The following is a 57,671-nucleotide window of genomic DNA, read 5'->3' as shown; positions in this document are numbered from 1 at the left end:
AGATGGCCACGCCGACGGCTCCGCCAAGCTCCCGCCCGAAGTTGAACAGCGACATGCCGATGCCGCGATCCTGCCGCGGCAGGGCATTCTGTACCACCACCGAGAGGGCGGGCAGCACCAGACCCAGACCAATACCGGCAAACCCGAGCGCCAGCCTGACCCAGGCATCGAAGTGGATCTGCCACAGCGCCACCGCCGCGAGGCCAAAGCCCACCGCGACAAAACTCTTGTAGTGGCCGGTACGGCCAATCAGCTTGCCGCCGACAAAGGCGCCAGCAGTGATGCAGATCATGAAGATGACCATGATGGCGCCGCTCTCGCTGGCGCTCATCCCCTTCTGCCACTGCATCTGCAACGGCAGATAGACCAGCACGGCAAACATCAGCAACTGGGAGAGCATCACCAGCAGCACGCTCACCAGATAACCGGGCAGCCGTGCCAGATGGGCAGGCAATATGGGGTCGTGGGCACGCCGCTCAATAAGAATGAGCAGCAGCAACGCAACGCCCAGTGCCGCCGAGAGCCAGACGGCGGGCAGCGCCGCTTCCGGCGAGAGCAGCAACAGGGTGAGCGTGGTGACGGTAATCAGCAGACCCGCCCCCTTCCAGTCGAAGCGACTGTGGCGACGCACGTTGAGCTGCTTGAGGTTGCGGTTGATGAGAAAGACTGCCAGCGCCCCGAGCGGCAGATTGATCCAGAAGATCCAGCGCCAGCTGAGCTGCTCGGTGAAGTAGCCGCCGAGCAAGGGGCCAGCGATACTGGAGACCGCATAGACCGCCGAAATGTAGCCCTGATATTTGCCCACCTCCCGCGGCGGAATGGTGTCGGCAATCACGGTAAACGCGAGGGCAATCAGACCGCCGCCCCCCAGCCCTTGCAGCACCCGCGCTGCCAGCAGGGTCTGCAGATCCTGGGAAAGAGCACAGGCCACCGAGCCCGCCAGAAACAGGCCGATGCCGATATTGAGCATCCGCACCCGACCAAAGAGATCGCTCAGCTTGCCATAGAGGGGCAGCACGGCGGTGGCGGCCAGCAGGTAGGCGGTGACCACCCAGGTGAGGGCGGCACCGGCATGCAGCTCGGCGCCAATCATGGGCAGCGGGGTAGTGACGATGCTCTTTTCCAGTGAACCGAGCGCGATCACAAGCGCCACACTGGAGAAGATGGTTTTGGGGGACATTTTCGAGGTCATAAGCGGACTCGCAGATCTGATATGCCAAAGTATCCGGCAATGAACGGATTATTGTCTCACAAATCAGCAAGAGATAGAAAAAACGGCGGCCACAATCTGCCCAACCATGAGGCCGATCCCACAAAACGCCGACCGTTTCTGCTAGCCTGCCCTATTTGATTCGAGGAGCCCCCATGAGCGAGCGTGAGCAGTACGGGTTTGATCACTACGATGCCCTGATTTTCGATATGGATGGCACTTTGGTAGATTCCATGCCCCTCCATCTGGATGCCTGGGAGCTTACCTGCGCCGAATTCGGCATCCCCTTCGAGCGGGATCAGCTCTATCAGTACGGCGGCATTCCCACCCGCAAGATCATCGCCATGCTGGCCGAGCAGCAGGGGCTGACGGTGGATGTCGAGGCTTTTACCCGTCGCAAGATTGCCCTCTATATGGAACATATCGACAAGGTCAGCGTCTTTCCCAAGATGTGGGAGCTGGTCAGGCACTATCACGGCAAGGTCAAGATGGGGATTGGCACCGGCTCACCGCGCAATCAGGCGGACTCCATCCTCAAAAGCACCGGGCTCGATGCCTATATCTCTGTGGTGGTCAGCGCCGATGATGTCACCAACCACAAACCGCATCCCGACACCTTCTTGCGGGTGGCCAAACTGCTCGGCGCCAATCCCGCCAACTGTCTGGTGTTTGAAGATACCCGGATCGGGCTTGAGGCTGGCAAGGCGGCAGGGATGGATACTCTACTGGTAATGGAAGGCGAACTGCACCAGAGGTAGATCGCAAGCGGACAGCGGCAACATGGCGCCACCTCGATGGTGCCATGATGCTGTTCAACTCGCGGATAAAGGGTTCTCCTGCAAACAGGAGACGAGCGTCGGCCCGGTGGCAACTGTCAAGGAGAGTGCATCGACCATGGCTTCCTCCTTCCATGCCTGATGCTGGCGCAACAACGCCAGTGCTTCAACCGGCGTATCTGCAAAGATGGGGGCCGCCATGGCGGCAAATCCCTGCTCAACCAGTTGACGACGCTCATCGCTATAGCGCGGGGCATTGGCATCGAGATAGGTAAGCGCCTGGCCCAGCGTGAAAAAGTGATAGTTGGGCATCGAATGACCCTCAAAAATAAAGTGCCATTCTACTCCTTTCTGCTCCATTTCCAGCCTTAAACCCTTGTCCATCCGGTGATCTCGTTCACATTTTTGTTAACAATCCCGCAGACAACCATGCCACGGCAGCTGGCCTCGCCCGCGACCCTTTCATCCCTGGCAGGCTGTAGACTACAACCGGCGCAGAGAGCCCGATCCATAGCGCTGCGTCGAGCCAACGTCATCCTCTCTTGACCATGCCGCACCCGGTCAGCCGATATATTGCCAACCCTGGTCACCTCGATATGGGACCACTGGGCTGTGTCACGCATATTTCACCAGATACATAAAAAGATAAAAACGCTCCGAGTCTTGGCCAACCGTCAGCCTACCGATAATTAACAAGCATCCCCCATGCAAATATTTGAATTATATTCCAGCCACATCTTTAACTACTGTTACAGTAATGTCTGCTAACATATTTTTGCGCGGCAAGATAGATGACTAAAAAAACATAAAGTACATATCTATGCACAATAAAATAGTTTGATGGCAGCTTGATGCATCGCATTAACCCTTTCTTTACACTCCTTCACTGCCAAGGTATCTGCCCCAACCCCCGCCCGGACTGGACTATTGCTCGATGCATGGCCATTGGCGGACAAACAGGTGACTATTCAGCATGAATTGAATAGCAATCACATTAAATTTGCACCCATTGAGCCATCTCATAGAAATGCAATCAGCGGTTTGCAACCCATGATAGCCACTCATAGAATCGCAGCGTCTGAAATATCTACCCTGTCCTCTCCTCCCTTATTGCTCTCAGTAATTGAGTGGATCACAAATAATAACCGGGGATGCCGCCGCTGGCGCAGTGGCCATGGCGCACAACGAGATGGGGTAAACCTGTACCTGAATGAACAACAAATATTAAAAAGAGGCATATCTATGAGTGGCACCATCATCAAGTCGGCAAGAAATACCCCCCATGCACCCCAGGATCTGGGCCCCTGCACCCAAACGGTGGCGTTTTCTCATTACAACAATATCTCCGCCCAGCTGCCGGTCGATCCCGCCACCGGCAAGATGGTAAGCGGCGATGTCACCGCGCAGGCCAGACAGTGCCTGAGCAACCTCAAGGCGATCATCGAGAGCATCGGCCATGTGATGGACGATATGGTGAAAGCGACCATCTTCCTGAAAGAGATGGCGGATCTGGAGGCGGTCAACGCCGTCTATCGCGAATTCTTCCCGGGCTATCTGCCGACCCGCACCACCCTCGCCGTCGCCGCCCTGCCGCTGGGTGCGCTGGTGCAGATTGATGCCATCATCTCCAACGGCGAAGGCACCTTCCCGCAAGATCCTTGCCCGCTGGTGAAGCTCGCCCGCAACAGTGACAAGGCGCCGCACAATCCGCTCTCCACCCATACCGTGGCCTTCTCCCACTACAACAATATCGGTGCGCAACTGCCGGTCGAGGCCGCCTCGGGCCAGCTGGTTGCCGGTGGCATCAAGGAGCAGGCGGGTCAGAGCCTGCGCAATATCAAGGCGGTGCTGGAGAGCATCGACGTGCCGTTTGACGATATCGTCAAGGTTACCGTCTATCTGACCGATCTGGCCGATCTGGAGGCCGTCAACGAGGTCTACACCACCTTCTTCCCCGACTCCGCCATCGCCCGCGCCGTCGCCTATCTGCCCGCCCGCTCTGTGGTCAGTGCCGCTGCCCTGCCCATGGGGGCACGGGTGCAAATGGATGCGGTCATCTCCCACGGTGACGGCACCCCGCCACAACTGGTGGAAGACCGTCACAATCTGGTGATCCGTGCCCGCAATACCGACAAGGCACCGCGCAGCCCCTTGCACACCCAGACCGTCGCCTTCTCCCACTACAACCATCTCTCTGCCCAACTGCCGATTGACCCCGCAACCGGCAAGATCCTGGCTGGCTGCATCAAGGAGCAGACCGCCCAGTGCCTGAGCAATATCAAGGCGATTGTGGAGAGCATCGGCCATGTGATGGACGATATCGTCAAGGTCAATATCCAGCTCGCCAATATCGCGGATCTGGATGCGGTCAACGCCGTCTACACCAAATACTTCCCGGGTTATCTGCCTGCCCGCACCGTAATCGGGGTAAGTGAACTTCCCGCCGGTGCTCTGGTACAAATCGATGCAGTGATGTCCAACGCCGAAAGCACCCCGCCACAGGCGTAAAGGTTGCGGAAATAAAAAAGAGACCGGCTATATGCCGGTCTCTTTTTACATGCCAGACAAAGGGATAGCCCCTCAGCCCTCGATATCGCGGTTCCTGATCGCCACTCTGACCGCCTCTGCGGTAGTGGCCACCCCCAGTCGACGGCGGGCACTGCGCAGATGGTTCTCGACCGTGCGCACCGAGAGTTTCAGGGTGGTGGCGATATCGGCATGGCGCCAACCCCGGGAGACCCACTCCAGCACTTCGCGCTCGCGCCCAGTGAGGCCACGCTCGTGGCCCTCTACAGGCATCTCCATCAGCCGACGAGCTGCATGAAAAGCCGCAGCCGCGATCAGCGCAAGGCCAACCCGAGCGGGAGCGCTGGCATCGATCTGATCGCCACCAAAGCTCATCGCCCCTTCCAGCCCCAGCGGCCCATAGACGGGTACCTGCAAGCCATGTCGGCCCGGCCCCTCAGGCTGGCGAACGATACGGTACTGCTCGCCAACGGCGCCAACCTTTTTGCTCCAGAAGAAGGGCTGGTCTCGCTCCCTGATATGCATCGCCATCGGGCACTCGCGCATATAGGTATGCAGGTCGACCGCCTCGCCGCTCTCCAGCCACGCCCCCTCCAGCCAGTAGAGGTGCTCGACCACCCCCTCCTCGCTGGCGCTGATGGAGAAGAGCGCAAAGCGGTGATACCCCAGCGGAGCGGCAAAGGTGCGCACCAGTTGCTGGATCTCCTCCAGCCGCTGGCACCCTTCCAGCGCCACCGCGACCTGCAGCGCATTGGCTGGCGACGACGACAACCTCATCGCTTGGCAACCGCCTCCAGCAAGGTGGTAGCAGCCAGCTTGCCGAGGTTATTGCCCGCCAGCGGGCTGTCACCGGTCAGCAGATTGCGATCCCGGCACACCTCTCCCGAGATGCCGTTGTTGACGATCTCAAAGCCAATCTCTTTAAGCTTCTCGCCAAACTTCCAGGTGAGGTGGCCCGGCATATAGCCAATTGCCGGGGTCTGGGCATCCAGCTCGTCGGGGAAGGCGCAGATCTTGTAGCCCGCGAAGGTCTCTGGATTGGCCACCGCCAGCAGCGCAGCAGGCCCGTGACAGAGGGAGATGATGAAGCGATCGTTGGCCATCGCCCACTCCAGCAACGCTTTCACCTCGGCACTCTGCGGCAACCCCATCAGGGCGCCGTGGCCGCCGGGAATAAAGACGCCGATATAGTCGGAGTCAGCGGCCAGCGCCTGCTTCAGCAGGTCGGCCAGCTTGGCCGGTTGGCGGAACTGCGCCTGATATTTGCCATAGAGCCCCAACACCTCTTCATCTTCGCCGGGCATGGCCCACCACTCGAACTTGACCGGATTGCCGGAAAGGGTGGCCACGTCAAAGGCAAAGCCCGCCTTGTCGAGGTGATACATGGGTAGCAGGGTTTCGACCGGATGGTTACCGGTGGAAAACAGGGTGCCGTTGTCGGTGGGCAGATAACGCTCATCGGCACCGATCAGCAGGATCTTCCAGCGCCCCTCCCGATAGGGAGCGGGATAGTCAGCCCCGGCAAGGTCAGATTTGCGCGAGGTGAACTGGCTCAGGGAGTAGGGCGACGGAAAGAAGGCATTCTGCTCTGCCGGATCCGGGGTCGGTTGTTTATCGTCAACAAGCATATCGGTCATGGCTCAGGCTCCAGTAGTGGTGGACTCGGTCTCACAGTATTGACTGTCAGAGACCAAGTAAATGAGGGTTTTCCCTCAACCGCCATGACTATGGCAAGAGGTGTGACCACGCTGCGACAAAACCTGAACAGAATCCCCGCCAGACTTAGGCCATCGCGGCAAATGCCCTGACGATGGCATCCATGACCGCCCTGACCCGCGCGGCATGCTGCACATCCTGATGGGTCACCAGCCACACATCGTAGGATTGCTCTAATTGCCGCTCGGGCCAGACCCGCACCAACCCGGCTTGCTCGGCAAGCGGAACCGCCACCTCGCCAAGCCCCAACCCCATCAACAGGGCCTGACGCAGCATCAGGCTGGTATTGACCCCCGCGGCGACCGTGGCCCCCTCGGCCGCCTCTTCGAGCATCATGGGCGAGCGCGCGCTCTGCCAGTGGGGCTCATACACCACCAGCGAATGGCCCGCAAAACCGGTGCCAGCTTCGGGAATGCCATGGCGAGCCAGATAGTCGGCGGAGGCATACAACCCGACCGGCCAGGAGGCCAGCTTGCGAATAATCAGGTCGGGATTGTCCGGCTTCACCGTCCGGATCGCGATATCCGCTTCCCGCAGGGACAGATTGACCACCTGGGTCGAGGTATTGAGGATGACCCTGATATCGGGATAACGCTGATGCAGCTCGGTCAGGGCCGGTATCAGAAAATCCATCCCCAGGGTGTCTGTGGTCGCCACGCTGACCTCACCGACCAGACGGTTGTCGACCCCTTGCGCCGCCCGCACGAAATCAATGGCAGCCAGCTCCATCTGCTGGGCGCTGGCCAGCACTATCTCTCCGACATGAGTCAGCACATACCCTTTGGATGTGCGGAGAAACAGAGTGGCTGCCAGACGATGCTCCAGTGCGACAATCCGTCTGCCAATGGTGGCCTGATCGACCCCGACCACACGGGCGGCGCCCCTCAGGCTCCCTTCCCGATGCAACGCCAGAAAAATTTTCGCATCATCCCAGTTCATCACGACTCCCGGTTGAAATGCATTTTTGCATTACAGGTGAGGGATAATACTGCGTTTATTCATCAGCAATCTCCACTATCTTGGTGCTCATCCCATCCGGGGAACCTCATATCACCTCGTTACAAGGAGCCGCTGATGCATAACGCCTATTCCATTCCCGCCACCATGAGCGCGGTAGAAATTACCCAGCCCGGTGGCCCCGATGTCTTGCAACTGACCACCCGCGCCACACCGGCGCCCAAGCCCGATGAGGTTTTGATCCGGCACTATGCGACCGGCATCAATGGGCCGGATGTGATGCAGCGCAAAGGGCTCTACCCGCCTCCGGCAGGGGCATCGGATATTCCCGGGCTGGAGGTCGCCGGGGTCGTGGTCGCCAAGGGGGAGCAGGTGGAGCATCTCAAGGTTGGCGACAAGGTCGCCGCGCTGATTTCGGGTGGCGGCTATGCCGAATACAGCGTCGCCCACCAGAGCAATGTCCTGCCCCTGCCGCCCGGATTGAGCTTTGTCGAAGCCGCGGCACTGCCGGAAACCTTTATGACGGTCTGGTCAAATATGTTTGAACGGGGCCAGTTTAAAAAAGGGGACATTATCTTGATTCATGGCGGCGCCTCCGGCATCGGCACGACCGCCACCATGCTGGCCAAGGCATTTGGCGCCGCAAAAATCATCACCACGGTCGGCTCACCCGAGCAGCAGGCCGCCAGCATCAAGCTGGGCGCGGATGTGGCCGTGCTCTACAAGGAGGAGGATTTTGTCGAGGCCGTGCATGCAGCCACCGATGGCCATGGCGCCGACATCATTCTCGATATCATTGGCGGAGAGTATGTCGCGCGCAACTATGCGGCGGCCGCCATCAATGGTCGCATAGTCCAGATCGGCATTATTGCGGGCGCCGCCCCCAATCTGGATCTGTTTCCCATGCTGCAAAAGCGGCTGACCCATATCGGCTCCACCCTGCGCTCGCGTACTCCGCAGGAAAAAGCCGAGCTGATTGCCCAGCTGCAAACTCATGTCTGGCCATTTATCGAACGCGGCGAGATCAAACCGCAGGTTTACCAGACCTTCCCGCTGGATGAGGCCGCCGCCGCCCACCATTTGCTGGATTCAGGCCGTCATATCGGCAAGCTGGTATTAACCATGGTGCCCTTGTCATCAGATAAATAAGGCCCATAGCAGACTTGGTTGAGGTAGGTGCGGTGATATCCAACGCGGAAAGTACCCCGCCGCAGGCGTAAGGGTTGCGATAAATAAAAAGAGACCGGCTGATAGCCGGTCTCTTTTTATTTAACATGTGGGGCATTATTTTTATGGCATCGTCTTAAAGAACGCGAACGTCCGATTACGCTTCGCTAATCGAACCTACGAGCTGTACATGAATCGAACCTACGGACTTTTAATTAAATTTATCCAAGTAGGGGCTAAACTCATAGTTGAAGCTACAAGTTTCATGTGACCGAGAAAAATGAAGATTATCTAAAGCCACACAAATTTCTATACTAAGTAATGCAATAAGCTTCTGTTTAGATGACGATAATGTCATTTTGAATTGAGCAGAATCAACAGCAGTTAAACCGATTAAAATATGATAAATTGCAGACCACATATCAATCGATTTAGGTATTATTCGATGAATATCGATAGCAATCTCTTTCATCTCTTCAGAAGATAACGTTTCAGTGTTACATAACATAAACCTCTCATGAAGCACCGCACGCAATGACACGTCACCAACCAAGGGGTCATCGAGGATAGTCGATAATTGTGACGTATAAAACTCGATATCCTCTCTTGCCTGCTGTAAATAATACTGGTCGTTTACCTGTTCCTGCAAACCAACCTGACGGAGTAAAACAAATAACGTGAGCCCCCCAACTATTGGGGCATAGATCCCACCAATAGCTGAACCAAACTCAGCCCAGCGAGAGTGTTCATGTGATATCCCACCATTAAAAATATTAACATAAATAAATATTGGGGATACAACTATGGTAATGAGTGATGCTATTAGAATACTATTCTTATAATTAGTACTTAATAGTTTTTTTGTTATCAACCGAAAACGGTCCATATTGATCCTTTTATGCATCGTCGTGAATTATTTTTCTATATCTGAACTTACATAATCAAGGATAAAAGCTTTTGATATAACAAATCAACACTAATAAAAATCTCTAATGTGAATAAAAAACGCCCCCCATCTTGCGATGGAGGGCGTTTTATCGTTCCGGCTATTGAGCCATCGTGGCCCAATAGTCAGCTATTACAGGGACTCTGCGGTCGCAACCACGTTTTCCACGGTAAAGCCGAATTCCTTGAACAGCAGCTCGGCCGGTGCAGACTCACCGAAGGTGGTCATACCGATAATCTTGCCGCCAAAGCCCACGTACTTGTACCAGTAGTCGGCGATACCGGCTTCGATGGCCACACGCTTGGTGACGGAGGACGGCAGGACAGACTCTTTGTACTCGGCAGACTGGGCGTCGAACACGTCGGTAGACGGCAGAGAGACCACGCGCACGGCACGGCCCTTGGCAGTCAGCTGCTCATAGGCGGCAACAGCCAGTTCCACTTCGGAACCGGTGGCGATCAGGATCAGCTCCGGAGTACCGGCGCAATCCTTCAGCACGTAGCCACCCTTGGCGGTGTCGGCCAGCTGCTGGGCAGTACGGTCCATCTGGGCCAGGTTCTGACGAGAGAAGATCAGAGAGGTCGGGCCGTCGGTACGCTCGATGGCGTGTTTCCAGGCGATGGCGGATTCAACCTGGTCACACGGACGCCAGGTGCTCATGTTCGGAGTCAGGCGCAGGGAGGCGATCTGCTCAACCGGCTGGTGAGTCGGGCCATCTTCACCCAGACCGATGGAGTCGTGGGTGTAAACGAAGATGGCGCGCTGCTTCATCAGGGCGGCCATGCGCAGGGCGTTGCGGGCGTACTCCATAAACATCAGGAAGGTAGCGCCGTAGGGGATGAAACCACCGTGCAGGGCGATACCGTTCATGATGGCGGACATGCCGAACTCGCGTACACCGTAGTGGATGTAGTTGCCGGAGGCATCGTCGTTGGTCAGAGACTTGGAGCCGGACCACATGGTCAGGTTGGAAGGCGCCAGGTCAGCAGAGCCGCCCATGAACTCCGGCAGCAGCTTGCCGAAGGCTTCCAGAGAGTTCTGGGACGCTTTACGGGTAGCAATCTTGGCCGGGTTGGCTTGCAGGGTTTCGATGATCTTGGCGGATTCGGCAGCCCAGTTGGCCGGCAGTTCGCCAGCGGTACGGCGCTTGAATTCGGCAGCCAGAGTCGGGTGAGCGGCTTCATAGGCAGCGAACTTGGCAGCCCAGTCGGCTTCCAGTGCAGCGCCCTTCTCCTGAGCGTTCCACTCGGCAGCGATATCGGCCGGGATAACGAACGGCGCGTGGTCCCACTTCAGGAAGGCACGAGCAGCGGCGATCTCGTCGTTGCCCAGCGGTGAGCCGTGGCAGTCGTGAGAACCGGATTTGTTCGGGGAGCCGTAACCGATGATGGTGCGGCAGCAGATCAGAGTCGGCTTGCCGGTCTCGGCCTTGGCGGCTTCGATGGCGGCATTGATGGCTTCCGGGCTGTGACCGTCAACAGCCGGGATAACGTGCCAGCCGTAAGCTTCGAAGCGCTTGACGGTGTCGTCGGTGAACCAGCCTTCTACGTGACCGTCGATGGAGATACCGTTGTCATCCCAGAACGCGATCAGTTTGCCCAGTTGCAGGGTACCTGCCAGGGAGCACGCTTCATGGGAGATACCTTCCATCAGGCAGCCGTCGCCCATAAAGGCGTAGGTGTAGTGGTCAACGATGTCGTGGCCCGGCTGGTTGAACTGCTCAGCCATGGCTTTTTCGGCGATCGCCATACCAACGGCGTTGGTGATGCCCTGACCCAGCGGGCCAGTGGTGGTTTCAACGCCCGGTGCATAGCCGTACTCCGGGTGACCCGGGGTGCGAGAGTGCAGTTGGCGGAAGTTTTTCAGATCGTCAATGGAGAGGTCATAACCGGAGAGGTGCAGCAGGGAGTACAGCAGCATGGAGCCGTGGCCGTTGGAGAGAATGAAACGGTCGCGGTCGGCCCACTTGGGGTTGTTCGGGTTATGTCTGAGGTGGCTACGCCACAGCACTTCGGCGATATCCGCCATTCCCATGGGGGCGCCCGGGTGACCGGAGTTGGCTTTTTGAACGGCATCCATACTCAATGCACGAATGGCATTGGCAAGCTCTTTACGAGAAGGCATCTGAATCTCCTGCGATTGCTTCATTTGATGGCCAAGATTAAGGCGCGTTATTGTCCCAGCAGGGCGCGCGGCGTGCAAATATTATCTGGATGAATAAAGTGGCTTTGGGAGGACAATCGCTTTTCTTGCCCTCTATTGACCAAAGCAACCAGAGAAAAACGTTTGATTTTCATCCCTTTCGGGATAGGAGAGCACCGCTTGTGACCCATTGGACACTGCGCGACAAAATAGTGCTGGCAATCGCGGGGGGCGCTAATTAATATAGACGTCCAGATGTAGATACCTCTACACCATCCCATTCACCCGGTTATTGCTGTGGCGATAACCCAGACAAGCTGAGATTCATATCATGGCAAAGCTGTTTACTTCCGAGTCGGTCTCCGAAGGCCATCCCGACAAGATTGCGGACCAGATCTCCGATGCGGTACTGGACGCCATCCTCAAGCAAGATACCAAGGCCCGTGTCGCCTGCGAGACCCTGGTCAAGACCGGTATGGTCATGGTGGCCGGCGAAGTAACCACCTCTGCCTGGGTTGATATCGAAGAGATCGTGCGTGATACCGTGCGTGAAATCGGCTACACCCACTCCGACATGGGCTTCGACGCTGACTCCTGCGCCGTGCTGAACGCCATCGGCAAGCAGTCCCCGGACATCAACCAAGGTGTTGACCGCAGCGATCCGCTGGAGCAGGGCGCTGGCGACCAGGGCCTGATGTTCGGCTACGCCACCAACGAAACCGACGTGCTGATGCCGGCCCCCATCACCTACTCTCACCTGCTGGTGAAGCGTCAGGCTGAAGTGCGCAAGAACGGCACCCTGCCGTGGCTGCGTCCGGATGCCAAGAGCCAGCTGACCTTTGCCTACGACGACGCAGGCAAGATCATCGGTGTCGATGCCGTTGTACTGTCTACCCAGCACGCTGAATCCATCAGCCACAAGGATCTGGTTGAAGCGGTACGCGAAGAGATCATCAAGCCGGTGCTGCCGGCCGAGTGGGTCAACAAGGACACCAAATACTTCATCAACCCGACCGGCCGTTTCGTTATCGGCGGCCCGATGGGTGACTGCGGTCTTACCGGTCGCAAGATCATCGTCGACACCTACGGCGGCATGGCTCGTCACGGTGGTGGCGCCTTCTCCGGTAAGGATCCGTCCAAGGTTGACCGCTCCGCAGCCTACGCCGCCCGCTACGTTGCCAAAAACATCGTGGCCGCCGGTCTGGCCGATCGCTGTGAAATCCAGATCTCCTACGCCATCGGTGTGGCCGAGCCGACCTCCATCAGCGTCGAGACCTTCGGCACTGCCAAGGTTGCCGAGGATCTGCTGGTCAAGCTGGTACGCGAGCACTTCGAACTGCGCCCGTATGGCCTGATCGAAATGCTGGATCTGAAGCGCCCAATCTATCAGGCCACCGCTGCCTACGGTCACTTCGGTCGCGACGAGTTCCCGTGGGAGCAGACTGACAAGGCCGAACTGCTGCGTTCCGCCGCTGGCCTGTAAGGCTCGCTGTTGTGATAAAAGGGGAGCCTGGCTCCCCTTTTGCTTATCCGCCATTTGACGAGATGTTGATGTCTGCCACCCCTGCCCAGCTTGTCGCCCTGCTGCAACAACGCGTAGAAGCCTGCTTTGTGCAGGCCGAGGCGCGCCTTGGCCGCACCTTCCCCCGCCCGCGGATCTACTGCAATATGCGGGGCCGGGCGGCGGGATCTGCGCGGCTGCAAACTTGGGAGCTACGCTTCAATCCCGCCCTCTATCAGGCCAACCAGCAGGCGTTTCTGGATGAGGTCGTGCCCCACGAGGTGGCCCATCTGCTGGTCTATGCCCTGTGGGGTGAAGGTCGCGGCAAAAGCCGGGTCTTGCCCCACGGCAAGCAGTGGCAGTCGGTGATGCGGGAGGTGTTCGGCCTTGAGCCCAGAACTACCCACAGCTTCGATCTGGCGGTATTGGCCCAGCGCACCGTGCCCTATCGCTGTCACTGCCAGCAGCATCAACTGTCGATACGCCGCCACAACAAGGTGGTGCGCGGCGAGGCCCGCTACCACTGCCGCCGCTGCAAGCAACCGCTGGAGCGGGAACGGCCGGAGCCAGAGCAGTAAGCCAGCGTGTGTCGCGCCCCTGTGGTAGGGTGCCCGCCATCGTTCGTCAATCACCCCGTTTTGCAAGGAATCCCATGCGTTTCATCTCCTCCCTCGCCCTGACCCTGCTGGCCGGTTTGCCGCTGCTCAGCGCCCCCCTGCACGCCCAGACCTTTCGCGAAGCCAAGCAGGATCTGGTGAAGCTCTATCGCAGCCAACCTGCGGTCACCACCTTCTACTGCGGCTGTGACATCGACTATCAGGGCAAGAAAATGAGCCCGGATCTCGCCAGTTGCGGCTATGAGCCGCGCAAGCAGGCCAAACGCGCCGCCCGCATCGAGTGGGAACACGTGGTCCCGGCCTGGGAGTTCGGCCACCAGCTGCAGTGCTGGCAGGATGGCGGTCGCAAGAACTGCGAGAAGGTGAGCCCGGAGTTCAACAAGATGGAGGGGGACATGCACAACCTCTTCCCCGCCATTGGCGAAGTGAACGGCGATCGGGCCAACTACCGCTTCTCCGACTGGAACGGCAAGCCGGATCAGTACGGCCAGTGTCAGATGCTGGTGGATTTCAAGGATCGTCGGGTGCAGCCGCCCAAGGGGCCGGTACGGGGCCAGATTGCCCGCGCCTACCTCTACATGAGCCAGCAGTATGGGCTGCGTCTGGCAGCGCAACAGCGTAAACTGTTTGAAGCTTGGGACAGGCAGTACCCGGCAGAGGGCTGGGAGTGCGAGCGCAACCGCCGCATCGGCAAGCTGCAGGGCAATACCAATCCCTTTATTGAAAAGCAGTGCCAATAACCCCATCTATGGACACAAGGGATTTAAAATCCCTTTTCTTGAACCCGAGACTGACACTGAGCCATGCGCATTCCACGTATCTATGAACCGGCCACCCTGCAAGTTGGCCAGACCATCGCCCTGTCGGAAGACGGCGCCAACCATATCGGCCGGGTACTGCGCATGCAGCCGGGCCAGCAGCTCGAGCTGTTCAATGGCGATGGCAATCAATATCCCGCCACCATCGCCAACGTCGGCAAGAAGTCGGTGGACGTGACCATCGACAGTTGTGACGCCCAATCGGTGGAGTCACCGCTGGCCATCCACCTCGGTCAGGTGATCAGCCGTGGCGACAAGATGGACTTCACCATCCAGAAATCGGTGGAGCTGGGCGTCACCTGTATCACCCCGCTCTTCTCCGAGCGCTGCGGCGTCAAGCTGCCAGCCGATCGACTGGAGAAGAAGCGCGAGCAGTGGCAGAAGGTGGTGATCAGCGCCTGCGAACAGTGCGGCCGCAACGTGGTGCCCGAAGTGCGTATGCCAATGGAGCTGGACGCCTGGCTGGCGGAAGAGACCAAAGAGCTCAAGCTCAACCTGCACCCGCGCGCCGAGTACAGCATCAACACCCTGCCCGTTCCCGAGCATGGCGTGCGCCTGCTGATTGGCCCGGAAGGGGGCTTGTCGAGCGACGAGATCGCCCGTACCGTGCAGGAAGATTTCAAAGAGATGCTGCTGGGGCCGCGGGTGCTGCGCACCGAAACCGCCGCCCTGACGGCGATAACTGCGCTGCAGTGCCGTTTTGGCGATCTGGCCTGAAGCAGGTTTTAAGAATCTCACTCGCAATCGAGCCACAAGAAGGATATTCGGATGACCATTAAACTCGGCATCGTGATGGACCCCATCTCGGCCATCAACATCAAGAAAGATTCCAGCTTTGCCATGCTCGAAGAGGCGCAAAAGCGCAGCTATGAGCTCTTCTATCTGGAGATGAAGGATCTCTACATGGAAGCCGGTCGCGCCTTTGGCACCATGCGCCCGCTCACCGTCAAATATGACTATGCCGACTGGTATACGCTGGGCGAGGTGGTGGATCACCCCCTCTCCAACCTCGATGTGATCCTGATGCGAAAGGATCCGCCGTTCGACACCGAATTTATCTACGCCACCTACATGCTGGAGCGGGCCGAGGATGAGGGTTGCCTTATCGTCAACAAGCCGCAGAGCCTGCGCGACGCCAACGAGAAGCTCTACACCGCCTGGTTTGCCGAGCACACCCCGACCACGCTGGTGACCCGCCGCGCCGACAAGCTGCGTGCCTTCCACGCCAAGCACAAAGACGTCATCCTCAAACCGCTGGACGGCATGGGCGGCGCCTCCATCTTCCGCATGAAGGAGGATGACGCCAACGTCGGTGTGATTATCGAGACCCTGACCGCCCACGGTAGCCAGTACTGTATGGCGCAGACCTATCTGCCCGCCATCAAGGATGGCGACAAGCGGGTGTTGGTGGTGGACGGTGAGCCGGTTCCCTACTGCTTGGCGCGCATTCCGGCGCAAGGTGAGACCCGTGGCAATCTGGCGGCCGGTGGCCGTGGTGAAGCGCGTCCCCTGAGCGAAGCCGACTGGGCCATCGCCCGCGCGGTGGGCCCGACGTTGAAAGAGAAAGGCCTCATCTTCGTCGGTCTCGACATCATCGGCGATCGCCTGACCGAGATTAACGTCACCAGCCCGACCTGCATTCGCGAGATTGAAGCGGCCTTCGATGTACACATCACCGGCATGCTGATGGATGCCATCGAGCGTCGGCTGGGCAAATAATCGCCTGGCAGGCTAACCGGCCTGTTCAGGGGTAACCCGCCCCTGACAAGCCCGGAAACAGAGAGGGTGGCCCGGCGCCACCCTCTCTGTTTAAAGGCAATCCGGAAAGGGGCAGGATCTCGCCCTGCCCAAAAAGCGGTTTTTCCCATGGGGATCAACTGCCATAATTGACCTCAAATACCTTTGCACTATTTGGCCTCTATGCAAACACTGCAAAATCACTTCCTGCTTGCCATGCCAAGCCTGACGGATCCCTACTTCGAGCGCTCGCTGGTCTATCTGTGCGAGCACAACGAAGAGGGTGCCATGGGACTGGTAGTCAACATTCCGGTCGAGATGTCGCTGGAAACCATGCTGACCCAGCTCAAGCTCAATCCGCCCAACAACCCGGAGCTCAAGCAGCCGGTACTGCAAGGGGGGCCGGTTCACGCCGATCGCGGCTTCGTGCTGCACAGCTTCCGCCCCGGTTTCAACTCCACCCTGCAGGTGGGGGATGAGATGATGGTAACCACCTCCAAGGATATTCTGGAAACTCTGGGTACGAGCGAGGCCCCTGCCCATTGGCTGGTGGCCCTTGGCTATGCCGGCTGGAGCGCCGGGCAGCTGGAGCAGGAGCTGGTGGATGGCGCCTGGCTGGTGATCCCCCCCAATCCGGCTCTGGTGTTCAAGACCCCCATTCACAAACGTTGGCAGCAAGCTGCCGCCAGCATAGGGGTGAACCCGGTTCACCTCTCCAGCGACGTCGGCCACAGCTGATCGGCTGGCCCGCTCCGCTCTCTATTTCGAGGATTTATCAGTTATGTCATCACGCAGCATCATGGGCTTTGACTATGGCACCAAGAGCATTGGCGTCGCCATCGGTCAGGAGCTGACTGGCACTGCCCAGCCTCTGCGCGCCCTCAAGGCCAACGACGGCATCCCCAACTGGGACGAGATTGAGAAGCTGCTCAAGGAGTGGCAACCGGACCTGCTGGTGGTCGGTCTGCCGCTGAACATGGATGGCACAGATCAGGAGATCACGGTACGGGCCCGCAAATTCGGCAACCGGCTGCATGGCCGCTTCGGCAAGCCGGTGGAGTTCAAGGATGAGCGACTCACCACCACAGATGCCCGCGCCCGCCTGTTTGAGCGAGGCGGCTATCGCGCGCTGGAAAAAGGCAGTGTGGACGGGGTCTCGGCGCAGTTGATCGTCGAAGCCTGGATGGAAGAGCAGTACAACTAAACCATCAACAAAAAGGCAAGGGTCGCCGCCCTTGCCTTGTCTCGCACTATCCTCTCATTACGCCTGTGACTGACCTGGCACCAGCCCTTCGGCCTCTGTCGGGTTCGCATTCATCATCCGGTTCAGCCAGGGCACCATCAGCCCCATCACTACCGCAATCAGCAGGGTCGCCATCCCGATCTTGCCAAATACGCCGGTGTAAATGGGCAAAGTTTGCATCGGATCCGTCATCCCTTGCGGCACGGCGGTAAAGGTCGCCACATAGCCACCCAGCAGGGACGCCATCGCCTGAGTCAGGAACCACATTCCGAGAATGAAGCCCATCAGGCGTTGTGGCACCAGCGCGGCGACCATCGCCAGTCCCAGCGCACTGATCATCAGCTCGCCCAGACTCTGGAACAGGTAGATAAGCACCATAAACCAGGGGGAGGTCAGCCCCTGCTCATCGGCAAACCACCAGCCGGATGCCGCCGCCGTCAGAAAGCCCAGCGAGCAGAAGAACATCCCGAGAGTGAACTTGAGCGGCATGGTGAGATCCCGCCCCTTGCTGCCCATCCGGGTATAGATCATCGCGAGTACCGGGCTACCCACCACCACCCAGAAGGGGTTGAGCGCCTGGAAGCTGACCGGGTTAACGCTCATGCCCAGCATTTCGTGGTGCATGTTGTTGATGGCAAAGAAGTTGAGAGACGTCGGCATCTGGGCATACAGCACATAGAAGAGCACCGCCTCCAGCATCAGCACGAAGGCCACATACATCTTGTTGCGGCCCACGGTATCGAGCCTGAATGCCTCGCGAAAAAAGAATATCACCACGGCGATGGTCACCGTCATCAGCACCATGTTGGCGATCACCACGTGGTGCATCAGCCAGGCGCAGAAGAAGACCATGGCTACCGAGCCCAATATAACCAGCAGCAGCTTGCTGTAATTCAGTGGCAGGTGATCCGGCTCGGAGCCAATATCCTTGACCATATTGCGGCAGGCAAAGAAGGTGAGCAGCGCAATAATCAGTCCCACCCCGCACAGGTTATAGGTCACGGTATAGCCGTAGTGATCGGCAATCACCGGAGCGAGCGAGAGGGAAATAAGGGAGCCGATATTGATCGACATATAGAACAGGGTAAAAGCCCCATCCAGCCGCGGATCTTTTGGCTGGTAGCATTTTGAAAGCAGGCTGGCCGGATTGGCCTTGAACAGGCAGTTACCAACTGCAATGGTGCCCAGCGCATAGAAAATCAGGTCGGGATTGTAGATAGAGAGGCCGGTCATAAAGTAGCCTATCACCAGCGCCACGGCCCCCAGCACCATGGTGCGCTTGGTGCCGAGCACATGGTCACCGACATAGCCACCGACCGAGATCAGGCCATATACCAGCGCCGAGAAGGCACCGAAGGTAATAAAGGATTGCTCTTGGGAAAATCCCAGTTGCTGTACAAAGAAAACCGCCAGGATCCCCTGCACGCCGTAATAACCGAAGCGCTCCCAGAGTTCGACGAAAAATATCATAAAGAAGGGTTTGGGCTGTTGTAACAACCCTGTGGGTGCTGTTGCTGGACGCATATCAACCTGCCTTTGCTGAGATTTATTTTTATTAATCTGGTGGTGGCTACCGCACTATTTTTTTGCCCGCCATTGCTATAACGGGGAGCACAGTCAGCCTGCCAATCTGGCTATTTTCGGGTGCACACGCCCCGTTCGATGAAAGGTGTTTTTCATCTAGCCGGTTTCAATTACGGGTTATCGGGGGATGGTGAGTGGCGTCTCCCAGTACAGTTACCGGCTCCAGGTGCTACCTTTGCTGCATCCCTTCACTCAAGCCGGTTTTGCTTATTCCCCTCTGCTCCGTCACTCATGGCTGGTGGCCAGATAGCTGGGGCATGACACGGCCACAGACGACCTGTGGGGCTGGCTCACGCCGCGCTCTACTGGCAGTCACCTACGCAGGCGCTATCTAACCCCGCCACTCCAAGGGGTGTCATGCTATATCACTGCAAATACAGGAACTTAATGGTCGATCACACTTTAAAAGTGACCATAAGTGAAGTTTTCTAATGAAACCACATGAATTTTTTTCGTGAAAAGAGCTTCACTCGAGACGTGCAACCAAGGCCAATCTGTGCATAAAGAGAGTTGAATGGCACACAGTTGAACCCGAACTCGGCACTTAAGTCGTGCAAAAGCCCACTCATCCGGACGCTGCGACAACAAAAAGCCGGAGCAGATGGCTCCGGCTGATCGATGGGCACCGTCACGGCCACATTAGCGTGGCGATTCATCGTTGTAGAGTCGCCGGATCTCGTTGCGCAGCCACATCACCTTGGCATCCTGATTGTGCCGCTTGTGCCACAGCAAGATGAAGGCGATCTCCAGCTGGGCGTAGAGCTTCTCGGGGAGCGGCAGCGGCATGGCGATCAGATTGCCGTGATGCCGACTGGCATAACCACCACAGTAAGAGGGCGCCACCGCTATCAGCTCGTGGCTCGACTGGGAGGCAATATGCAGCGCCTGCTCGAAGCTTGAGACCATGATGGGCACCTCCCGCTTCAGCCCCTCGTCCTCCAGCAGACTGTCGAGGGCCCAGGTATCGTTCGCTTCCCACACCATGCTGATCTGGGGGCAGGCCAGAAAGTTCTCCAGCGACCACTTCTGCTGGAGCAAGGGGTGATCCTTGCGCAGAAAAACCACCGGGCGATCGGTGAACAGCACCTCGTGATCGATGTAGTAGGGCAAGCGGTTGACCTTGGCCCGGGAACGGCCATGGGTCTCGCGGGCACAAAAGCCGAGATCCGCATCGCCATTGACGATATCGTTGAGGGAGTGGTGATCCCACCCCAGCATCCTGACCACCGAGTTGGGGTACTTCTGGTAGATGGTCATGGGCAGATCGCTCAGGAAGCTGATGTAGAAGGGGGACTCCATCACCAGCGTGAAGCGGGCACCGTCGGGGATCGCCTCGCTATTGAGCGAGGTGATGCTGTCGGTGAGCTGGAACCAGACCTTCAGCTCCTCCTCCAGGGTCAGGGAGAGGTTGGTGGGCTGCAATCCCTGCCGCACCCGCACAAACAGGGGATCGTCAAACCACTCCCGCAATTTGGCGAGGGACTTGCTCACCGCCGACGGGGTGACACAGAGCTTTTTGGCCGCCCCTGCCACACTGCGCTCCTGCATCAGGTACTTGAAGACCACCAGCAGGTTCAAATCGAGTTCACCCAGATTGCGCATATCCCCTCTCATCTTCCATCAGCCCTGCGACTGCGCTTCACGAAGCGCGAGCCATGGTAACAGCCCTTTGACAGCCAGGTAACTGAGCAGTGCCAGCAGCAAGGCGCAGATCAGCATCTCGGTCGGGGCAAAGCCAAGTTGACCCTGCAGCCAGATGTAGAGGCCGGAGAGGCTGATCTGCATGATGCAGAGCACCGCGCTGGCAAAGGCCACGTTATGCTGACAACCATCGAGCGCCTCCCCCATCGCCACCCCGAAGCCACAGGAGAACCCGACACAGACCAGCGCAAACCCCGACAGCAACAGATGGATATCGCCCCCCGCCTGCCAGCTGCCGATCAGTGAGCAGGCCGCCAGCAGATAGGAGAGATGAGCCACCGCCAGCACCTTCTTTTTGCCCAGCCAGCGCAACAGCAGGGGCGTCAGGAAGGAGGTAGACATGCTCACCCCGGCCATCACCATCATCACGATAGAATACTGCTCGGTGGTGAAACCAAACTCCTTCATCAGGATCAGCGGCGAGACGCTGACATAGACCAGAATGGAGGTCACGCTGGCACTGCTCAGCAGGGAGAGCAGCATAAAGCGCGGCGAGCGCAGCAGGGCAAAGGGCAGCGCAGCGCCACTGTCCGGTTGCCGCGCCGGGCGGGTCTCTTTGAGCAGAAGCAAGTTCACCAGACCGCTGACGGCAGCCACCAGCGCCATCGCCACGAAGATCCAGCGCCAGTCAAAATGGGACAGGATGAGGTAACCGAGCACCGGCGCCAGCACCGGGATCACGCAGATCACCCCGTTAATCATCGAGAGCGCCATCGCCAACCGCTCCTGACTCAGCACATCCCGCAGCACGGTAAAGGTCATGATATAGAGCGCCCCCGCCCCGACTCCCTGCCAGAAACGGCCGAAATAGAACTGGCCAATCCCCTCCGCATTGCCTGCCACCAGCGAGGCGAGGACAAAGATCAGCGCCCCCCGAGCACCACCCAGCGCCGCCCGTAGCGATCGGCAATCATCCCGCCCAGCAGCACGGTGGCCGCCATACCGAACAGATAGATAGAGAAGGCGGTGTGGATCTGCGCCTCGCTCGCCTGCAAGGCATCGGCAATCTGGGGCACAGCGACCAGATAGAGATCGATCCCGACCGGATAGAGGATGATCATCAGAAAGGCGCACAGCAAAAAAGTTCTCATGGAGGCTCCGTAACAGAAATCTGGCCCCTGTTCGGCCAAAAGCGCGACAAACAGCAGGCAAACTGGTGACTATGCGGAGCACTATAGGAGGGGGCTACCACCACACCTAGTGAAGAGATGGCGATCTATACATTCCAAAATGGAAATATTGTTTCTATCGGTGTGCTATTCAGGCAACTAGATGGACAAGCCGCCGGGCAGAAGAGCACCGTGAGCTGAGTAAAAATAAACGCGATAAAAAGTGCACCGGGTACAATCCCGGCGCACTCGCTTGCGGTAAAACGCAGCCCCCGTGATTAGTCGGCCAGCTTGCTCAAAATGGCGTAGGCCGCCTTGATCCGGGCATCATTGGGATAGTTGCGGTTGGCCAGCATGACGATGCCAATCCCCTTGGCCGGGACAAAGGCAACATAGGCACCAAAGCCGTTGGTCGATCCCGTCTTGTTGTAGAGCCGCGGCTCCCCCATATCTTTGGGCGCGGCAAAGCGTTCCACCGGATTGGCCTTGAAGCTCACTGCCGGCGAGTTGCCCGCCAGCAGTGCCTGCTCGGTGACGGGATAGGCATAACTCTCCCAGCCCAGCCCCTGAGTCATCTCTCCTACCGAGAAGAAACCGGTATGAGTCATGGCAATGGCCTGCTGCATGGTTACATCACCGCGTTTGGTCATGTTGGCCTCGACAAACTTGATGAAATCCGCCGAGCTGGTCTTGATGCCATAGGCCTCGTCCGCCAGCACTCCCGGATTGACCCGGATCGGTTTGTCCTCTTTGGAGTAGCCATAGGCGTAATCACCCATGGCTGCCGCAGGCACCTTGAGGTAGGTGTGGGCAAGGCCGAGCCCCGGCAACAGAGTCTGGCTCATCAGTTGCTCGAAGGGTTGGCCCAGAGAGCTCGCAGCCAGATAGCCGAACAGACCTATGCTGGGGTTGGAGTACTCCCGTTTGGTACCGGCGGCAAAGCGCGGCGTCCACTGGCGGTAGTAGGCTTGCATCTTCTCTGCCGAGTCGACCGCATCGGGGAACTGCAGTGGCAAGCCACCTGCACTGTAGGTGGCAAGATCGGCCATGGTCACACCATCAAAGGCAGACCATTTCAGCCAGGGCGCGTGCAGGCTCACCTTGTCATCCAGCTTGAAGCCCCCCTTGACCACGGCGTAGGCACCGAGGGTCGCGGTCAGGGTCTTGCTGACCGAGCCGATTTCAAACAGGGTCTGCTCGCTGACGCGCTGACCGCTCTCCCGGTTGGCAACGCCATAGTTGAAATAGTGGGTCTTGCCATCTTTCAGTACGGCAACCGCCATTCCCGGGATCCGGTACTCCTTGAGCACCGGCTGAATGGTGCCATCCACTATTGTGCTCAGGGATACCTCACCGGCAGCATAGGAGAGCGAAGATGACAATGAAGAGAACAGCAGGGTGGCCAGCGTTAATAGGGAAGTCGTGGTTCGTGATTGCATTGGGTTATTCTCGTGGCAAATGAAATTGGGATTAGCATAAACAAGATGTATGTGCCCACGATGAAACTGTGTGAAGTCTCGGTGAAGTGAGCATCGCTTACCGCTCGATGAGCCCTTACTCTGCTCGCTGGCGTATAAGCTGTTGGGGCCAAGGAAAGAAACGGAGGCGCAGGTGAGATCACAAGAACAGATCACGACCGTACTGGGGAGACTGGAGCAAGTCATTCTGGGCAAGCCGCTACAGCTGAAAATCGCGCTGGTGACCCTGCTGGCGCGCGGTCATCTGCTGATCGAAGATCTGCCCGGCATGGGCAAAACCACCCTGGCCCACGCCCTGGCGCAGGTGCTGGGGCTGGCATGCAGGCGGATGCAGTTCACCGCCGATCTGCTCCCCGCCGACCTGCTGGGGCTTCAGATTTTTGACCCCCAGCAACAAACATTTCGCTTTCACCCCGGCCCCATCTTCACCCAGGTTCTACTGGCGGACGAGATCAACCGCGCCAGCCCCAAAGTACAGAGCGCCCTGCTGGAGGCGATGGCCGAAGGCAAGGTGAGCATCGAGGGCCACACGCACCCACTCCCCGATCCGTTTTTCGTCATCGCCACCCAGAATCCGGCGGATCAGGCGGGCACCTATCCGCTGCCGGAGTCCCAACTCGACCGCTTCGCCGTGCGACTCTCGCTGGGTTTTCCACCACGAGAGGCGGAGCGCCAGCTACTGCGCGGCCACCAGCCTACGGGCCCTTTGCCCGCCATGCTGGATGCTGCCGGACTCGCCACCTTGCAAAGCGAAGGGGATGCCATCCATGTTTCCGATGCCACCCTCGACTACCTGCTGGCACTGGTGCACCAGAGCCGCTTTGATGGGGATCTGCCACAGCCCCTCTCCCCCCGTGCAGCCCAGACCTTGCTGGCGGTAAGCCGGGCCTGGGCGCTGGTGGCGGGACGGAGCTTCGTCACGGTGGAGGATGTGCAGGCAGTCTTCCCTTATGTGGCCGAGCATCGGCTGCGGGGCAGCTTTGGCGTGCAACACGGCGAAGCCTGTCCCCTTAGCCAGCGGCTGCTGGCCCGGGTCGATCCGGACAATCCCTGATGAGCGCCTTGCTCACCCGCTGGCGGCAAAAGAGAGAAAAGTGGCAGCGGCACTGGCTCGATCGCCGTATACCCCCGGCGCGCCAGATCACGCTGGGTACCCGCAGCCTCTTTATCCTCCCCACTCGCATGGGGCTGCTCTATCTGCTGGTGCTGCTCGCCATCTATCTGCTAGGCACCAACTACCAGAACAATCTGGTACTGCTGGTGGCCTACTGCCTCGGCAGCCTGTTTATGGCAGCAATGTGGCTCACCCACCGCAACCTGCTGGGGCTGGAGCTGCTGGGTGGCCAGCTGGTACTGGGGGAAGCGGGTAGCCAGCTACCTATCCGTATCTTGGTGCAGAGCCCTCGCCCGGTGCAGGCGCTCCGGTTTAGCCTCAACGAAGGCACCCTCTGGCTGGCACAGGCCGACGCTGTGCCCAGCACAGTTATCCTGCCAGTATCGGGCTCGCGCCGTGGGCCACTGCCCCTTGGCCGATTGCGGGTCGAGAGCCGCTACCCCCTCGGTCTGTTTCGCTGCTGGTCCCTGCTGGACTTGCAGTTGGAGGGCTGGCTCGCCCCCAAACCGGCGTTCGGGGCGCTAAGAGGGGAACATGCGACCGAAAGCGAGGGGCATCAGGGCCAGCCCGCTCCGGCCACTCTCGGTGACTTTGACTCTCTGCGGACACATCAGGCCGGTGAACCACTGAGCCGGGTCGCTTGGAAGCAACTTGCCCAAGGGCGCGGCCTGCTGACCAAGCAGTTCCATGAACCGCAGCAGGATGAGACTCACCTCACCTTGCAGCGGGTCGCGGGCGGGGATCTGGAGCAGCGGCTGGCGGTGCTGGCCTGGTGGTGCGCCGATTACGGCAAGCGGGGCATCTCCTTTACCCTGACACTGGCAAACCAGACGCTGGGGCCCGATAGCGGCGCCGCCTTTGTGCAGCGCTGCCTGCTGGCACTGGCCCAATTCGATGCAACACCACCGAAGATCACACCAGATGCTGCTCGATAACCGCCGCCTGCTGCCACTCATCGCCCTGCAACAGCTGCTGCTGGTCGCGGCGCTCTGGCCCCAGTTGCAACTCTGGGTAGTGGCAGTGGGCGCCATCACTCTCGGCGTCCGGGCCATGATGCTGTGGCGCGGCTTGCCGCCCCTGCCTGCCCGCTGGTTGGCGCTGCTGGCCATCACAACCGTGGTGTTGCTGGGGTTGCAGTGGCGCACATTGGGCACCCTGCCCGCCCTGATCAATCTGCTCTGGCTCGGCTATAGCCTCAAGATGATCGAGGTACGGCGCGAGCGGGATATCGAGCAGGTGCTGCTGCTCGCCTTCTTCCTCATCGCGCTGGCGCTGGTACAACGCCAAAGCATCGGCTGGACAGCCGGGATGGCAGTGGCACTCTGGCTGGCAGTGACCGCGCTGGTGACCGCCGTCGTCCCCGAGCAGAAACGGCCTTGGCGCAGTGCGGGGAGCGCCCTGCTGCTGGCGCTGCCCTTGCTTATCACCCTGTTTATACTACTGCCAAGGCTGCCGCCCCTCTGGCAGATGCCCACCACCAGCCGTGCCCTGTCCGGCCTCTCGGAAGAGCTGGCCCCCGGCGATATCAGCGAACTGGTCAACTCCTCGGAACTGGCGTTTCGGGTCAGCTTTGCCGATGGCCCGCCCCCTGTCCGCGAGCGCTATTTTCCGGTGATGCGCCAAGAAGTTTTCGATGGTCAGCGCTGGTTGCTGAGCCCCGAGGTCAAAGCATGGCAGCAGACAGTGCCGGTGCAGACCGGGCTGACCCTTCTGGCATCATCTTCACGGGCAAGCAATCAGCTGGCAGATAGTCCATTACCCGCCGGGAGCTACGAGGTGATCGCCGAGCCCCAGCGCCACCGCTGGGCCTTTGCCCAAAGTGAACCGACTATTCTGACTGGACCAGTGCTGCTCACCCCCATTCACACCCTCTATCGGCAGGGGAGCGGCGAGGTGGCAATCCGCTATCGCATTGGCCGCGGCGAAGCGCAGCCAGAGAATGATAGCCAAGCCGCTCAGCGCAACCTGCAACTGCCAGCCGGAGGCAACCCGAGAGCGCGCGTCCATGGCCAAGTGCTGGCTGTGCGCTATCCGGATCGCGCAGAGCTGGTCGCCGCCCTGCTAGCGCAGTTTCGCAGCCAATCCTATTACTACACCCTGACACCGCCACGACTTGGCGGTGACGGGGTGGATGAGTTCCTGTTCGATACTCGGCACGGCTTTTGCGGCCACTACGCCATGGCGACCGCTTTCGTGCTGCGCGCCGCCGGTATTCCGGCACGGCTGGTCACCGGTTATCTCGGCGGTGAGTGGAATCCCACGGGCAACTATCTGGCGGTACACCAGTTCGATGCTCACGCCTGGGTGGAGTATCTCGATGAAGGAGGAACATGGCGGCGAATCGACCCCACTGCGGCAGTGGCACCGGAGCGCATTGAAGGCGGCGTGAGGGAGGCCCTGAGCGACGAGTTTACCGCCGCCGACCCTCTCGCTCTGCAGCGTTATCGCAACTGGGCCCTGCTCAATCAGCTGCGCTGGTGGGGCAACAATATCGACTACCAGTGGAGTCGCTGGGTGATTGGTTACGATGCGGGCCAGCTCTGGCAGCAAATCGGTCTGCGCTGGCCTGCACTGGCGGGATACACTCCCTGGTTGATCCTCGCCAGCCTGATGCTGGTCGCCCTGCTGGTGAGCTTGCCCCTGCTGTTGCCCGCCCGTCTGCCGCCAGAGCGGCGCATCTGGCAACCCCTGCTCAAACGGGGCAAACGCAGCGGCTATTCCCCAGAGCCTGCCGAGAGCATGGGAGCATGGTGCGAGCGGCTGGCGCGGCTGCGCCCCGACCTTGCCCATCCCCTGCTAAAGAGTGCGTGGCTCTATCGCCGCTGGCGTTATGCCCCCCTCAACGACCGGCAACAAGGGCGCTGCTGGCGCCAGTTGCAACGGCGTGTCAGACAGCTCGCCCAGCGCTGGGATCAGCTGCAGAAGAGCGGCTCATAAAAGAAGGGGGAGCCACCGGCTCCCCCTTCAGGTTTTAATCAAGAGGTTTGACTCACCGCTTGTTATTTTTTGGTCGGATTGTCCCAGATCCCCTCTTCCAGCTGGGAGCGGATCTCGGGGTACTTGTTGGCATCAAAGGTAGGCACCTTGCCCAGCCTGAGCTGGTCGTTGTAATCCTTGGCCAGCTTGATGGCGACGCCGGAGAGCAGCAGGATAGCCACCAGGTTGACGATGGCCATCAATCCCATGGAGACATCAGCCATTGCCCAGACGGTCGGCAACTCGCCCACAGAGCCGAACATCACCATGCCCAGCACAAACATCCGGAACAGCATCAGGCCGCCCTTGTGGTTGTGCTCGAGGAACACCAGATTCGTTTCGGCATAGGAGTAGTTCGCCACGATAGAGGTGAAGGCGAAGAAGAAGATGGCCGCCGCGATAAAGATGTTGCCACCGCTGCCAATCTGGGAAGAGAGCGCCCGCTGGGTCAGCTCGACACCGGTCACGCCGGAGCCCGGCTCAAACTGACCTGACATCAGGATGATGGCGGCGGTACAGCTGCAGATGACGATGGTATCCATAAAGACCCCCAGCATCTGCACATAACCCTGGGAGGCCGGGTGCGGCGGATAGGGAGTGGCAGTCGCTGCAGCGTTGGGCGCAGAGCCCATGCCCGCTTCGTTGGAGAAGAGACCACGCTTGATACCGTTGATCATCGCCTGGGAGATGGCATAACCCAGCGCACCCGAGCCAGCCTGCTCAATCCCGAAGGCAGACTTGATGATCAGCATGAAGACATGGGGCAACTCGGTGATGTTCATCGCCACGATCACCAGCGCCAGCAGGATGTAGGCCAGCGCCATAAAGGGCACCACCAGCTCGGCAAAACGGGCGATACCACGAATGCCGCCGAAGATAATCAGGCCGGAGAGCGCCACCAGCGCCAGACCGCTGACCCAGTCAGGAATACCAAACGCCACCTTCATCGCCAGACTGATGGAGTTGGCCTGCACCGCGTTGAACACCAGACCAAATGCCAGGATCAGGCAGAGCGAAAACACCACCCCCATCCAGCGCATGCCAAGGCCTTTCTCCATGTAGTAGGCCGGGCCACCACGGTAGTTGCCATCCTCATCCTTGACCTTGTAGAGCTGGGCCAGGGTGCTTTCGACGAAGGCGGTCGCCATGCCGATAAAGGCAATCAGCCACATCCAGAAGATGGCGCCGGGGCCGCCCAGATAGATGGCGACAGCCACACCGGCCAGGTTGCCGGTGCCGACACGGGCGGCAAGGCTGGTACAGAGGGCCTGGAAGGAGGAGATGCCTGCATTGTCCGATTTACGGCTGTTTTTCAGCACGGAAAACATGTGGCCAAAGTGACGGATCTGGATAAAACCCAGGCGGAAGGTGAAAAAGATACCGACCCCGATGAGCAGGTAGATGAGCACGGCTCCCCACATCAGGTCGTTTAGCATCGCAATCAAGGTGTCCATAATTCTCTCGTTGTTATTCACATCCATGGCCAGTCTGCGCTGACCGTTTTCTGTCTGTCGTTTAATTAGCGTTTCGCTAAAGGGGCGGAATCTAGCACAGCGGGAGAGCCCGGAATAGTGATCCCGGTCACGCGAGACACAAAAAACGAACGGTAAAAGCCCATAAAGCTCCATTTAAATCGCAAACTTTCAACAAACTCAATAATTCAATCAGACAGGCCACCATTAAGCCCCATAAGAGAACCATTTTGATATATCCCTGATGAGCTATCCGAAAACGCAAACGCTTGCATGAAATGGCTTTCAAACGGAGACATTTCGCCAAACGTTTTCGCTGTAATTAAATTTCAAGTACGTAGCGAGATAATTTATGTGATCGACGACACAAATATGGATATTGGCTAAAAAAGTTCAGCTGAAAGCAAACCGGAGCGAGGTCGGGAGGAAATGTAAAAAACCTTACTAATCATATAGTTTCACGCCATAAAACGGGATGACTCAACAGCCTGAATGTTTAACAACCAAGCGCCCCTATTGCAGGATGCAGCACATCAGTATTAATTATGCAGGCAATGACGATGGGCCGCCCCCATCGCGCTTTTCTGAGCCTGAGGCACCAAGATCCTGTAATTTTATTTCAGAACCACCGTCTCAAGCCCGCAACCCAGGGATTACTCCCTCATTAAGAGATGATATTCGCTATGGCCGATAAATTAACCCAGCTGAAAGCCCTGACCACTGTTGTTGCCGACACCGGTGATATCGAAGCCATCAAACGCTATCAGCCCATCGATGCCACCACCAACCCCTCTCTGGTTCTGAAGGCCTCCGAGATCCCCGAGTACGCTCCGCTGATCGAAGACGCCATCAAATGGGCCAAAGCCCAGAGCCAGGACAAGGCACAGCAAATCATCGACGCGGGCGACAAGCTGGCCGTCAATATCGGTCTGGAAGTGCTGAAGATCGTTCCGGGCCGTATCTCCACCGAAGTGGATGCCCGTCTCTCCTTCGATACCGAGGCCAGCATCGCCAAGGCCCGCAAGCTGATCCGTCTTTACAACGAAGCGGGTATCAGTAACGACCGCATTCTGATCAAGCTGGCCTCCACCTGGGAAGGGATCCGTGCCGCTGAAGTACTGGAGAAAGAGGGTATCCAGTGCAACCTGACCCTGCTGTTCTCCTTCGCCCAGGCCCGTGCCTGTGCCGAAGCCGGTGCCTTCCTGATCTCCCCGTTTGTGGGCCGCATCCTCGACTGGTACAAAGCCAAAAATGGCCGTGACTACACCGCCAGCGAAGATCCGGGCGTGGTCTCCGTTACCTCCATCTACAACTACTACAAGCAGCACGACTACCCGACCGTGGTAATGGGCGCCAGCTTCCGCAACACCGGCGAGATCCTGGAACTGGCCGGTTGCGACCGCCTGACCATTGGTCCGGCCCTGCTGGAAGAGCTGAGCAAGAGCGAAGGCGCCGTGGTACGCAAACTGGACTACACCGGTGAGCGCAAGGCCAAACCGACCCCGATGACCGAGGCCGAATTCCGCTGGGAACTGAACCAGGATGCCATGGCTCACGAGAAGCTGGGCGAAGGTATCCGCATGTTTGCCATCGACCAGGGCAAGCTGGAAACCATGCTGGCAAGCCGCCTGTAATCGATTAATTTTTATGAAAAAAACCGGGCCCCTACCAAGGGGCCCGGTTTTTTTCATGGGCTTTTTTAGCGCTGTCATAGAGTCGTCACGAAAACGTTTTAATTTCAGATTCGTTATGTTATACGGGTGGTGAAAACGATAAAAGCCAAGGAGGGAGCCATGGAAATGTTCAACTTCGATTATGACGAGGTAGTTGAGCTCGGTTCACGTAGCCGCGGGACAACGGGAAAAAAACGTAAATGGCGCGAGATCGAAGCGCTGAAAGACAAGCACCGTTTGCAGAAGGAGCTGCAATCCATTGATATCGCCTACGAGGGTCTGACAGACGACATTGAGCTGTAAGACTGCCTAATACCTGTAAAAGCGCCCCGGATGTACGGGGCGCTTTTTTATGCCGCAATCGGATGATCAAGCGGCTTGTCATGCCATCGCCAGCGATGCCAAAGGATGCTGTAGGCTACTGGCAGCCATCACCAACAGCATGGCATACCAACCATGCACCTCACTCGCGAAGACTGAACTGCGCCATTCCAGGGCGCGTTGGGGCACTCATCTGAATGGCAGATCAACCGCAATAAAAAGCCCCCGTCGATGACGGGGGCCTGGATCTCGGGATTCACGATTGCGAGCTTAGCAGTAGCCGTAGCCCAGCAGACGCTGGTAGCGCTGCTCCAGCAGTTGTTCGGTATCAAGCGGACGCAGAGCGTCCAGATCCTGCTTGATGCGGGCCTTGAGGTTTTTAGCCATCTTTTCCACATCGCGGTGGGCACCGCCGAGCGGCTCTTCGACGATGTTGTCGATGAGTTTCAGCTCTTTCAAACGCTGGGCAGTGATACCCATCGCTTCGGCAGCCACAGAAGCCTTCTCGGCGCTCTTCCACAGGATGGAGGCACACCCTTCCGGCGAGATGACAGAGTAGGTGGAGTACTGCAGCATGTTGACGCGGTCACCCACGCCGATAGCCAGCGCACCACCTGAGCCGCCTTCACCGATCACGGTGCAGACCACCGGCACAGTCAGGCCGGCCATGACTTTCAGGTTGCGGGCGATGGCTTCGGACTGGCCCCGCTCCTCTGCACCAACGCCTGGGTAGGCCCCCGGGGTGTCGATAAAGGTGATGATCGGCATCTTGAAACGCTCGGCCATCTCCATCAGACGCAGGGCCTTGCGGTACCCTTCCGGACGCGGCATGCCGAAGTTGCGCTTGATCTTCTCCTTGGTCTCGCGACCCTTCTGGTGACCAATCACCATCACCGGCTCACCGTCGAGACGGGCGATGCCGCCGACGATAGCCTTGTCATCGGCATAGGCGCGATCGCCAGCCAACTCGTCGAAATCGGTGAAGATATGCTCGATATAGTCAAAGGTGTAGGGGCGCTGGGGATGACGCGCCATCTGGGATACCTGCCAGGCCCCCAGATCACCGAAGATCTTCTTGGTCAGCTCTTCGTTTTTCTTCTCCAGCCGGCGGATCTCGTCTTTCAGATCCACGGCGTGATTGCCTTCACTCACATGTTTGAGTTCATCAATCTGCGCCTGCAACTCGGCAATCGGCTGTTCAAAATCCAGAAAAAGACTCATAGGGCCTTAGAACCTCTAATCAAAAACCAATTCAACCCGCTCTCGTCCAAGCAGGACTCGCAAGTCATCTATCAGTTGATCGGTGGGCGTCACCCGCCACTCGGTACCGAGCGTCAATCGCACCCGGGAGCCGGGGCGACGATAGTTTACCTGAACCGGACAGACTCCGGCACGGGCGGGCTCCAAAATCTCGCACAAACGCGGGAAAAAGCGATCATCAATCCGCTGTTCATCGAGGGAGATGCGGATTGCTCTGGCAAAACGCTCCCTCGCATCGTTGATATCCAGTAATTCTCGAGCCGACATTTTAAGGCCACCGGAGAAGTCATCAAAGCTGACCTGTCCAGAAACCACCAAAATGCGGTCTTTTTGCATCAATTCTTCATATTTTTCCAGCGCTTCACTGAACAGGGTCACATCGAGGCGACCGGAACGGTCGTCCAGAGTGAAGATCCCCATCTTGTTGCCACGCTTGGTCACCATGCTGCGGGCCGCAATCACCAGCCCCGCCGCCGTGGTCACGGTATCGCGTGAAGTGGGATGCAGATCGCACAGGCGACCCGAGGTATAACGACGCAATTCGCTGCTGTACTGGTTGATGGGGTGGCCGGTGAGATAGAGCCCGAGGGTCTCGCGCTCCCCTTCCAGCCACACCTTGTCAGGCCAGTGCGGCACGTTGGCAAACGCCTTCTTGACGTCGTCAATCTCTTCGGTGAGCACGCCGAACATGTCGACCTGCCCCACCGCCTGCGCCTTGGCGTGCTGCTCGGCGGCCCGCATCGCCTCCTCCAGGGTCGCCATCAGGGCGGCGCGGTGGGGGCCGAGCCGATCCATGGCACCGGAGAGGATCAGCTTCTCCATCACCCGCTTGTTGAGCTTCTTGATGTCGACCCGGTTGCAGAAGTCGAACAGATCGCGGAACGGGCCGTCCTGATCCCGGGCGCTGAGGATAGCGTCAATAGGGCCTTCACCCACCCCTTTCACCGCCCCGATGCCGTAGACGATATGACCCTCTTCGTTGACCGAGAAGCGATAGCGGCCGGTGTTCACATCCGGCGGGATCACGGTCAGCCCCATCCGCTGGCACTCGTCCACCAGGGTCACTATCTTGTCGGTGTTGTCCATATCGGCGGTCATCACCGCCGCCATGAACTCGGCCGGGAAGTGGGTCTTGAGCCAGAGGGTCTGGTAGGAAACCAGCGCATAGGCGGCGGAGTGGGACTTGTTGAAGCCGTAGCCCGCAAACTTCTCCACCAGATCGAAGATCTTCATCGCCAGTTCGCCGTCGACGCCATTCTTGACGGCGCCCTCCTCGAAACCGGCCCGCTGCTTGGCCATCTCCTCGGGCTTTTTCTTACCCATCGCCCGGCGCAGCATATCCGCGCCACCCAGCGTATAACCCGCCAGGGTCTGGGCGATCTGCATCACCTGCTCCTGATAGAGGATGATGCCGTAGGTCGGTTCCAGAATCGGTTTCAGGCTCTCGTGCTGCCACTTCTCGTCCGGATAGGAGATCGCTTCATTACCGTGTTTGCGGTCGATGAAGTTATCCACCATGCCAGACTGGAGCGGGCCCGGTCGGAACAGGGCCACCAGTGCGATCATGTCTTCGAAGCAGTCGGGGCGCAGCCGCTTGATGAGATCCTTCATGCCGCGGGATTCCAGCTGGAATACCGCTGTGGTCTCGTAGCGTTGCAGCAGGTCGAACGACTTCTTGTCATCGATAGGGATGGCGGCGATATCCACCGGCGGCTTGCCCTCTTTGGCAAGACGCGGGTTTATCATGCCGAGCGCCCAGTCGATGATGGTGAGAGTGCGCAGACCCAGGAAGTCGAACTTCACCAGACCGGCGTACTCCACGTCGTTCTTGTCAAACTGGGTGACCGGGTGATGGCCCTCATCATCGCAGTAGAGCGGCGCAAAGTCGGTGATCTTGGTGGGTGCGATCACCACGCCACCGGCGTGTTTACCGGCGTTGCGCACCACCCCTTCGAGACGACGAGCCATGTCGATGAGGTCTTTGACCTCCTCATCCTGCTCGTAGAGTTCGGGCAGCTTGGGCTCGGCCTCGAATGCCTTGGCGAGCGTCATCCCCGGATCCGGCGGAATGAGCTTGGAGATGCGATCGACAAAGCCGTAGGCATGGCCCAGCACCCGGCCCACGTCCCGCACCACAGCCTTGGCCGCCATGCTACCGAAGGTGATGATCTGGGAGACCGCCTCCCGGCCATACATGTCGGAGACGTGCTCGATCACCTCGTCGCGTCGGTCCATGCAGAAGTCGACGTCGAAGTCGGGCATGGATACCCGCTCGGGGTTCAGGAAACGTTCGAACAGCAGGTCAAATTCCAGCGGGTCGAGGTCGGTGATCTTGAGGGCGTAAGCCACCAGAGAGCCCGCCCCCGAGCCCCGGCCCGGGCCAACGGGAATGCCGTTGTCCTTGGACCACTGGATAAACTCCATCACGATGAGGAAGTAACCCGGGAAGCCCATCTGGTTGATCACTTTCAGCTCGACATCGAGGCGCTCGTCATACTCGGGACGTCGCTCGGCCCGCACCGCCGGATCCGGGAACAGGAACTCGAGACGCTCCTCCAGACCCTCTTTCGATTTGGCCACCAGAAAATCTTCGGTGGTCATGTCGCCGGTCGGGAAGTTGGGCAGGAAGTATTCGCCGAGACGCACCGTCACGTTGCAGCGCTTGGCGATCTCCACCGTGTTTTCCAGCGCTTCGGGGATGTCGGCGAACAGCTCCGCCATCTCCTCCTGACTGCGCAGGTACTGCTGGGGGCTGTAGCGACGGGGACGGCGTTTGTCCATCAGGGTATAGCCATCGTGGATGGCAACCCGGATCTCGTGGGCGTCGAAGTCATCGGCGTTGAGGAACACCACCTCGTTGGTGGCGACCACCGGCAGCTCGAACTCGGTGGCGATGGCCACCGCCATGTGCAGGTAGACCTCTTCGTCGGGTCGACCGGTACGCAGCAGTTCGAGGTAGTAGGCATCGGGGAAGTGGGTCTGATAGAAGGCGACACACTGCTCGGTCATCTGCCGGTTGCCCTTGAGCAGGAACTTGCCCACATCCCCCTCGCGGCCACCGGAGAGGACGATCACCCCCTTGGCGTGTTCGGCGAGCCAGCTCTTGTCGATAACCGGCCGCCCTTGCACGTGGCCGCGCTGGTAACCGCGGGAAATAAGCAGGGTGATGTTCTGGTAGCCGTCGTTATCCATGGCGAGCAGGGTGAGACGGAACTGCTCGTCGCCGAGCTCATCGCTCTGCACCCAGAAGTCGGCCCCGACGATGGGCTTGATCCCCTTGCCGTGAGCTGCGCCATAGAAGCGCACCAGACCGCACATGTTCATCTGATCGGTCAGCGCCAGCGCCGGCATGTTGTTGGCCGCAGCCGCCCCGACGATGGGATTGATCTTCTGCAGGCCATCGACCATGGAGAAGTCGGAGTGGACTCGCAGGTGGATAAAACGGGGTTCAGCCATCGTCATCTCCTCTCGCTGCTCAAACTAAATGGCATGGTCTACTCGATCCCCAGTGCGCGGCGCACCGGTTTGAAGCTCTTGCGATATTCGGGCAACGGGCCGCGCTCAGCCAGAATGGCGAGGTGCTCAGGCGTAGGGTAACCCTTGTGGCGGGCAAAGCCGTACTCGGGATGGCGGCTGTCCAGCTCGGTCATCTCGCCGTCGCGGGTCACCTTGGCGAGGATCGAAGCGGCACTGATGGCGGCCACCAGACTATCGCCCTTGACCACGGCGCGCGCTTCCATCGGCAATGCAGGGCAGCGGTTGCCATCGATAAAGACCAGCTCGGGGGTGACCTTCAACCCCGCCACGGCTCGCTGCATCGCCAGCATGGTGGCATGCAGGATGTTGAGCTCGTCGATCTCCTCCGGAGTGGCGCGACCGATGGCCCAGGCGAGCGCTTTCTCTTTGATCTCGTCAAACAGGGCGAAGCGCTTCTTCTCGGAGAGCTTCTTGGAGTCGTTGAGCCCCGCGATCGGATTGGCGGGATCGAGAATGACCGCAGCGGTGACCACGTCACCCACCAGGGGGCCACGGCCCACTTCGTCCACACCGGCAACCAGCTTGTCGTCAGGAATATCGATCATCATCTTGTAGCCTTGAATCAAAACAGGCCCCGTGGGGCCTGACAGGGGTCGACTGGCGCGGCATTACCGCTCGAAAACGAATGAACGGGTAGCGCGGCGCAATCGACGGTCCGAAATAGCGTTATCTGCCGAGCAGATCCGCCACCGCATCGGCGGCCTGCGAGTCGGCATTGCAGCGGATCAGCTGGTGCAGCTCGGTGAAGGTGTTGACCAGCGCACTGTTGTCGTGCTCGAAGTACTTGCTCACCTCTTCCACCAGATTCTCCGGGGTGCACTCATGCTGGATGAGTTCCGGCACCAGCATGCGACCGGCGAGCAGGTTGGGCAGAGAGACAAATTCGGTCTTTACCAGTCGCTGGGCCAGCCAATAGCTGAAGGGCTTGAGCTTGTAGCCCACCACCATCGGCTTTTTCACCAGCATGGCTTCAAGCGCCGCGGTACCAGAGGCCAGCATCACCACGTCAGCGGCGATCATCGCCTCGCGGCCCTGCCCTTCCAGCAGCACCATGTCGAGACCCGGTGCTACCTCGGCCTTGATGGCCATAAACTGCTCACGCCGTTTCTGGTTGACCAGCGGCACGATGAAGCCGAGATCCGGATAGCGCACCGTCAGGTGTTTGCACGCCTCGAGAAACAGGGGAGACATAAAGCCCACTTCTGCGGTTCGGCTGCCCGGCAGCACCGCCAGCCAGCGGCGATTGGCATCGATACCGAGATTACGACGCACGGCAGCCTGATCCGGCACCAACGGAATATCATCCGCCATGGTGTGACCGACAAAACGGCAAGGGGCGTCGAAGCGGTCGTAGAAGGCTTTCTCGAACGGCAGGAAGGCGAGCACCATGTCGGTAGCGGCCTTGATCTTGTGAATGCGGTTCTGACGCCAGGCCCACACCGAGGGGCTGACATAGTGAACCGTCTTGATACCGGCGCGGCGCAGTTTCAGCTCCACTCCGATATTGAAATCCGGTGCATCCACGCCGATGAAGATATCGGGCGGGTTGGCAATAAAGTGGCGCAACAGTTCGCGACGGACCTTGAGGATGCGCGGCAGACGGCCCAGCACCTCGGTGATCCCCATGACGGAGAGCTCTTCCATCTCGAACAGGGCCTTGACGCCGAGGGCCTGCATCCGCGGCCCGGCGATCCCTTCAAACTGCGCATCCGGGTAGCGGGCCTGCAGCTCGCGCACCAGACCGGCAGCCAGAATGTCGCCGGAGACTTCTCCGGCGACGATACCGATACGAACCGGATCAGGCACGGATGATCCCGCGCTCGTTATCTTTGAGGAAGTCCACATAGAGCTGGACGGCCGGTTCGGCTTGCGCCATCTCAATCAGCACCGGCAGCACCTCTTCGATGGTCTTGCCGGAGCGGAAGATCTCTTTGTAGGCACGCTTGACGGCAGAGATGGCCTCCGCACTAAAACCGCGGCGACGCAGACCTTCAGAGTTGACCCCGAATGGCTTGGCGTAGTTGCCGGCGGCCATCACGTAAGGCGGCACGTCTTTGTTCAGGGCGGCGCAGCCACCGACGAAGGCGTGGGAACCGACGCGACCGAACTGGTGAATGGCGGAGAGACCACCAAAGATCACGAAGTCACCGATCACCACGTGGCCCGCCAGGGTCGCGTTGTTGGCGAAGATGCAGTTGTCACCGATGATGCAGTCGTGGGCAACGTGAACGTTGACCATGAACAGGTTGCCACTGCCCACCTTGGTCAGGGATTGATCCTGAATGGTGCCACGGTGGAAGGTGCAGTTCTCGCGAATGACGTTGTTGTCGCCAATCTCGAGGAAGGTGCGCTCACCGGCGTACTTCTTGTCCTGGCAATCCTCACCGATGGAGGTGTGCTGGAAGATCTTGTTGCCACGACCAATCTTGGTCGGGCCCTTGATCACCACATGGGAACCTACCCAGGTGTTGTCACCGATTTCCACCTCGGCGCCGATGACAGAAAAGGGGCCGATTTCAACCCCTTTACCGATCACGGCAGACTCATGGACGATGGCAGTATCGTGAATGATGGCAGTCTGGTCGATCACGTGTGTTAAACCTCGCGTTTGGCGCACATCAGCTCGGCGGTACAGACCACTTCACCGTCGACGGTGGCGACACCGGTGAACTTGGCAATACCGCGACGCTCTTTCAGGAACTCCACGTCCAGCACCAGTTGGTCACCGGGGCCGACCGGGCGCTTGAAGCGAGCGTTGTCGATTGAGGCAAAATAGTAGAGTTCGTTGGGAGACGGCTTGCCCACCATGGTAAAGGCCAGGATACCGGTGGCCTGTGCCATCGCTTCCAGGATCAGTACGCCAGGAAACACCGGCTTGGCCGGGAAGTGCCCCTGGAAGATCGGCTCGTTGAACGAGACGTTCTTGATGGCGCGCAGAGTTTTGCGCTCATCGCTGATCTCGTAGTCGTCTACACGATCCACCATCAGAAACGGATAACGGTGGGGCAGCAGATCCATGATTTCCTGGATACCCAGGCTCTTCTTTTCAGTAGTCAAAACAGTACCCTATACCAATCGTGATTATTCTTGATCCAGCTTCTTCTCAAGCTTGCTTAACCGCTTGTGCATCTCTTCGATACGCATCACCCGGGCGGCGGTCTTGCGCCACTCTTTATTGGTTTGCAGAGGGATGCCGGAAGAGTAGACACCGGGCTCGGTAATGGGTCGCATAACCATGGCCATACCGGTAACGGTGGCCTGGTCGCAGATCTCCATATGCCCGTTAAAGACGGAAGCGCCGCCAATGATACAGTATTTGCCGACCTTGAGACTACCAGCCATCACGGTAGAGCCCGCCACGGCGGTACCGTAACCGATCTCCACGTTGTGGGCGATCTGGCATTGGTTGTCGATGATGACGTTGTCAGCGATGCGGGTATCTTCCAGCGCACCGCGGTCAATGGTGGTACAGGCACCGATCTCGACCCGGTTGCCAATGGTCACACCGCCGAGCTGGGGGATCTTGATCCACTCGCCACGCTCGTTGGCATAACCGAAACCATCGGCGCCGATCACTGTGCCGGATTGAACCAGACAGTCGGTGCCCATAGTCACATTGTGATAGAGGGTGACGTTGGCCCACAGCCGGGAGCGGGCTCCCAGCCGGGTGTTCTTGCCAACGAAACAACCCGGGCCAATGCGTACATCATCACCCAGCACGACGCCGGATTCGATCACTGCATTGGCGCCGATGGCCACTCTCTCGCCCAGTTGCACGTCAGCCGCGATGACGGCGCTCGGATGAATATCCGTGGCCGGCTGCGGGGTGGTGTCCAGCAGTTGGGCTACCCGGGCAAAGCCCACATAGGGGTCTTTGAGCACCAGGGCATTGGTGGGACAAAATGGCAGATCCGCTTCTGTAATGAGCACGGCGGTCGCCTTGCTCTGCTCCAGATAAGAACGGTACTTCTTGTTGGACAGGAAGGTAATCTCACCCTCCCCGGCCTTTTCCAGTGTCGCTACCTTGCGGATTTCCAGGGTTCCGTCGCCATGGACCTGGGCCCCCAGTTGCTGGGCCAGCTGTGCGAGAGTGAATGCCATCAATTAGTTGCTCTTGCTTACCTGAGAAATAACCTGGCCGGAGATGTCCAGCTTGCTGGCGGCATACGGGGCGGCATTGCGCTCCAGCACCAGATCGTAACCATTGCTCTTGGCGATGGAATCGATGGCAGCCTGCACCTTGGTCAGGATCTTGTTGCGCTCTTCGGACTGACGGCGGCCGTTGTCCTGCTCAAAGGCTTGACGCTTCTGGTTGAACTCCATCTGCAGCTTGGCCAGCTTCTCCTGGTTCTGCTTTTTCTGCTCGGCGCTCATGAAGGCTTCATCCTTGCGGAACTTCTCGACCAACTTCTGGCCTTCCTGTTCCAGCTTCTGCAGCTCACGCATGCGCGGCTCGAACTCACCTTTCAGCTTGGCTGCAACGGCTTCACGCTGGGGCAGCTTTTGGAAGACTTCGCCCATGTCGACCACGGCGATCTTGGTCTCAGCGAAGGCAGAACCCATGCCGGCAGCCATCAGTGCAAAGCTCAAACCAGCTACTTTCAACGCTTTATTCACACTTACTCCTTGTTCCCTCATGGCGAGGGCTACCTGATTTACCCGATTATGCAAGCGGCGTTAGGACCGTCTTGTTACCTGGTGAGGCACGCATACCGCGCGTCCCATCATTGAAGACCCCCACCGCATGGGTGGGGGCGAAACTCTGCTTAGAAAGTACGACCGATGTTGAAGGAGAAGAACTCGGTGCGATCCCCTTCATATTTCTTGATCGGCTTGGCCAAGGCGAACACCAGCGGCCCCATCGGCGAGAGCCACTGCAGGGAGACACCGGCAGAGACCCGGATATTGCCCGGGTTGGAGTAGTCCTGGCTCAGATAGTTGCAATCAGAACCGGCGGCGCAAGGATATGCTCCGTTGGCAAAATCGGTGCTCCAGACGGTACCTGCGTCCATAAAGACGGTGGAACGGATCTGCGGACGATAGGTCTCGGAGACGAACGGGGTCGGGAAGACCAGCTCCAGTGAAGCGACGGCCAGAGCGTTGCCCCCCACCGAGGTGTCGGAACCTTCGTAGTAACCAGTTTCACACGGCTGAGAACCCGTGCAACTGCCAGCACCCGGCTTGTTGTAGGTTTTGTAGATGGCCTTGGGACCAATGGTATTGCTCTTGAAGCCGCGTACTGTATCGAAACCACCGGCATAGTAGTTCTCGAAGAACGGCAGCATGGAGTCATCGCCATAGCCGTTACCGTAGGAGACACGACCCTTGCCGATCATAACCCAGCTGTGATCCGCATCGAGCGGGAAGTAGTGGGCATCTTCGGCGGAGAGCTTGTAGTACTGCAGTTCCATGCCCGGCACGGTCACCTTGGCGTTGATACGCTGACGATCGCCAGAAGTCGGGAACATCCCCTTGTTCAGGGTAGAGCGGGTCCAGCCAGCGGTGACATCAACGGTCACGAAATCGAGGTTGGAACCATCCTGTGAGTAAGCATTCCAGAACTGATCCATCTGTACCGACTGGCGGTTATCATTCCACTGATCCCAGCAGTAGGTATTGCCATCAGTATCCGGATTGTCCTTCAGACACTCCTGATAGTTCTGGGCATTGAATGACGGACGACTCAGCTTGGTGCTCTCGATACCGGTACTGAAGTCGAGACGGTTGAACTCATTGACCGGGAAGCCGCTGGAGAGACGGAAACCGATGGTTTCGTTCTCGTAATCGACGATATCGGCATCATCGGCGCGGAACTGGTTGTAGTAGACCCGACCACCCAGGCTGACACCATCCACGGTGAAGTAGGGGTCGTTGTAGCTCAGGTCAACGTTCTTGGAGTAGTCGTTGGTGCTGGCATTGATGGAGACCTTTTTACCGGTACCCATAAAGTTGTCCTGGGAGATCCCCGCCTGCAGGCTCAGACCTGACTCGGTGCCGTAACCGATACCGGCGTTGATGGAGCCAGCAGGCTGCTCCTTGACCTTGAAGTCGAGGTCAACCAGGTCATCGTTGCCCGGTACCCGCTTGGTGTCCACTTCGACACTCTCGAAGTAGCCAAGGCGGTTGAGACGGCTCTTGGACTGCTCGATGTTGTCGGAGGAGAGCCAGGTGCCCTCCATCTGGCGCATCTCGCGACGCAGCACCTGGTCTTCGGTGGTGGCGTTACCGCTGAAGTTGATGTTGCGCACATAGACACGGGGGCCAGGCTCAACGTTGACGATCAGCTCGACTTCCTTGGTCTTGTCATTGACCTGTGGGAAGGTGACCACTTTCGGATAGGCGTAGCCGTAACGGCCGAGGAACTTGGAGAGCACCTCTTCGGTATGAGTCACCTGACTGGCAGAGTAAATGCTGCCGGCAGCGATCGGGATCAATCCCTTCATCTCGCCACCGCGGTCGATCAGGTCACCCTTGAGCTGGACACCGGAGACCTTGTACTGATCCCCTTCCTTGATGTTGAGGGTGACGTAGACGCCCTTCTTGTCGGGGGTCATGGAGACCTGGGTAGACTCCTGCTGGAAGCGGATATAGCCGCGATCCATGTAGTAGGAGCGCAGGGTCTCGATATCGCCGGCCAGTTTCTGCTTCTGATAGCGCTGATCGGCGGTGAAGTTCCACCAGGGCACTTCGTCGCGCAGGGAGAGCTGGGCAATCAGCTTCTCTTCAGGGAAGACGCTGTTGCCGACGATGTTGATCTGCTGGATCTTGGCCGCTTCCCCTTCCACGAAGGTGAACTTGAGGTCGACCCGGTTGCGCGGCAACGGGGTGACGATGGCCTTGACCTTGGCGGAGTATTTACCCACGCCATAGTAGAAATCTTCCAGTCCCTTCTCGAGGGAGGTGAGCACGGTGCGATCCAGCGGATCGCCCACACGGATGCCGGAGGACTCCAGACTCTGGGTCAGTTGCTCCTCTTTGATATCCTTGTTGCCGGCAAACTCGATGCTGGAGATGGTCGGACGCTCCTTGACCATCACCTGCAGCACCTGGCCGTCACGGTAAACCTTCACATCCTCGAAGTTACCCGAGGCATAGAGCTTTTTGATGGCGCTGGCCAGAGCCACGGAGTCGACGGTATCACCGACCCGGATCGGCAGGTTCAACAGTGCGGCACCCAGGGTCACCCGTTGCAGACCTTCGACCTGGATATCTTGCACCACAAAAGAGGCAGGGGCCGCCTGGGCCAGGAAACTGGCACCCAGCAGGCAACTCAACACCAATGCTTTTTTAACAGCCATTTTGTTCTTGTGTGTCCTTGTTGATGCTCTGGCCTCAGAGGCGAGCGAAATCGTTAAACAGCGCAATTCCCATCAATAACATCAGAATGGCGGCGCCGATCCTGAAACCCACTTCCTGTATTTTCTCTGATACCGGCTTGCCGGTGACCGCTTCGATAAGGAAATAGACCAGATGGCCACCATCGAGCACCGGCAGGGGGAACAGATTGATAATCCCCAGGTTGACGCTGATCAGCGCCAGAAAACTCAAGAAATAGACCAGACCATAGTCGGCACTGCTGCCGGCGCCCTTGGCAATGGAGATGGGGCCGCTCAGGTTGTCCAGCGACACGATGCCACCGATCAACTTGCCAATCATGTCAAAGGTGAGCGTGATCAGGCTCCAGGTCTTGTTCGCGCCATGCCACAGCGCCTGCAAAGGCCCATACTGTAACAGAATTCGATATTCATCCGGTAATGGAACCAGTTGCGGCGAGAGACCGACGAATCCTACCAGCTTGCCCTGCACCTTGCGGCTATCCGGGGTCAGGGTCACGTTGAGCTCACTGTTGTTGCGCTCAACCACCACTTGCAGGGGTTCGCCCGGTGCCTGCTGCACCAGTTCGACAAACTGGGCCCACGCGGTAATAGGCTGATCGCCGACCTGTTTGATACGGTCACCGACCTGCAGCCCCGCCTTTTCACTGGCACTCTTGGCCACCACTGCAGCCACGACTGGCAGCACTTTGCCACTCAGGGGGACAATTCCCAAGCTGCCGATAGGCGACTCTTTATCCGGATCGAAGGTCCAGCCGGTCAGCGACAAGGTTTTATCGGTGGCATAGCTGGTATTGGGTGCCTGCACCTTGAGAGTCACTGCATCATCACCCAGATGACTGATAAGAGCGTAGGTGACGCTCTCCCAGTCACCGGTCAGCTCATCGCCGACCCCGACAATCTCCATCCCGGGCAGCACACCCGCCTCGGCCACGATGGATGCGGGACGCACCTCACCGATCACCGGCTTGACGCTCGGCACCCCGATGATAAACATCAGCCAGAGGGCAAACAGGGCAAAGACGAAGTTGGCCATGGGACCTGCGGCGACAATCGCCATCCGCGCCCAGACACTCTTGTGGTTGAAGGCATACTGCTCGTCACCGGGCTTGAGTTCATCGACCCGGCCATCGAGCATCTTGACGTAACCACCGAGCGGGATCAGCGCCAGCACATATTCGGTGCCATCTTTACCCATCCGGCGCCAGATCGCCTTGCCAAAACCGATAGAGAAGCGCTCAACCTTGACGCCACAACGACGGGCCACCCAGAAGTGACCAAACTCGTGCACCGCGACCAGCAGGCCCAGCGCAACAACAAAGGCACCGATATTCCACAACACACCGCCCATCAGCCAAGCTCCTCAATCAAAGTGTGAGCACGGGCTCTTGCCGCACCGTCCAGGGCAAACAGATCATCGAGCGAGCAGATGGCGCTGCTCTCCAGCGCCAGCATCACTGCCTCATTGATCCGGGCAATATCCATAAAACCGATGCGCCCGGTCAGGAAGGCGGCAACCGCCTCCTCGTTGGCTGCATTGAGCGCAGTGGTCGCCGCTTGTCCCTTCTGGCAGGCATTGATGGCCAGCGCCAGACAGGGGTAGCGATCATAATCAGGCCGGATAAAGCTGAACTCTCCGACACTGAAGAAATCCAAAGGTTCCACACTGGAGGGGATGCGATTGGGATAAGCAAGCGCATGGGCGATGGGGGTACACATATCCGGATTGCCAAGCTGGGCCAGCACGGAGCCATCCTTATACTGCACCATGGAGTGGATCACCGACTGCGGGTGGATCACCACCTGGATCTGCTCGGGCGCCGCATTGAACAACCAGCGCGCCTCGATGTACTCCAGCCCCTTGTTGATCATGGTGGCGGAGTCGACCGAAATCTTGGCCCCCATCGACCAGTTGGGATGAGCGATGGCCTGCGCCGGCGTCACCTTCGCCAGCTCGCTGATCTCGGTGTAACGGAACGGACCGCCGGAACCGGTCAGCAAAATCTTGCTGATCCCCGCCGCCGCCAGATCGCAAAAACCGGGCTGGCGCTGCACGGCAGTCGGCAGACACTGGAAGATAGCATTGTGTTCGCTGTCGATGGGCAGCAGCTCGGCGCCATGTTCGCGCACGGCTTCCATGAAGAAAGCACCGGACATCACCAGCGCCTCCTTGTTGGCCAGCAAAATTCGCTTGCCGGCACGTACCGCGGCCATGGTCGGGGCCAGTCCGGCCGCACCGACGATGGCGGCCATCACGCTATGGGCGTCGGGGTGAGCGGCAACCTCGCAGAGGGCTGCTGCACCAGACATGACCCGGGTCGCACTGCCGTGCGCTTTCAGACGGGCAGCCAGTTCACGGGCGGCATCCTCATCGACCATCACGGCAAAACGGGGGGAGAATTCGAGGCAGTCCCGCAACATGGCATCCACGTTACGGGCGGCGGTCAACGCCAATACTTGCCAACTGCCCGGGTTATGGCGCAGCACTTTCAAGGTACTCTGACCAATGGAGCCAGAGGCACCCAGAATAACCAGTGACTTGTGCATCAAAACTCCTGACTGAGTAGCAGATAACTGAGCAGAAACACCGGCAGGGCGGCGGTCAGGCTGTCGATCCGGTCGAGAATGCCGCCATGACCCGGCAACAGGGTGCCGGAGTCCTTGATGCCCGCCTCGCGCTTGAACATGCTTTCGGTCAGATCGCCGAGTACGGAGGCTAGCACCGCCAGCAGAGAGCAAAACAGCACGGTGATCATCTTGGCAGGAACAAATCCCATCGACCAGGTGACACCGATGGCCAGCAGGCTGGCGGTAAAGAGGCCGCCGCACATCCCTTCGATGGTTTTGCCCGGACTCACAGCCGGTGCCAGCTTGTGCTTACCGAACGCCTTGCCGAAAAAATACGCGCCAGAATCTGCCGCCCAGACCAGTCCCATCACGAACAACAGGATCCAGGCCCCCATCATGGGGTCATGGTAAAAGTTGTAACCACGGATGGCGACCAGCGACCAGAAGAAGGGAACCAGGGTCACCAGACCAAACAGCGACTTGAGCCAGATAGACTCTTTCCACAGCTTGGCGCTTTGGGGATAGCGCAGCACCAGCAGCAGGCCCAGCAGCCACCAGCTTACCGCTGTCCAGAGCACGCCCATCACCAGGGGGTGCAGGTGAGGCGTCCAGAGTTGCTCCACCGGCAGCCAAAAGAGGCTGGCACCGAGCAACAGACAAAATACGATGGGTAACCATTGCTGCGGAGCAGCAGAGACAAACCCACTCCATTCGCGACTGGCCAACAAAAACACCAGCGCTGCCAACAGGGCAAAAAATTTCAATGGCAGAAAGAAGAGCGCCCCCAACACCAGGGGGATCAACATCAAAGCAGTAATAATTCGTTGTTTTAGCAAAAGAAACCTCTCTCTTGGGAGCGGGGTTTAGCCGGTCTGCTGCTCGGCGATCAATTCCCGTATCTGTTCACCCGTGCAACCGAAGCGACGCTCGCGGGCAACGAAAGAGGCAACCGCCTCACTGAACTCGGCCTCGTTGAAATCGGGCCACAATACCGGGGTAAAATAGAGCTCTGCATAGGCGAGCTGCCATAACACAAAGTTGCTGATGCGATGATCGCCACCGGTGCGGATCAACAGGTCCACGGGTGGCAGATCGGCCATGCAAACCTCGCGGGTCAACATGGATTCATCAATGTCGTCTGCGGCCAGTTCACCGGCAACAACCGCGCGGGCCAGCTTGCGAGCCGCCTGAGCGATATCCCACTGGCCGCCATAGTTGGCCGCAATGTTCAGGGTCAATCCCTTGTTATTGGCGGTCAAGGCTTCCGCCTTGGCGATTTTGGCCTGCAACCGATCACTGAAGCGATCTGTATCGCCAATCACCCTGAGCCGGATCCCGTGACTGTGAAGCTTGTTCACCTCGCGGCCCAGCACGGTAATGAACAGCTCCATCAAGGCGCTGACTTCCCCTTCCGGACGACGCCAGTTTTCGCTGGAGAATGCAAACAGGGTCAATGCCTCGATCTTGGCACGCGCAGCAAAGGTAACGGCCTCGCGCACCGACTTGACGCCCGCCTTGTGGCCATAAACCCGCATCTTGCCACGGTTCTGGGCCCAGCGACCGTTGCCATCCATGATGATGGCGACGTGACGGGGTAAAGACGAGTTGGCACAATCACCCAACGCAGCCAAAAGCGACATGGTTTTCTCCCACAAAGACAAAAGCGCCGTGCAGGGGCACTACACGGCGCTCGTAATATACCTTTCAGGCGGTTAGATTTCCATTAGCTCCTTCTCCTTTGCAGCAAGGGCCTCATCGACCAGCTTGATGTAGGAGTCGGTCAGCTTCTGGATCTCTTCCTGAGCGCGACGGTCGTCATCCTCGGAGATCTCTTTCTCTTTCAGCAACGCTTTCAGATCGGCGTTGGCATCGCGACGAATGTTGCGCACAGCAACACGGGCGTTTTCCGCTTCGGCACGGACGATCTTGGTCAGGTCGCGACGGCGCTCTTCGGTCAGCGGCGGCAGCGGCACGCGCAGGGTCTGGCCATTGCTGGAGGGGTTCAGGCCCAGATCGGAGGTCAGGATCGCCTTCTCTACCGCCTGGATCATGGAGCGGTCAAAAATGGAGATGGAGAGGGTGCGAGCATCTTCTGCCACGACGTTGGCCAACTGTTTCAGCGGAGTGGCAGCACCGTAATACTCAACCTGGATGCCGTCGAGCAGGCTCGGGTGAGCACGGCCAGTACGGATCTTGGACATCTGGGTCTTGAGTGATTCGACACTCTTGCCCATACGCTCCTTGGCGTCGTTTTTAATCTCGTTGATCACAGCGGTTTTCCTTTTGGCGAACGAGCCGCCATGCGGCTCGCATCTATATTATTTGCTGACGTAATGGATCAGGGTACCTTCCGGCTCACCCATGATAACCCGGCGCAAAGCGCCCGGCTTGTTCATGTTGAACACCCGGATCGGCAGATCATGGTCACGTGCCAGAGTAAAAGCAGCAAGATCCATCACCTTGAGCTCTTTTTCAAGAACTTCATCATAACTCAATTCATGGTACAGCACGGCATCCGGATTCTTGACTGGATCTTCGTTGTATACACCATCAACCTTGGTGGCCTTGAGCACTACATCGGCTTCGATCTCGATCCCGCGCAGGCAAGCTGCAGAATCGGTAGTGAAGAAGGGGTTGCCAGTACCGGCAGAGAAGATCACCACTTTGCCTGCACGCAGCTGGCTGATTGCCTCGGCCCAGCTGTAGGAGTCGCAGACGCCTTGCAGGGAGATGGCAGACATCAGACGGGCATTCACATAAGCACGATGCAGAGCATCACGCATGGCCAGACCGTTCATCACGGTTGCCAGCATACCCATGTGGTCGCCCACCACGCGGTTCATGCCCGCCTTGGCAAGACCGGCACCACGGAACAGGTTGCCGCCACCGATGACCAGACCGACCTGAACACCCAGCTCAACCAGCTCTTTGATCTCTTGGGCCATCCGCTCCAGCACTGCCGGATCAATGCCGAAACCCTCGGATCCTTGCAGGGCTTCACCACTCAACTTCAGAAGAACACGTCTGTATGCAGGTTTGGGATTGGTACTCATGTCACTGATTCCTGGTCATATAAAGACCGCGACATAAGTCGCGGTCTGGGGAAACGGAAAAACCGGTTCGATTAGGCCTTTTGAGCGGCCGCGATTTGGGCTGCAACTTCAGCAGCGAAATCGGTCTCTTGCTTCTCGATGCCTTCGCCCACTTCGAAACGGGTGAAGGAGACAACGTCAGCGCCTTCTTTCTTCAGCAGCTCGGCAACAGTCATGGAAGGATCTTTCACGAACGGCTGACCAGTCAGGGAAACCTCACCGGTGAACTTCTTCATGCGACCTTCAACCATCTTCTCGGCGATCTCTTTCGGCTTGCCGGAGTTGATGGCGATGTCGATCTGGATTTCGCGCTCTTTGGCAACGACTTCAGCAGATACGTCTTCAGGCTTGACGAATTGCGGGCTGTTGGCTGCAACGTGCATGGCCAGATCTTTGGCCAGTTCGTCGGAACCACCGGTCAGCTTGGTGATAACACCGATGCGGGAACCGTGAACGTAGGTGCCCAGGTTGTCACCTTCAACCAGCATCACGCGACGCAGGTTCATGTTCTCACCGATCTTGGCGATCAGGTTGGTGATGGTCAGCTCGACGGATTCGCCGTTGCCAAAATCAGCGGCTTTCAGCGCATCAACGTCTGCGATCTTCTGGGTAGCTGCGATCTCGACGATCTTCTGACCCATGGCCAGGAAACCGGCATCCTTGGAAACGAAGTCAGTCTCGCAGTTCAGCTCGATCATGACGGCAACGTTGCCTTCGGTACGGGCGAAAATCACACCTTCAGCGGCGATACGGCCAGCTTTCTTGGCGGCTTTGGCCTGACCGGATTTACGCATGTTCTCGATGGCCAGCTCGATATCGCCGTTGGCCTCTTCCAGTGCTTTTTTGCAATCCATCATGCCAGCGGCGGTGCGCTCGCGCAGTTCTTTTACCAGGGCGGCAGAAATGTTTGCCATGTCCAGTATCCTCGGTCTTGAATTGACAAGAAACAGGGGCCACAAGGGCCCCTGCTAACCAATTACATCAGCTTGGTTAATAAGGGCTTTGCAGACCTTATCAATTACTCAGCTTCAACGAAGCCATCTTGTTCGGCTTGAACAACGATGTCCTGCTCGCGAGCTTCCAGTACGGTGTCAGCAGCAGCATTCAGGTACAGCTGTACGGCACGGATAGCGTCGTCGTTACCCGGGATGACGTAATCAACGCCGTCCGGGTTGGAGTTGGTATCAACGATGGAAACTACCGGGATACCCAGGTTGTTGGCTTCTTTGATAGCGATGTGCTCGTGGTCGGCATCGACAACGAACAGAACGTCAGGCAGGCCGCCCATGTTCTTGATACCACCCAGGCTCTTCTCCAGCTTTTCCATTTCGCGAGTACGCATCAGCGCCTCTTTCTTGGTCAGCTTCTCGAAGGTACCGTCCTGGCTCTGGGTTTCCAGATCTTTCAGGCGCTTGATGGACTGACGAACGGTTTTCCAGTTGGTCAGCATGCCGCCCAGCCAGCGGTGGTTAACATAGAACTGGTCGCAACGCTCAGCGGCTTCTTTTACGGCTTCAGACGCGGCACGCTTGGTACCTACGAACAGTACCTTGCCTTTCTTGGCAGCTACGGAGCTGATGAAGTTCATGGCATCGTCAAACATCGGAACGGTTTTTTCCAGGTTGATGATGTGAACTTTGCTGCGGGCACCGAAGATGTAGGATTTCATTTTCGGGTTCCAGTAACGAGTCTGGTGACCGAAGTGAACGCCAGCTTGCAGCATGTCGCGCATAGAAACTTTAGCCATTTTATACCTCTATATTGGGGTTAGGCCTCCACACATCCCATATAACCGACCCGTTAAGGCACCCCGGCATATGTGTCGATGTGTGTGTGTTGTTTAAGTAAGGGTGATGAAATCGGGACGCAAGTTCCCCATTCCGGCGCGCTTTATATCATAACTTTGTTCAGGACACCACCGGCCGACACCCTAAACAGGTGTAAATATGGATCCCGCCAGAGGATGCTGCGACGCTGATTTGACGTTGTGATGACAATCACACTGGAAGTACGAGGGGGTTGCGGATAAAATTTTGCCCTGATTGCAAACGCATCTATTTTTCATTACCTGTCCTGTCTGCCCTCGCAGGCCCAGCGGCAGGCCGCAAGAGAGATCCCATGTCCATTAAAATCAAGACACCGGAAGAGATTGAAAAGATGCGCGTTGCCGGCCAATTGGCCGCCGATGTGCTGGTCATGATTGCGCCCCATGTCAAAGCTGGCGTCACCACTGACGAACTGAACACCCTCTGCCACGACTATATTGTCGACGTACAACAGGCGGTTCCAGCTCCGCTCAACTACCACGGCTTCCCCAAATCCATCTGCACCTCGGTGAACGATGTGATCTGCCACGGTATCCCGAATCACAAGAAGCTGCGTGATGGCGATATCATCAACCTGGATATCACCGTCATCAAGGATGGCTACCACGGCGATACCTCGGCCATGTTCATCGTGGGTGAAACCACCCCGCTGCGCCGCCAGCTCTGCAAGGTTGCGCAAGAGAGCCTCTATGCCGCCATCAAGAAGGTGCGTCCGGGTGCCTGCATTACCGAGATTGGGGCCGTCATTCAGCCCATCGTCGAGAAGGCCGGCTTCTCCGTGGTGCGTGACTACTGCGGTCACGGCATCGGTGCCGAGTTCCACGAAGAGCCGCAGATCCTCCACTACCGCAACAGCGGCAAGCTGGAGCTGAAAGCGGGCATGTGCTTCACCATCGAGCCCATGGTCAACAGCAAGAAGTATCACTGCAAGGTCAATCCGAAGGATGGCTGGACCGTGACCACCAAGGATGGCGGCGACTCCGCCCAGTGGGAGCACACCCTGCTGGTGACCGATGATGGCTGCGAGGTGCTAACCCTGCGCCCCGATGACACTATCGACCGCTTCATCAAACACAGCTAACATCGAACCCCGGCCCTTGTGAAAAGCGCCGGGGTTTTTACTGCCTGTTTCAGCCAGATGCCTGCCACTTGTGTGTGAGATGCCATGGACGCCAGCCTGCTTTCCCCTCATCTGTTACCCGACGACCAGCTCACCCGCGATAACTGCAAAGAGTACCTGAGCCGCTTTCTCGGCTGGCTGCACGCCCGTTTCGATGCCGGTGACAACATCATCGAGCTGGTTGCCACCCGCTCCGAATACATGGATCAGTTGCTCTGCCGCCTGTGGCAGAAGTTTGGCTTCGACAAGAGCGACCTGACCCTGATCGCGGTGGGGGGCTATGGCCGCGGCGAGCTGCACCCCCACTCCGATATCGACCTGCTGATCCTCTATGACGGCGACGAACTGGACGAAGTGTTGGGACTACGCATTGGCGAGTTCATCACCCTGTTGTGGGATCTCAAGCTGGAGGTGGGTCAGGCGGTGCGCAACGTGGCGGAGTGCCTCGAGCAGGGGCGCGCCGATATTACGGTCGCCACCAACCTCATCGAGGCCCGCTACATCACTGGTCGCCAAGAGGGCTTTCGGCAACTGAAAGAGGCCACCGGCCCCCAGCACTTCTGGCCAAGTGAAGCCTTCTTTCGTGCCAAGCGCCAAGAGCAGGCGGAGCGGCACCAGCAGTTTCTCGGTACCGCCTACAAACTGGAGCCGGATCTCAAGTGCAATCCGGGCGGCCTGCGCGACATTCAGACCCTGGCCTGGGTCGCCCGTCGCCACTTCGGCGCCACCACCTTGTTCGAGATGACCAGCCACGGCTTTCTCAACCGCGCCGAGTACCGCGAGCTGCTCGACTGCCAGAACTTCCTCTGGAAGGTGCGTTTCGCCCTACATATGGCCATCAACAAGGGGGACAACCGCCTGCTGTTCGACCGCCAGCGCACCGTGGCCCAGATGCTGGGCTTCGAGGGGGAAGGGAACGCTCCGGTCGAGCAGATGATGAAGCGCTTCTACCAGACGGTGCGGCGGGTCGCCGAACTCAACGAGATGCTGCTGCAACTGTTTGACGAGGCGATCCTCGGCAACAGCGCCATGGATGTGCGCCGCCTCTCCGACGAGTTCCAGCTCCGTGGCCGCCTCATCGATGCGGTCGATGCCGAGCTGTTTGCCCGTGAACCGGTCGCTATTCTGCGTCTCTTCTATCAGATGGCCCAGCATCCCGAGATTGCGGGCATCCACTCCGCCACCCTGCGCCAGCTGCGCGAGGCGCGCCGCAAGCTCAACTGCTGGCTGCAGGAGTTGCCGGACTGCCGCCGCCTGTTTATGGCGCTGCTGCGCCATCCCAACGGCATCGGCCTGCCGCTTACCCTGATGCACAAATACGGCATCCTCGCTGCCTATCTGCCGCAATGGAACCTCATCGTCGGCCAGATGCAGTTTGACATGTTCCACGCCTATACGGTGGATGAGCACACCCACCGGCTGCTCAAGAACATTCACGGCTTTCCCAACCCGGCCAATCGCCAGAGCCACCCGCTCTGCCATGAAGTGTTCACCCGACTGCGTAAACCGGAGCTGCTCAGCATCGCCGCCCTGTTCCACGATATCGCCAAGGGGCGGCGCGGCGATCACTCGGAACTTGGCGCCGTCGATGCGCTGGAGTTCTGTCAGCTGCACGGCCTCGATCGCTACGAGAGCCGGCTGGTCGCCTGGCTGGTGCGCCACCACCTGCTGATGTCGGTCACCGCCCAGCGCCGCGATATATACGATCCCGACGTGGTTACCGACTTTGCCCAGAAGGTGCGCGACGAGCAGCATCTCGACCTGCTCTACTGCCTCACCGTGGCCGATATCTGCGCCACCAACGATAGCCTGTGGAACGACTGGAAGGGCACCCTGCTGCGCGAGCTCTACTTCGCCACCCAGAAGGCGCTGCGTCAGGGGCTGGAGAACCCGCCCGACATGCGGCTGCGCATTCGCGAAAATCAGCGTCAGGCCAAGCAACTGCTGGCACAACGGGATGTATCGGAAGAAGCGATCAATCAGCTCTGGGGCGACTTCAAGGCTGATTACTTCCTGCGTCACAGCCCGGAACAGATCGCCTGGCACTGCCGCCACATCATCGAGCATGGCGACAATCCGGCTCCGCTGGTGATCATCGGCAAACACCCGACCCGCGGCGGCAGCGAGGTGTTCATCTACTGTCGCGACACGCCGAACCTGTTTGCCACCGTGGCCTCGGCGCTGGATCAGAAGAACCTCAACATCCACGACGCCCAGATCATGAACTCGCGCAGCAACTATGTGCTCGATACCTTTGTGGTGCTGGAACCGAACGGCGAACCCATCAGCCCCAACCGCACCGCCACCATCAAGAAGGCGCTGGAGAAAGCGCTGCAGGAGCCGGGCAAGCTGGTACTGCGCAGCAAGCCGTTGTCGCGCCGCCACCGCCAGTTCAGCGTACCAACACGGGTGGTCTTCCTACCCCATAAAGGGGAAAGCCGCCACACTCTGATGGAGCTGACCGCCCTCGACACTCCCGGCCTGCTGGCGCGGATCGGCGCCGTGTTCCAGCAGTGTGGTCTGTCGCTGCATGCCGCCAAGATCGCCACCTTTGGCGAGCGGGTCGAGGACTTTTTCAGCCTGACCAGCCTCGATGGCGAGCCATTGACCGCCGAGCAACAACAGCAATTGGAAGAGCGACTGGTTCATCAGCTTAATCCGCAGCAATTTGCTATGGAGTGAGTGCAATCTGATTCGAAAGAGGCGGTTTTCACCTCTTTTTTCCCATACCAAACAAATGGTTGGCCGGGAAATATGGACGAAATGGTCGTTGGCTGGAAGAATTCCGGTCAGCCACTTAAAAAAAGTCGGAAAAGTGTGATACAACAAACAGAATTTTTTAAAGGAAACCTGTCATGACCGAGTTGCAACAGATCATTGAAGCGGCCTTCGAGCGCCGCGACACCATTACCCCGAGCACTGTGGACAGCGCTACCAAGTCCGCCATCCTGCAAGTCATCGAACTGCTGGACTCCGGCAAGGCCCGGGTTGCCGAGAAGATCGCCGGTGAGTGGGTCGTTCATCAGTGGTTGAAGAAAGCGGTACTGCTCTCGTTCCGTATCAACGACAACTACATCATCAAGGGCGACGATGCCCAATACTACGACAAGGTTCCCCTCAAGTTCTCCAACTACACCGCCGAGCAGTTCAAGGAAGCGGGTGTGCGCGTGGTGCCGCCGGCGACCGCCCGCAAAGGATCCTTTATCGCCCCCAATACTGTGCTGATGCCCTCCTATGTCAACATCGGCGCCTTCGTTGACGAAGGTACCATGGTCGATACCTGGGCCACTGTCGGCTCTTGCGCCCAGATCGGTAAGAACGTCCACCTCTCCGGCGGCGTCGGCATCGGCGGCGTACTGGAACCGCTGCAGGCCAACCCGACCATCATCGAAGACAACTGCTTTATCGGTGCCCGATCCGAAGTGGTTGAAGGGGTCATCGTCGAGGAAGGTTCCGTCATCTCCATGGGCGTCTTCATCGGCCAGTCCACCCGCATCTATGACCGTGAAACCGGCGAGATCCACTACGGCCGCGTACCGGCTGGCTCCGTGGTCGTCTCCGGCTCCCTGCCCTCCAAATGCGGCAAGTACAGCCTCTACGCGGCGGTGATCGTCAAAAAGGTCGATGCCAAAACCCGTGCCAAAGTCGGCATCAACGCCCTGCTGCGCTCCATCGACGAGTAATCAGCATTGCTGTGATAAAAGGGCGCCTGATGGCGCCCTTTTGATTTTGGCGCCCCTGTCACAGGCAAGCCATGAGGCATCGGTTAAGATGGATGGGACAGGATCGTTTCAAACCGAGGAAGCCTGATGTACGAGAATCTGAAGAGCCTGGGGATCCAGGATCCCGCCTCCATCGATAGCTATACCCTGCGCCAGGAGGCCAACCACGACATCCTCAAGATCTACTTCAAGAAGCAGAAGGGCGAGTTCTTCGCCAAGAGTGTCAAATTCAAGTATCCCCGCCAGCGCAAGACCATGCTGGTCGACTCCGGTACCCATGAGTACAAGGATGTCACCGAGATCAACGCCAACCTCAAGTATGTGGTGGATGAGCTGGACAACCTGACCCAGGGCGTCCATCAGCAAGCCGACCCGGACATCAAGCAGAAGATCCTGCGCGACCTGCGTCATCTGGAAAAAGTGGTGCAGAACAAGATCTGCGAAATCGAGCGGGATCTGGAGAAACTCTAATCCCCTCGACTCGACAAAAGAGCGCCCAGATGGCGCTCTTTTTATTGGCTGGCTTTATGGGGATATGGGGTTATCTGGCAATGCCGTGCGATAAGGTGAGCGGAGCACACCACCTTGTGCTGTTGGGCCACCATTGGGCAACCCGTTACACATAGCCCCTTGGAAAACACAACCCCTGCCAAGCCCCGAGACACGCTACAAGCAACCACAAATAGCAAGAGGGAGGCTTTCGCCTCCCTCTTCAAACACGCTGATATTCAGGCAACAGAATTAGTTGCTCTTCATCCAGATGTCCATGTCGGTTTTCAGGTTGTCGGACTTGGTACCGAAGATGGCTTGAACGCCGGAACCAGCCACTACCACACCGGCAGCACCCAGTTTCTTCAGACCAGCCTGGTCAACCTTGGCAACATCTTTCACACCAACACGCAGACGGGTGATGCAGGCATCCAGAGAAGCGATGTTCTCTTTACCACCGAAGGCGGCAACCAGAGCAGCAGACATCTCGTCTTTGCCTTGGCCAACGGCCTCTTCAGCAGTCTCGTCTTCACGACCCGGGGTTTTCAGGTTCATGGCACGGATAACGAAGCTGAATACGACGTAGTAGATAGCCGCGTAAACCAGACCCAGACCAACCAGCAGCAGCATGTTGTCGGCACGCGGTGATTGCACCACGAAGTCGATGAAGCCGTTGGAGAAGGTGTGACCGTGTACGATACCCAGAGAGTTGGTCAGCACATAAGCCAGACCAGCCAGTACAGCGTGGATTGCGTACAGAACCGGAGCGATGAACAGGAAGGAGAACTCGATCGGCTCGGTGATACCGGTCAGGAAAGAGGTCAGGGCTGCAGAGGCCATGATACCAACGATCTTGGCGCGGTTTTCCGGCTTGGCAGCGTGAGCAATGGCGAACGCAGCAGCAGGCAGACCGAACATTTTGAACAGGTAGCCACCAGCCAGCTGACCAAAACCGTTACCGGCAGCGCGGGAAGCGTCATCAGCAGTCAGGAAGCAGGTCATGATACCGTGAACAGTTTCACCGGCACCGTTGACGCAGGTACCAGCCTGATAGAAGAACGGTACGTTCCAGATGTGGTGCAGACCGAACGGGATCAGGGAGCGCTCAACCACGCCGTAGATACCGAAGGCCAGTACCGGGTTCTGGTTGGCAGCCCAGTCAGAGAAGGCACCAATGGCGCCACCCACTGGCGGCCAAATCACGGACAGGATCACACCCAGACCGATGGAGAGGAAACCGGTGATGATGGGTACGGCACGCTTGCCCGCGAAGAAGCCCAGGTACTCTGGCAGCTGGATCTTGTAGAAGCGGTTGAACGCCCAGGCTGCGATACCACCGGCCAGGATACCACCCAGCACGCCGGTTTCGATGGTTTCAACACCCATCACAGGTGCCATGACCTTCAGGGTTGCGACCATGATGCCGTAGCCAACGATGGCTGACAGACCGGATACACCGTCGTTATTGGTAAAGCCCAGAGCAACACCCACTGCGAACAGCAGGGCCATCTGGCCAAATACAGAACCACCGGCTTGCTCCATCAATTGGGAGACAATTTCCGGCATCCAGCTGAAGTGGGCAGCACCCACCCCCAGCAGAATACCTGCGACTGGCAAGACTGATACTGGCAGCATCAGCGCCTTACCAACCTTTTGCAGATTAGAGAAAGCATTTTTGAACATTGTGTGCGCTCCTGAATGGATTGTCGTCCCTGAACGATCTATCTGGATGAAATAAGCACTGATTCATTCAGATATCTTCGAGTCGGGCTTGTTTATTTTGACCATCAGAATATAACCCAGCGGGTCATAAATTGCTGCTTTCGAAGGCGGGGGAATATTGAATTTGGAGGGAAGATCACAACTTGTTTAGCGGCTAAAAAACGCATCTAATATAAGTTAATAATCCGCATTGTCACTCTATTACAAAGACATATAA

The 57,671-nt window shown here is 58.4% G+C and carries 48 protein-coding genes and 1 pseudogene (1 of these 49 cut by a window edge); 19 read left to right on the top strand and 30 right to left on the bottom strand.

Going from position 1 to position 57,671, the window contains the following annotated elements:
- Positions 1–1,180 carry the 5' portion of an MDR family MFS transporter gene (locus G5195_RS13780; protein WP_421236233.1) on the bottom strand. The gene continues 185 nt to the left of window position 1, outside the view, so the window shows 1,180 of its 1,365 coding nt (coding positions 1–1,180); it begins with the start codon at positions 1,178–1,180; the stop codon falls past the left edge of the window.
- A 185-nt stretch (positions 1,181–1,365) separates the two neighbouring features.
- On the opposite strand from G5195_RS13780, the gene G5195_RS13775 reads away from it, so the two are divergent.
- Positions 1,366–1,968 carry an HAD family hydrolase gene (locus G5195_RS13775; RefSeq protein WP_421222277.1) on the top strand — a complete coding sequence of 201 codons (603 nt, stop codon included), beginning with the start codon at positions 1,366–1,368 and terminating at the stop codon, positions 1,966–1,968.
- Positions 1,969–2,022: 54 nt separating this feature from the next.
- Here the strand turns inward: G5195_RS13775 and G5195_RS13770 are convergent, their stop codons facing one another.
- Positions 2,023–2,370 (bottom strand): hypothetical protein, encoded by a 348-nt coding sequence (locus G5195_RS13770; protein ID WP_254204217.1) that lies wholly within the window; start codon positions 2,368–2,370, stop codon positions 2,023–2,025.
- Between the two features lie 858 nt (positions 2,371–3,228).
- On the opposite strand from G5195_RS13770, the gene G5195_RS13765 reads away from it, so the two are divergent.
- A complete protein-coding gene (locus G5195_RS13765) occupies positions 3,229–4,494 on the top strand; it encodes a RidA family protein (protein ID WP_421222278.1) in 1,266 nt (421 codons plus the stop codon).
- Between the two features lie 72 nt (positions 4,495–4,566).
- On the opposite strand, the gene G5195_RS13760 is transcribed toward G5195_RS13765, so the two are convergent.
- From G5195_RS13760 to G5195_RS13750, 3 genes are all read right to left on the bottom strand, one after another.
- Positions 4,567–5,289 (bottom strand): PA1136 family autoinducer-binding transcriptional regulator, encoded by a 723-nt coding sequence (locus G5195_RS13760; RefSeq protein WP_421236232.1) that lies wholly within the window; start codon positions 5,287–5,289, stop codon positions 4,567–4,569.
- Complete coding sequence (hchA, locus tag G5195_RS13755) at positions 5,286–6,149, bottom strand: glyoxalase III HchA (RefSeq protein WP_323890840.1); 864 nt, start codon at positions 6,147–6,149, stop codon at positions 5,286–5,288. Before hchA ends, G5195_RS13760 begins: the two co-directional genes overlap by 4 nt.
- A gap of 145 nt (positions 6,150–6,294) precedes the next feature.
- Positions 6,295–7,167 carry a LysR family transcriptional regulator gene (locus tag G5195_RS13750; protein WP_421236231.1) on the bottom strand — a complete coding sequence of 291 codons (873 nt, stop codon included), beginning with the start codon at positions 7,165–7,167 and terminating at the stop codon, positions 6,295–6,297.
- Positions 7,168–7,302: 135 nt separating this feature from the next.
- Between G5195_RS13750 and G5195_RS13745 the strand changes: the two genes are divergently transcribed.
- On the top strand, positions 7,303–8,334 hold the full coding sequence (locus G5195_RS13745) for an NAD(P)H-quinone oxidoreductase (RefSeq protein WP_421236230.1): 1,032 nt from the start codon (positions 7,303–7,305) through the stop codon (positions 8,332–8,334).
- A 229-nt stretch (positions 8,335–8,563) separates the two neighbouring features.
- Here the strand turns inward: G5195_RS13745 and G5195_RS13740 are convergent, their stop codons facing one another.
- Positions 8,564–9,238: a hypothetical protein gene (locus G5195_RS13740; RefSeq protein ID WP_421236229.1), complete on the bottom strand. Its 675-nt coding sequence runs from the start codon at positions 9,236–9,238 to the stop codon at positions 8,564–8,566.
- A 192-nt stretch (positions 9,239–9,430) separates the two neighbouring features.
- A complete protein-coding gene (tkt, locus tag G5195_RS13735; protein ID WP_005338517.1) occupies positions 9,431–11,422 on the bottom strand; it encodes a transketolase in 1,992 nt (663 codons plus the stop codon).
- A 349-nt stretch (positions 11,423–11,771) separates the two neighbouring features.
- Here tkt and metK point away from each other — a divergent pair, with 349 nt between their 5' ends.
- The 7 genes from metK to ruvX all read left to right on the top strand — a co-directional run bounded on the left by metK (position 11,772) and on the right by ruvX (position 17,317).
- Positions 11,772–12,923, top strand: coding sequence for a methionine adenosyltransferase (metK, locus tag G5195_RS13730; protein ID WP_005343827.1), 1,152 nt, complete (start codon positions 11,772–11,774; stop codon positions 12,921–12,923).
- 68 nt (positions 12,924–12,991) lie between these two features.
- A complete protein-coding gene (locus G5195_RS13725) occupies positions 12,992–13,519 on the top strand; it encodes a SprT family zinc-dependent metalloprotease (protein WP_236369445.1) in 528 nt (175 codons plus the stop codon).
- A 74-nt stretch (positions 13,520–13,593) separates the two neighbouring features.
- Positions 13,594–14,298 (top strand): endonuclease, encoded by a 705-nt coding sequence (locus tag G5195_RS13720; protein WP_193859543.1) that lies wholly within the window; start codon positions 13,594–13,596, stop codon positions 14,296–14,298.
- 63 nt (positions 14,299–14,361) lie between these two features.
- Entirely contained in the window at positions 14,362–15,093 is a 732-nt protein-coding gene (gene rsmE / locus G5195_RS13715; RefSeq protein ID WP_058058894.1) for a 16S rRNA (uracil(1498)-N(3))-methyltransferase, read from the top strand.
- A gap of 51 nt (positions 15,094–15,144) precedes the next feature.
- Entirely contained in the window at positions 15,145–16,095 is a 951-nt protein-coding gene (gene gshB / locus G5195_RS13710) for a glutathione synthase (RefSeq protein ID WP_421236228.1), read from the top strand.
- Between the two features lie 201 nt (positions 16,096–16,296).
- Entirely contained in the window at positions 16,297–16,851 is a 555-nt protein-coding gene (locus G5195_RS13705) for a YqgE/AlgH family protein (RefSeq protein ID WP_266134113.1), read from the top strand.
- A 43-nt stretch (positions 16,852–16,894) separates the two neighbouring features.
- Entirely contained in the window at positions 16,895–17,317 is a 423-nt protein-coding gene (gene ruvX, locus G5195_RS13700; RefSeq protein WP_005343821.1) for a Holliday junction resolvase RuvX, read from the top strand.
- A 57-nt stretch (positions 17,318–17,374) separates the two neighbouring features.
- On the opposite strand, the gene dtpB is transcribed toward ruvX, so the two are convergent.
- The 4 genes and pseudogenes from dtpB to ampC form a co-directional block, all read right to left on the bottom strand.
- The gene (dtpB, locus tag G5195_RS13695; protein ID WP_274160236.1) at positions 17,375–18,880 is read right to left on the bottom strand and encodes a dipeptide/tripeptide permease DtpB; all 1,506 of its coding nucleotides are present in this window, start codon (positions 18,878–18,880) and stop codon (positions 17,375–17,377) included.
- A 699-nt stretch (positions 18,881–19,579) separates the two neighbouring features.
- Complete coding sequence (gene yidZ / locus G5195_RS13690) at positions 19,580–20,542, bottom strand: HTH-type transcriptional regulator YidZ (RefSeq protein ID WP_139735835.1); 963 nt, start codon at positions 20,540–20,542, stop codon at positions 19,580–19,582.
- 18 nt (positions 20,543–20,560) lie between these two features.
- Positions 20,561–21,732, bottom strand: a pseudogene (locus G5195_RS13685) (MFS transporter).
- 296 nt (positions 21,733–22,028) lie between these two features.
- Positions 22,029–23,189 carry an FOX/MOX family class C beta-lactamase gene (gene ampC, locus G5195_RS13680; RefSeq protein ID WP_421236227.1) on the bottom strand — a complete coding sequence of 387 codons (1,161 nt, stop codon included), beginning with the start codon at positions 23,187–23,189 and terminating at the stop codon, positions 22,029–22,031.
- Between the two features lie 172 nt (positions 23,190–23,361).
- On the opposite strand from ampC, the gene G5195_RS13675 reads away from it, so the two are divergent.
- The 3 genes from G5195_RS13675 to G5195_RS13665 are packed head-to-tail and all read left to right on the top strand — an operon-like array spanning position 23,362 to position 27,279.
- Positions 23,362–24,282 (top strand): AAA family ATPase, encoded by a 921-nt coding sequence (locus G5195_RS13675; protein WP_421236226.1) that lies wholly within the window; start codon positions 23,362–23,364, stop codon positions 24,280–24,282.
- The gene (locus tag G5195_RS13670; protein WP_421236225.1) at positions 24,282–25,277 is read left to right on the top strand and encodes a DUF58 domain-containing protein; all 996 of its coding nucleotides are present in this window, start codon (positions 24,282–24,284) and stop codon (positions 25,275–25,277) included. Before G5195_RS13675 ends, G5195_RS13670 begins: the two co-directional genes overlap by 1 nt.
- Complete coding sequence (locus tag G5195_RS13665; RefSeq protein ID WP_421236224.1) at positions 25,264–27,279, top strand: transglutaminaseTgpA domain-containing protein; 2,016 nt, start codon at positions 25,264–25,266, stop codon at positions 27,277–27,279. Before G5195_RS13670 ends, G5195_RS13665 begins: the two co-directional genes overlap by 14 nt.
- A 62-nt stretch (positions 27,280–27,341) precedes the next feature.
- Here the strand turns inward: G5195_RS13665 and G5195_RS13660 are convergent, their stop codons facing one another.
- Positions 27,342–28,772 carry an alanine/glycine:cation symporter family protein gene (locus G5195_RS13660; RefSeq protein ID WP_042055130.1) on the bottom strand — a complete coding sequence of 477 codons (1,431 nt, stop codon included), beginning with the start codon at positions 28,770–28,772 and terminating at the stop codon, positions 27,342–27,344.
- Positions 28,773–29,473: 701 nt separating this feature from the next.
- On the opposite strand from G5195_RS13660, the gene tal reads away from it, so the two are divergent.
- Positions 29,474–30,424 carry a transaldolase gene (gene tal / locus G5195_RS13655; RefSeq protein ID WP_005343804.1) on the top strand — a complete coding sequence of 317 codons (951 nt, stop codon included), beginning with the start codon at positions 29,474–29,476 and terminating at the stop codon, positions 30,422–30,424.
- Between the two features lie 159 nt (positions 30,425–30,583).
- The gene (locus G5195_RS13650) at positions 30,584–30,766 is read left to right on the top strand and encodes a DUF3545 family protein (RefSeq protein WP_005343802.1); all 183 of its coding nucleotides are present in this window, start codon (positions 30,584–30,586) and stop codon (positions 30,764–30,766) included.
- Positions 30,767–31,054: 288 nt separating this feature from the next.
- Here G5195_RS13650 and accA read toward each other — a convergent pair whose 3' ends face one another.
- From accA to rpsB, 17 genes are all read right to left on the bottom strand, one after another.
- A complete protein-coding gene (accA, locus tag G5195_RS13645; RefSeq protein WP_421222300.1) occupies positions 31,055–32,005 on the bottom strand; it encodes an acetyl-CoA carboxylase carboxyl transferase subunit alpha in 951 nt (316 codons plus the stop codon).
- Between the two features lie 15 nt (positions 32,006–32,020).
- Positions 32,021–35,500, bottom strand: a complete 3,480-nt coding sequence (gene dnaE / locus G5195_RS13640) for a DNA polymerase III subunit alpha (protein ID WP_421222302.1) — start codon at positions 35,498–35,500, stop codon at positions 32,021–32,023.
- Between the two features lie 38 nt (positions 35,501–35,538).
- A complete protein-coding gene (gene rnhB, locus G5195_RS13635) occupies positions 35,539–36,129 on the bottom strand; it encodes a ribonuclease HII (RefSeq protein ID WP_042081102.1) in 591 nt (196 codons plus the stop codon).
- 118 nt (positions 36,130–36,247) lie between these two features.
- The gene (gene lpxB / locus G5195_RS13630) at positions 36,248–37,387 is read right to left on the bottom strand and encodes a lipid-A-disaccharide synthase (protein WP_040098041.1); all 1,140 of its coding nucleotides are present in this window, start codon (positions 37,385–37,387) and stop codon (positions 36,248–36,250) included.
- Entirely contained in the window at positions 37,380–38,171 is a 792-nt protein-coding gene (gene lpxA / locus G5195_RS13625; protein WP_005338557.1) for an acyl-ACP--UDP-N-acetylglucosamine O-acyltransferase, read from the bottom strand. Before lpxA ends, lpxB begins: the two co-directional genes overlap by 8 nt.
- A 5-nt stretch (positions 38,172–38,176) precedes the next feature.
- Positions 38,177–38,638, bottom strand: a complete 462-nt coding sequence (gene fabZ, locus G5195_RS13620) for a 3-hydroxyacyl-ACP dehydratase FabZ (RefSeq protein WP_005338559.1) — start codon at positions 38,636–38,638, stop codon at positions 38,177–38,179.
- A 24-nt stretch (positions 38,639–38,662) separates the two neighbouring features.
- Entirely contained in the window at positions 38,663–39,682 is a 1,020-nt protein-coding gene (lpxD, locus tag G5195_RS13615; RefSeq protein WP_219263302.1) for a UDP-3-O-(3-hydroxymyristoyl)glucosamine N-acyltransferase, read from the bottom strand.
- Positions 39,683–39,685: 3 nt separating this feature from the next.
- A complete protein-coding gene (locus G5195_RS13610; protein WP_005338563.1) occupies positions 39,686–40,198 on the bottom strand; it encodes an OmpH family outer membrane protein in 513 nt (170 codons plus the stop codon).
- Positions 40,199–40,347: 149 nt separating this feature from the next.
- Complete coding sequence (bamA, locus tag G5195_RS13605; RefSeq protein ID WP_421222304.1) at positions 40,348–42,879, bottom strand: outer membrane protein assembly factor BamA; 2,532 nt, start codon at positions 42,877–42,879, stop codon at positions 40,348–40,350.
- A 34-nt stretch (positions 42,880–42,913) separates the two neighbouring features.
- Positions 42,914–44,266 carry a sigma E protease regulator RseP gene (gene rseP / locus G5195_RS13600; protein WP_421222306.1) on the bottom strand — a complete coding sequence of 451 codons (1,353 nt, stop codon included), beginning with the start codon at positions 44,264–44,266 and terminating at the stop codon, positions 42,914–42,916.
- Positions 44,266–45,462: a 1-deoxy-D-xylulose-5-phosphate reductoisomerase gene (gene ispC, locus G5195_RS13595; protein WP_421222308.1), complete on the bottom strand. Its 1,197-nt coding sequence runs from the start codon at positions 45,460–45,462 to the stop codon at positions 44,266–44,268. The genes rseP and ispC overlap by 1 nt, the downstream gene beginning before the upstream one ends.
- Positions 45,462–46,319, bottom strand: a complete 858-nt coding sequence (locus G5195_RS13590) for a phosphatidate cytidylyltransferase (RefSeq protein ID WP_026034918.1) — start codon at positions 46,317–46,319, stop codon at positions 45,462–45,464. Before G5195_RS13590 ends, ispC begins: the two co-directional genes overlap by 1 nt.
- 27 nt (positions 46,320–46,346) lie before the next feature.
- Complete coding sequence (uppS, locus tag G5195_RS13585; RefSeq protein WP_421209742.1) at positions 46,347–47,123, bottom strand: polyprenyl diphosphate synthase; 777 nt, start codon at positions 47,121–47,123, stop codon at positions 46,347–46,349.
- A gap of 72 nt (positions 47,124–47,195) precedes the next feature.
- Positions 47,196–47,753 (bottom strand): ribosome recycling factor, encoded by a 558-nt coding sequence (gene frr, locus G5195_RS13580; protein WP_421222310.1) that lies wholly within the window; start codon positions 47,751–47,753, stop codon positions 47,196–47,198.
- A gap of 48 nt (positions 47,754–47,801) precedes the next feature.
- Positions 47,802–48,536, bottom strand: a complete 735-nt coding sequence (gene pyrH / locus G5195_RS13575; protein WP_005343782.1) for a UMP kinase — start codon at positions 48,534–48,536, stop codon at positions 47,802–47,804.
- Between the two features lie 71 nt (positions 48,537–48,607).
- Positions 48,608–49,489 carry a translation elongation factor Ts gene (gene tsf / locus G5195_RS13570; RefSeq protein ID WP_005343781.1) on the bottom strand — a complete coding sequence of 294 codons (882 nt, stop codon included), beginning with the start codon at positions 49,487–49,489 and terminating at the stop codon, positions 48,608–48,610.
- 104 nt (positions 49,490–49,593) lie between these two features.
- A complete protein-coding gene (gene rpsB / locus G5195_RS13565) occupies positions 49,594–50,322 on the bottom strand; it encodes a 30S ribosomal protein S2 (protein WP_204385178.1) in 729 nt (242 codons plus the stop codon).
- Positions 50,323–50,693: 371 nt separating this feature from the next.
- Here rpsB and map point away from each other — a divergent pair, with 371 nt between their 5' ends.
- The 4 genes from map to G5195_RS13545 all read left to right on the top strand — a co-directional run bounded on the left by map (position 50,694) and on the right by G5195_RS13545 (position 55,714).
- Positions 50,694–51,482, top strand: coding sequence for a type I methionyl aminopeptidase (gene map / locus G5195_RS13560; protein ID WP_021229216.1), 789 nt, complete (start codon positions 50,694–50,696; stop codon positions 51,480–51,482).
- A gap of 84 nt (positions 51,483–51,566) precedes the next feature.
- Complete coding sequence (gene glnD, locus G5195_RS13555; RefSeq protein WP_421222312.1) at positions 51,567–54,203, top strand: bifunctional uridylyltransferase/uridylyl-removing protein GlnD; 2,637 nt, start codon at positions 51,567–51,569, stop codon at positions 54,201–54,203.
- A gap of 173 nt (positions 54,204–54,376) precedes the next feature.
- Positions 54,377–55,204, top strand: coding sequence for a 2,3,4,5-tetrahydropyridine-2,6-dicarboxylate N-succinyltransferase (gene dapD / locus G5195_RS13550; RefSeq protein WP_421222314.1), 828 nt, complete (start codon positions 54,377–54,379; stop codon positions 55,202–55,204).
- A gap of 126 nt (positions 55,205–55,330) precedes the next feature.
- Positions 55,331–55,714, top strand: coding sequence for a DUF3461 family protein (locus G5195_RS13545; RefSeq protein WP_421222315.1), 384 nt, complete (start codon positions 55,331–55,333; stop codon positions 55,712–55,714).
- A 270-nt stretch (positions 55,715–55,984) separates the two neighbouring features.
- On the opposite strand, the gene ptsG is transcribed toward G5195_RS13545, so the two are convergent.
- The gene (ptsG, locus tag G5195_RS13540) at positions 55,985–57,415 is read right to left on the bottom strand and encodes a PTS glucose transporter subunit IIBC (RefSeq protein WP_005338586.1); all 1,431 of its coding nucleotides are present in this window, start codon (positions 57,413–57,415) and stop codon (positions 55,985–55,987) included.
- Positions 57,416–57,671: the final 256 nt, after the last annotated feature.

Origin of the sequence: Aeromonas sp. 601039 (genome assembly GCF_049174415.1) — a bacterium.
GTDB classification, from domain to species: Bacteria; Pseudomonadota; Gammaproteobacteria; order Enterobacterales; family Aeromonadaceae; genus Aeromonas; species Aeromonas veronii_A.
This window is presented reverse-complemented; position numbering and strand designations above follow the sequence as displayed.

What these genes read in the sequence shown, in the direction of transcription:
- G5195_RS13775 (WP_421222277.1), top strand. Translation starts at nt 1,366, where the DNA reads ATGAGCGAGCGTGAGCAGTACGGGTTTGATCACTACGATGCCCTGATT.
- G5195_RS13770 (WP_254204217.1), bottom strand. Translation starts at nt 2,370, where the DNA reads ATGGACAAGGGTTTAAGGCTGGAAATGGAGCAGAAAGGAGTAGAATGG.
- G5195_RS13765 (WP_421222278.1), top strand. Translation starts at nt 3,229, where the DNA reads ATGAGTGGCACCATCATCAAGTCGGCAAGAAATACCCCCCATGCACCC.
- G5195_RS13760 (WP_421236232.1), bottom strand. Translation starts at nt 5,289, where the DNA reads ATGAGGTTGTCGTCGTCGCCAGCCAATGCGCTGCAGGTCGCGGTGGCG.
- hchA (WP_323890840.1), bottom strand. Translation starts at nt 6,149, where the DNA reads ATGACCGATATGCTTGTTGACGATAAACAACCGACCCCGGATCCGGCA.
- G5195_RS13750 (WP_421236231.1), bottom strand. Translation starts at nt 7,167, where the DNA reads ATGAACTGGGATGATGCGAAAATTTTTCTGGCGTTGCATCGGGAAGGG.
- G5195_RS13745 (WP_421236230.1), top strand. Translation starts at nt 7,303, where the DNA reads ATGCATAACGCCTATTCCATTCCCGCCACCATGAGCGCGGTAGAAATT.
- G5195_RS13740 (WP_421236229.1), bottom strand. Translation starts at nt 9,238, where the DNA reads ATGGACCGTTTTCGGTTGATAACAAAAAAACTATTAAGTACTAATTAT.
- tkt (WP_005338517.1), bottom strand. Translation starts at nt 11,422, where the DNA reads ATGCCTTCTCGTAAAGAGCTTGCCAATGCCATTCGTGCATTGAGTATG.
- metK (WP_005343827.1), top strand. Translation starts at nt 11,772, where the DNA reads ATGGCAAAGCTGTTTACTTCCGAGTCGGTCTCCGAAGGCCATCCCGAC.
- G5195_RS13725 (WP_236369445.1), top strand. Translation starts at nt 12,992, where the DNA reads ATGTCTGCCACCCCTGCCCAGCTTGTCGCCCTGCTGCAACAACGCGTA.
- G5195_RS13720 (WP_193859543.1), top strand. Translation starts at nt 13,594, where the DNA reads ATGCGTTTCATCTCCTCCCTCGCCCTGACCCTGCTGGCCGGTTTGCCG.
- rsmE (WP_058058894.1), top strand. Translation starts at nt 14,362, where the DNA reads ATGCGCATTCCACGTATCTATGAACCGGCCACCCTGCAAGTTGGCCAG.
- gshB (WP_421236228.1), top strand. Translation starts at nt 15,145, where the DNA reads ATGACCATTAAACTCGGCATCGTGATGGACCCCATCTCGGCCATCAAC.
- G5195_RS13705 (WP_266134113.1), top strand. Translation starts at nt 16,297, where the DNA reads ATGCAAACACTGCAAAATCACTTCCTGCTTGCCATGCCAAGCCTGACG.
- ruvX (WP_005343821.1), top strand. Translation starts at nt 16,895, where the DNA reads ATGTCATCACGCAGCATCATGGGCTTTGACTATGGCACCAAGAGCATT.
- dtpB (WP_274160236.1), bottom strand. Translation starts at nt 18,880, where the DNA reads ATGCGTCCAGCAACAGCACCCACAGGGTTGTTACAACAGCCCAAACCC.
- yidZ (WP_139735835.1), bottom strand. Translation starts at nt 20,542, where the DNA reads ATGCGCAATCTGGGTGAACTCGATTTGAACCTGCTGGTGGTCTTCAAG.
- ampC (WP_421236227.1), bottom strand. Translation starts at nt 23,189, where the DNA reads ATGCAATCACGAACCACGACTTCCCTATTAACGCTGGCCACCCTGCTG.
- G5195_RS13670 (WP_421236225.1), top strand. Translation starts at nt 24,282, where the DNA reads ATGAGCGCCTTGCTCACCCGCTGGCGGCAAAAGAGAGAAAAGTGGCAG.
- G5195_RS13665 (WP_421236224.1), top strand. Translation starts at nt 25,264, where the DNA reads ATGCTGCTCGATAACCGCCGCCTGCTGCCACTCATCGCCCTGCAACAG.
- G5195_RS13660 (WP_042055130.1), bottom strand. Translation starts at nt 28,772, where the DNA reads ATGGACACCTTGATTGCGATGCTAAACGACCTGATGTGGGGAGCCGTG.
- tal (WP_005343804.1), top strand. Translation starts at nt 29,474, where the DNA reads ATGGCCGATAAATTAACCCAGCTGAAAGCCCTGACCACTGTTGTTGCC.
- G5195_RS13650 (WP_005343802.1), top strand. Translation starts at nt 30,584, where the DNA reads ATGGAAATGTTCAACTTCGATTATGACGAGGTAGTTGAGCTCGGTTCA.
- accA (WP_421222300.1), bottom strand. Translation starts at nt 32,005, where the DNA reads ATGAGTCTTTTTCTGGATTTTGAACAGCCGATTGCCGAGTTGCAGGCG.
- dnaE (WP_421222302.1), bottom strand. Translation starts at nt 35,500, where the DNA reads ATGGCTGAACCCCGTTTTATCCACCTGCGAGTCCACTCCGACTTCTCC.
- rnhB (WP_042081102.1), bottom strand. Translation starts at nt 36,129, where the DNA reads ATGATGATCGATATTCCTGACGACAAGCTGGTTGCCGGTGTGGACGAA.
- lpxD (WP_219263302.1), bottom strand. Translation starts at nt 39,682, where the DNA reads ATGGCATTCACTCTCGCACAGCTGGCCCAGCAACTGGGGGCCCAGGTC.
- bamA (WP_421222304.1), bottom strand. Translation starts at nt 42,879, where the DNA reads ATGGCTGTTAAAAAAGCATTGGTGTTGAGTTGCCTGCTGGGTGCCAGT.
- rseP (WP_421222306.1), bottom strand. Translation starts at nt 44,266, where the DNA reads ATGGGCGGTGTGTTGTGGAATATCGGTGCCTTTGTTGTTGCGCTGGGC.
- ispC (WP_421222308.1), bottom strand. Translation starts at nt 45,462, where the DNA reads ATGCACAAGTCACTGGTTATTCTGGGTGCCTCTGGCTCCATTGGTCAG.
- uppS (WP_421209742.1), bottom strand. Translation starts at nt 47,123, where the DNA reads ATGTCGCTTTTGGCTGCGTTGGGTGATTGTGCCAACTCGTCTTTACCC.
- pyrH (WP_005343782.1), bottom strand. Translation starts at nt 48,536, where the DNA reads ATGAGTACCAATCCCAAACCTGCATACAGACGTGTTCTTCTGAAGTTG.
- tsf (WP_005343781.1), bottom strand. Translation starts at nt 49,489, where the DNA reads ATGGCAAACATTTCTGCCGCCCTGGTAAAAGAACTGCGCGAGCGCACC.
- rpsB (WP_204385178.1), bottom strand. Translation starts at nt 50,322, where the DNA reads ATGGCTAAAGTTTCTATGCGCGACATGCTGCAAGCTGGCGTTCACTTC.
- map (WP_021229216.1), top strand. Translation starts at nt 50,694, where the DNA reads ATGTCCATTAAAATCAAGACACCGGAAGAGATTGAAAAGATGCGCGTT.
- glnD (WP_421222312.1), top strand. Translation starts at nt 51,567, where the DNA reads ATGGACGCCAGCCTGCTTTCCCCTCATCTGTTACCCGACGACCAGCTC.
- dapD (WP_421222314.1), top strand. Translation starts at nt 54,377, where the DNA reads ATGACCGAGTTGCAACAGATCATTGAAGCGGCCTTCGAGCGCCGCGAC.
- G5195_RS13545 (WP_421222315.1), top strand. Translation starts at nt 55,331, where the DNA reads ATGTACGAGAATCTGAAGAGCCTGGGGATCCAGGATCCCGCCTCCATC.
- ptsG (WP_005338586.1), bottom strand. Translation starts at nt 57,415, where the DNA reads ATGTTCAAAAATGCTTTCTCTAATCTGCAAAAGGTTGGTAAGGCGCTG.